50 protein-coding genes and 1 tRNA gene (2 of these 51 cut by a window edge) are annotated in these 57,671 nt (G+C 67.3%); 18 read left to right on the top strand and 33 right to left on the bottom strand.

The features are described 5' to 3' along the window. Positions 1–614, bottom strand: partial view of an oxygenase MpaB family protein gene (locus tag ACWCPQ_RS12185; RefSeq protein ID WP_449897567.1) — the 5' portion only. The gene continues 292 nt to the left of window position 1, outside the view; 614 of the gene's 906 nt are visible here — the first part of the coding sequence; it begins with the start codon at positions 612–614; its stop codon lies off the left edge, out of view. A 920-nt stretch (positions 615–1,534) separates the two neighbouring features. Here ACWCPQ_RS12185 and ACWCPQ_RS12180 point away from each other — a divergent pair. Continuing rightward, on the top strand, positions 1,535–2,623 hold the full coding sequence (locus tag ACWCPQ_RS12180; RefSeq protein WP_449897565.1) for an ATP-binding cassette domain-containing protein: 1,089 nt from the start codon (positions 1,535–1,537) through the stop codon (positions 2,621–2,623). Between the two features lie 59 nt (positions 2,624–2,682). Continuing rightward, entirely contained in the window at positions 2,683–3,477 is a 795-nt protein-coding gene (locus ACWCPQ_RS12175; RefSeq protein ID WP_449897875.1) for an ABC transporter permease, read from the top strand. On the opposite strand, the gene ACWCPQ_RS12170 is transcribed toward ACWCPQ_RS12175, so the two are convergent. Further along, positions 3,467–3,691 (bottom strand): hypothetical protein, encoded by a 225-nt coding sequence (locus tag ACWCPQ_RS12170; protein ID WP_449897563.1) that lies wholly within the window; start codon positions 3,689–3,691, stop codon positions 3,467–3,469. The genes ACWCPQ_RS12175 and ACWCPQ_RS12170 overlap by 11 nt on opposite strands. On the opposite strand from ACWCPQ_RS12170, the gene ACWCPQ_RS12165 reads away from it, so the two are divergent. After that, positions 3,690–4,760, top strand: a complete 1,071-nt coding sequence (locus tag ACWCPQ_RS12165; protein ID WP_449897560.1) for a rhomboid family intramembrane serine protease — start codon at positions 3,690–3,692, stop codon at positions 4,758–4,760. The two genes, ACWCPQ_RS12170 and ACWCPQ_RS12165, sit on opposite strands and share 2 nt — an antisense overlap. A gap of 108 nt (positions 4,761–4,868) precedes the next feature. On the opposite strand, the gene ACWCPQ_RS12160 is transcribed toward ACWCPQ_RS12165, so the two are convergent. Together ACWCPQ_RS12160 and crgA are read right to left on the bottom strand one after the other, a co-directional pair. Next, positions 4,869–5,285 carry a PH domain-containing protein gene (locus tag ACWCPQ_RS12160; RefSeq protein ID WP_449897873.1) on the bottom strand — a complete coding sequence of 139 codons (417 nt, stop codon included), beginning with the start codon at positions 5,283–5,285 and terminating at the stop codon, positions 4,869–4,871. A 137-nt stretch (positions 5,286–5,422) separates the two neighbouring features. Next, positions 5,423–5,689 carry a cell division protein CrgA gene (crgA, locus tag ACWCPQ_RS12155; protein WP_063125759.1) on the bottom strand — a complete coding sequence of 89 codons (267 nt, stop codon included), beginning with the start codon at positions 5,687–5,689 and terminating at the stop codon, positions 5,423–5,425. 165 nt (positions 5,690–5,854) lie between these two features. Here crgA and ACWCPQ_RS12150 point away from each other — a divergent pair, with 165 nt between their 5' ends. After that, a complete protein-coding gene (locus ACWCPQ_RS12150) occupies positions 5,855–6,496 on the top strand; it encodes an aminodeoxychorismate/anthranilate synthase component II (protein WP_449897558.1) in 642 nt (213 codons plus the stop codon). Positions 6,497–6,572: 76 nt separating this feature from the next. Here the strand turns inward: ACWCPQ_RS12150 and pknB are convergent, their stop codons facing one another. The 7 genes from pknB to ACWCPQ_RS12115 form a co-directional block, all read right to left on the bottom strand. Next, positions 6,573–8,483: a Stk1 family PASTA domain-containing Ser/Thr kinase gene (gene pknB, locus ACWCPQ_RS12145; RefSeq protein WP_449897556.1), complete on the bottom strand. Its 1,911-nt coding sequence runs from the start codon at positions 8,481–8,483 to the stop codon at positions 6,573–6,575. Beyond that, positions 8,480–9,973 carry a serine/threonine-protein kinase gene (locus ACWCPQ_RS12140; protein ID WP_449897553.1) on the bottom strand — a complete coding sequence of 498 codons (1,494 nt, stop codon included), beginning with the start codon at positions 9,971–9,973 and terminating at the stop codon, positions 8,480–8,482. The genes pknB and ACWCPQ_RS12140 overlap by 4 nt, the downstream gene beginning before the upstream one ends. Positions 9,974–10,010: 37 nt before the next feature. Next, positions 10,011–11,477: a peptidoglycan D,D-transpeptidase FtsI family protein gene (locus tag ACWCPQ_RS12135; RefSeq protein ID WP_449897550.1), complete on the bottom strand. Its 1,467-nt coding sequence runs from the start codon at positions 11,475–11,477 to the stop codon at positions 10,011–10,013. Further along, positions 11,474–12,952, bottom strand: a complete 1,479-nt coding sequence (locus ACWCPQ_RS12130) for an FtsW/RodA/SpoVE family cell cycle protein (RefSeq protein WP_449897547.1) — start codon at positions 12,950–12,952, stop codon at positions 11,474–11,476. Before ACWCPQ_RS12130 ends, ACWCPQ_RS12135 begins: the two co-directional genes overlap by 4 nt. Then, positions 12,952–14,451 carry a PP2C family protein-serine/threonine phosphatase gene (locus ACWCPQ_RS12125; protein ID WP_449897544.1) on the bottom strand — a complete coding sequence of 500 codons (1,500 nt, stop codon included), beginning with the start codon at positions 14,449–14,451 and terminating at the stop codon, positions 12,952–12,954. The genes ACWCPQ_RS12130 and ACWCPQ_RS12125 overlap by 1 nt, the downstream gene beginning before the upstream one ends. Further along, positions 14,448–14,915, bottom strand: a complete 468-nt coding sequence (locus ACWCPQ_RS12120; protein WP_030524421.1) for an FHA domain-containing protein FhaB/FipA — start codon at positions 14,913–14,915, stop codon at positions 14,448–14,450. The genes ACWCPQ_RS12125 and ACWCPQ_RS12120 overlap by 4 nt, the downstream gene beginning before the upstream one ends. A gap of 202 nt (positions 14,916–15,117) precedes the next feature. Then, positions 15,118–16,494: an FhaA domain-containing protein gene (locus ACWCPQ_RS12115; protein ID WP_449897542.1), complete on the bottom strand. Its 1,377-nt coding sequence runs from the start codon at positions 16,492–16,494 to the stop codon at positions 15,118–15,120. Between the two features lie 249 nt (positions 16,495–16,743). On the opposite strand from ACWCPQ_RS12115, the gene ACWCPQ_RS12110 reads away from it, so the two are divergent. Both ACWCPQ_RS12110 and ACWCPQ_RS12105 read left to right on the top strand, forming a co-directional pair. Next, positions 16,744–16,826: transfer RNA gene (locus ACWCPQ_RS12110), tRNA-Leu, on the top strand. Between the two features lie 206 nt (positions 16,827–17,032). Further along, the gene (locus ACWCPQ_RS12105) at positions 17,033–17,800 is read left to right on the top strand and encodes an SDR family NAD(P)-dependent oxidoreductase (RefSeq protein ID WP_449897540.1); all 768 of its coding nucleotides are present in this window, start codon (positions 17,033–17,035) and stop codon (positions 17,798–17,800) included. Positions 17,801–18,660: 860 nt separating this feature from the next. Here the strand turns inward: ACWCPQ_RS12105 and ACWCPQ_RS12100 are convergent. Then, the gene (locus ACWCPQ_RS12100; RefSeq protein ID WP_449897538.1) at positions 18,661–19,650 is read right to left on the bottom strand and encodes a stage II sporulation protein M; all 990 of its coding nucleotides are present in this window, start codon (positions 19,648–19,650) and stop codon (positions 18,661–18,663) included. A 177-nt stretch (positions 19,651–19,827) separates the two neighbouring features. Between ACWCPQ_RS12100 and ACWCPQ_RS12095 the strand changes: the two genes are divergently transcribed. Continuing rightward, positions 19,828–20,649: an RDD family protein gene (locus ACWCPQ_RS12095; protein WP_449897536.1), complete on the top strand. Its 822-nt coding sequence runs from the start codon at positions 19,828–19,830 to the stop codon at positions 20,647–20,649. 117 nt (positions 20,650–20,766) lie between these two features. Here ACWCPQ_RS12095 and ACWCPQ_RS12090 read toward each other — a convergent pair whose 3' ends face one another. The 5 genes from ACWCPQ_RS12090 to ACWCPQ_RS12070 form a co-directional block, all read right to left on the bottom strand. Beyond that, positions 20,767–22,062: a DUF58 domain-containing protein gene (locus ACWCPQ_RS12090; RefSeq protein WP_449897533.1), complete on the bottom strand. Its 1,296-nt coding sequence runs from the start codon at positions 22,060–22,062 to the stop codon at positions 20,767–20,769. Positions 22,063–22,065: 3 nt separating this feature from the next. Continuing rightward, positions 22,066–23,070 carry an AAA family ATPase gene (locus ACWCPQ_RS12085; RefSeq protein WP_449897532.1) on the bottom strand — a complete coding sequence of 335 codons (1,005 nt, stop codon included), beginning with the start codon at positions 23,068–23,070 and terminating at the stop codon, positions 22,066–22,068. After that, on the bottom strand, positions 23,067–24,104 hold the full coding sequence (locus tag ACWCPQ_RS12080; RefSeq protein WP_449897530.1) for a DUF4129 domain-containing protein: 1,038 nt from the start codon (positions 24,102–24,104) through the stop codon (positions 23,067–23,069). Before ACWCPQ_RS12080 ends, ACWCPQ_RS12085 begins: the two co-directional genes overlap by 4 nt. Next, on the bottom strand, positions 24,101–25,015 hold the full coding sequence (locus tag ACWCPQ_RS12075; RefSeq protein WP_449897529.1) for a hypothetical protein: 915 nt from the start codon (positions 25,013–25,015) through the stop codon (positions 24,101–24,103). The genes ACWCPQ_RS12080 and ACWCPQ_RS12075 overlap by 4 nt, the downstream gene beginning before the upstream one ends. A 117-nt stretch (positions 25,016–25,132) precedes the next feature. Next, a complete protein-coding gene (locus tag ACWCPQ_RS12070; protein ID WP_449897526.1) occupies positions 25,133–26,800 on the bottom strand; it encodes a DUF4407 domain-containing protein in 1,668 nt (555 codons plus the stop codon). A 984-nt stretch (positions 26,801–27,784) separates the two neighbouring features. Between ACWCPQ_RS12070 and gltB the strand changes: the two genes are divergently transcribed. From gltB to ACWCPQ_RS12055, 3 genes are all read left to right on the top strand, one after another. After that, entirely contained in the window at positions 27,785–32,437 is a 4,653-nt protein-coding gene (gene gltB, locus ACWCPQ_RS12065) for a glutamate synthase large subunit (RefSeq protein WP_449897524.1), read from the top strand. A gap of 182 nt (positions 32,438–32,619) precedes the next feature. After that, positions 32,620–34,089 (top strand): glutamate synthase subunit beta, encoded by a 1,470-nt coding sequence (locus ACWCPQ_RS12060; protein ID WP_449897521.1) that lies wholly within the window; start codon positions 32,620–32,622, stop codon positions 34,087–34,089. Between the two features lie 387 nt (positions 34,090–34,476). Continuing rightward, positions 34,477–35,376: a cutinase family protein gene (locus ACWCPQ_RS12055; RefSeq protein WP_449897518.1), complete on the top strand. Its 900-nt coding sequence runs from the start codon at positions 34,477–34,479 to the stop codon at positions 35,374–35,376. Here ACWCPQ_RS12055 and ACWCPQ_RS12050 read toward each other — a convergent pair whose 3' ends face one another. The 3 genes from ACWCPQ_RS12050 to lysX all read right to left on the bottom strand — a co-directional run bounded on the left by ACWCPQ_RS12050 (position 35,377) and on the right by lysX (position 40,061). Continuing rightward, on the bottom strand, positions 35,377–35,988 hold the full coding sequence (locus tag ACWCPQ_RS12050; RefSeq protein WP_449897516.1) for a histidine phosphatase family protein: 612 nt from the start codon (positions 35,986–35,988) through the stop codon (positions 35,377–35,379). It abuts the gene before it with no gap. Between the two features lie 143 nt (positions 35,989–36,131). After that, a complete protein-coding gene (locus tag ACWCPQ_RS12045) occupies positions 36,132–36,605 on the bottom strand; it encodes a hypothetical protein (protein WP_449897513.1) in 474 nt (157 codons plus the stop codon). 132 nt (positions 36,606–36,737) lie between these two features. Beyond that, complete coding sequence (gene lysX, locus ACWCPQ_RS12040; protein ID WP_449897511.1) at positions 36,738–40,061, bottom strand: bifunctional lysylphosphatidylglycerol synthetase/lysine--tRNA ligase LysX; 3,324 nt, start codon at positions 40,059–40,061, stop codon at positions 36,738–36,740. A 257-nt stretch (positions 40,062–40,318) separates the two neighbouring features. Here lysX and ACWCPQ_RS12035 point away from each other — a divergent pair, with 257 nt between their 5' ends. Further along, entirely contained in the window at positions 40,319–40,540 is a 222-nt protein-coding gene (locus tag ACWCPQ_RS12035; RefSeq protein WP_449897509.1) for an RNA-binding S4 domain-containing protein, read from the top strand. Positions 40,541–40,582: 42 nt separating this feature from the next. Here the strand turns inward: ACWCPQ_RS12035 and rraA are convergent, their stop codons facing one another. From rraA to ACWCPQ_RS11995, 8 genes are all read right to left on the bottom strand, one after another. Further along, on the bottom strand, positions 40,583–41,110 hold the full coding sequence (gene rraA / locus ACWCPQ_RS12030) for a ribonuclease E activity regulator RraA (protein ID WP_449897870.1): 528 nt from the start codon (positions 41,108–41,110) through the stop codon (positions 40,583–40,585). Between the two features lie 43 nt (positions 41,111–41,153). Then, complete coding sequence (locus tag ACWCPQ_RS12025; RefSeq protein WP_449897507.1) at positions 41,154–41,516, bottom strand: DUF5313 family protein; 363 nt, start codon at positions 41,514–41,516, stop codon at positions 41,154–41,156. 56 nt (positions 41,517–41,572) lie between these two features. Next, positions 41,573–41,956 carry a DUF5313 family protein gene (locus ACWCPQ_RS12020; RefSeq protein WP_449897505.1) on the bottom strand — a complete coding sequence of 128 codons (384 nt, stop codon included), beginning with the start codon at positions 41,954–41,956 and terminating at the stop codon, positions 41,573–41,575. A gap of 9 nt (positions 41,957–41,965) precedes the next feature. Beyond that, positions 41,966–42,892, bottom strand: coding sequence for a CopD family protein (locus ACWCPQ_RS12015; protein ID WP_449897503.1), 927 nt, complete (start codon positions 42,890–42,892; stop codon positions 41,966–41,968). Continuing rightward, a complete protein-coding gene (locus tag ACWCPQ_RS12010) occupies positions 42,889–43,443 on the bottom strand; it encodes a copper resistance CopC family protein (protein WP_449897501.1) in 555 nt (184 codons plus the stop codon). The genes ACWCPQ_RS12015 and ACWCPQ_RS12010 overlap by 4 nt, the downstream gene beginning before the upstream one ends. Further along, on the bottom strand, positions 43,440–44,093 hold the full coding sequence (locus tag ACWCPQ_RS12005) for a YcnI family copper-binding membrane protein (RefSeq protein ID WP_449897499.1): 654 nt from the start codon (positions 44,091–44,093) through the stop codon (positions 43,440–43,442). The genes ACWCPQ_RS12010 and ACWCPQ_RS12005 overlap by 4 nt, the downstream gene beginning before the upstream one ends. Beyond that, positions 44,054–44,674 (bottom strand): hypothetical protein, encoded by a 621-nt coding sequence (locus ACWCPQ_RS12000; protein ID WP_449897497.1) that lies wholly within the window; start codon positions 44,672–44,674, stop codon positions 44,054–44,056. The genes ACWCPQ_RS12005 and ACWCPQ_RS12000 overlap by 40 nt, the downstream gene beginning before the upstream one ends. Before the next feature lie 146 nt (positions 44,675–44,820). Beyond that, a complete protein-coding gene (locus tag ACWCPQ_RS11995) occupies positions 44,821–45,465 on the bottom strand; it encodes a DUF6474 family protein (RefSeq protein ID WP_449897494.1) in 645 nt (214 codons plus the stop codon). A gap of 265 nt (positions 45,466–45,730) precedes the next feature. Between ACWCPQ_RS11995 and ACWCPQ_RS11990 the strand changes: the two genes are divergently transcribed. The 3 genes from ACWCPQ_RS11990 (at position 45,731) to ACWCPQ_RS11980 (ending at position 50,264) form a co-directional block, all read left to right on the top strand. Then, positions 45,731–47,419, top strand: coding sequence for a TM0106 family RecB-like putative nuclease (locus ACWCPQ_RS11990; protein ID WP_449897869.1), 1,689 nt, complete (start codon positions 45,731–45,733; stop codon positions 47,417–47,419). A gap of 15 nt (positions 47,420–47,434) precedes the next feature. Further along, positions 47,435–49,393, top strand: coding sequence for a molecular chaperone HtpG (gene htpG / locus ACWCPQ_RS11985; RefSeq protein ID WP_449897492.1), 1,959 nt, complete (start codon positions 47,435–47,437; stop codon positions 49,391–49,393). Positions 49,394–49,709: 316 nt separating this feature from the next. Beyond that, positions 49,710–50,264, top strand: coding sequence for a hypothetical protein (locus ACWCPQ_RS11980; protein WP_449897490.1), 555 nt, complete (start codon positions 49,710–49,712; stop codon positions 50,262–50,264). Between the two features lie 68 nt (positions 50,265–50,332). On the opposite strand, the gene ACWCPQ_RS11975 is transcribed toward ACWCPQ_RS11980, so the two are convergent. The 5 genes from ACWCPQ_RS11975 to ACWCPQ_RS11955 form a co-directional block, all read right to left on the bottom strand. After that, positions 50,333–51,100, bottom strand: a complete 768-nt coding sequence (locus ACWCPQ_RS11975) for an SDR family NAD(P)-dependent oxidoreductase (protein ID WP_449897488.1) — start codon at positions 51,098–51,100, stop codon at positions 50,333–50,335. A gap of 179 nt (positions 51,101–51,279) precedes the next feature. Continuing rightward, positions 51,280–52,023: a TMEM165/GDT1 family protein gene (locus ACWCPQ_RS11970; protein ID WP_449897486.1), complete on the bottom strand. Its 744-nt coding sequence runs from the start codon at positions 52,021–52,023 to the stop codon at positions 51,280–51,282. A 546-nt stretch (positions 52,024–52,569) separates the two neighbouring features. Continuing rightward, a complete protein-coding gene (locus ACWCPQ_RS11965) occupies positions 52,570–53,097 on the bottom strand; it encodes a peptidase (protein ID WP_327148925.1) in 528 nt (175 codons plus the stop codon). 183 nt (positions 53,098–53,280) lie between these two features. Continuing rightward, entirely contained in the window at positions 53,281–53,904 is a 624-nt protein-coding gene (locus ACWCPQ_RS11960) for a superoxide dismutase (RefSeq protein ID WP_449897483.1), read from the bottom strand. Between the two features lie 301 nt (positions 53,905–54,205). Beyond that, positions 54,206–54,844, bottom strand: coding sequence for a hypothetical protein (locus ACWCPQ_RS11955; RefSeq protein WP_449897482.1), 639 nt, complete (start codon positions 54,842–54,844; stop codon positions 54,206–54,208). 491 nt (positions 54,845–55,335) lie between these two features. Between ACWCPQ_RS11955 and ACWCPQ_RS11950 the strand changes: the two genes are divergently transcribed. The 4 genes from ACWCPQ_RS11950 to ACWCPQ_RS11935 form a co-directional block, all read left to right on the top strand. Beyond that, the gene (locus tag ACWCPQ_RS11950; protein WP_449897480.1) at positions 55,336–55,698 is read left to right on the top strand and encodes a rhodanese-like domain-containing protein; all 363 of its coding nucleotides are present in this window, start codon (positions 55,336–55,338) and stop codon (positions 55,696–55,698) included. An 81-nt stretch (positions 55,699–55,779) separates the two neighbouring features. Further along, a complete protein-coding gene (locus ACWCPQ_RS11945) occupies positions 55,780–56,769 on the top strand; it encodes a DUF4328 domain-containing protein (RefSeq protein ID WP_449897478.1) in 990 nt (329 codons plus the stop codon). After that, positions 56,766–57,551, top strand: a complete 786-nt coding sequence (locus ACWCPQ_RS11940; protein WP_449897475.1) for a glycerophosphodiester phosphodiesterase — start codon at positions 56,766–56,768, stop codon at positions 57,549–57,551. The genes ACWCPQ_RS11945 and ACWCPQ_RS11940 overlap by 4 nt, the downstream gene beginning before the upstream one ends. Before the next feature lie 51 nt (positions 57,552–57,602). Beyond that, on the top strand, positions 57,603–57,671 hold the 5' end (the start) of the coding sequence (locus tag ACWCPQ_RS11935) for a DUF5926 family protein (protein WP_449897473.1). It continues 852 nt past the right edge of the window; only the first 69 of its 921 coding nucleotides appear in the window; the start codon lies at positions 57,603–57,605; its stop codon lies off the right edge, out of view.

Genomic DNA, 57,671 nt, shown 5'->3' with positions numbered 1-57,671 from the left:
GGCGGTGCGACGGTCCGGATGACCTTCAGATAGTCCTTGGCGGTCTGTGTGGCCTGCAGGTGGTTCTCGACCTGATCGGTGAAGAACTTCTCGAAATCGGCGTAGGTGGCCGGGAGTTCCTTGGGGGGCACCGAGAAATTGCGCAGCAGCTGCAGGGCTTCGCGGTAGTAGTCCTCTTTCTCGGCGGCGGTGAGCGGCCGCTTCGAGAAATATTTCGCGTTCTCGGAGAACGCGAATGTACCGGTGTGCAGTACCCAGGCCCACGGGCCGCTGGACAGCGCCGTATGCCGGACACCCTCGGCATCGGTGGTGTTGAGCGTGGCGTGCATCTTGCGTAGCCGGTCGGTCTCGCCGAGCGACTCCTCGCCGCCGTAGGTCCACATCATCACCGCCGACAGACTGCGCACCGCCCGGCCGACCGGGTCGGTGCGGAAAGTGGAGTGGGCGTCGACCACCGCGGAGATCGTCGGCTCCATGGTCTGCAGGAGGAAGGCCGAGCCCGCGGTGAGAGAGAAGGTGATCAGGCCGGTTTCTTCCCAGGTCCGGGTGCCGGGACCGAATGGACGACGCTGCGCCGGAGCGTGCGTATCGATGGCTGCGACGGACGCGGTCATGCGGATCTCCCTTGATCTACTGCATCGATCTGATGAGACGATGATACTCCAAATCTCTCATCATTGCGTGAGCGACCGAGGGTGCGGCCATGGCTTGGGGAGGTATCCGGGGATGTACTGCGATTGCCGAATCGAGGTGGTATCCGCGCAGCGGAACAGCTCGGTGAATTGTGGAGGCGGGATCGGCCGGGCGGGAGCTACGGAATCCGGATATGAGAGCGGGCCTCGGCGAAGGGGGGGAGTTAGCCGAGGCCCGCGTAAGGTCGGCCCGGGGGGGAGGGGCCGACGCAAACGATCCTACGCGATATCCGGAATTTACGCGCACAAGGGGCCCAAGAGTTTCGAACTTTTCTCGGTACGGATCACAGTGTCCTGAACAGGCCGGAAACCCGTTCGGGTGATGCTTCGAATCCGTTGCCGGACAATTGAATCAACCAATTGGACCGGTGTATTCCGCCTAGCGGAACAAGTGTTTGCGTGGGTCGTCCCGGAACATGTTGCGCGGCGCTACCGTGCCCACTTGTCGGACCCTGCTGTCACTATGCCGCTGTGCACTGTGAGCATGCGCACGGCCACTCTCACTGTCGTGCTCCGGCACCGGGTCGATCGAGGCCGGATACCGAATCGAGTAGTGCGCTACGCACGATTCGGCGGCCGGTGGCGACGACCATGGAGGCCGTCGCATCTCGCCCCGGCTACCCCGAGCACAGCCGGGGCGGGGTGCGGCCCGCACTGGAGCGGGGAGGTCGCCGAAGAACCGGATAAATCGGATGAAAACGTCGGAGGCCGCGACGATACTGCACAGAGTCGGCCCGAACTGCACAGTGTCGGCCCGATTGCCGAAGCGCTCCAGGTCGGTGGCAGATCCGCTGCCGGCGATATACGACTCGTCCTCGTCACATACCCGAATCAGGAGAACCATGCCCGACGCAATAGTCGCCGAGGGTCTCGTCAAGCATTACGGCCGCCGGGTACGCGCACTCGACGGCCTCGACCTGACCGTGCCCGAGGGCACGGTCACCGCACTGCTGGGACCCAATGGAGCCGGTAAGACCACCACCGTGCGAGTGCTCACCACACTGCTGGTGCCCGATGCCGGCCGCGCCACGGTCGCCGGGATAGATGTGCTCGCCCGTCCCCGGGCACTACGATCCCGGATCGGTGCCTCGGGCCAGTACGCCGCGGTCGACGAATACCTCACCGGTTTCGAGAACCTGGAGATGGTCGGGCGGCTGTACCACATGGGTACGCGGCGAAGTAAGGAACGCGCCCGCGAGCTGCTGGACAGGTTCCGCCTCAGCGATGCCGCCGACCGCCCGGTCCGCGGCTACTCCGGTGGTATGCGCCGACGGCTCGACCTGGCCGGGGCATTGGTGGCCAATCCGCCGGTGCTGTTCCTGGACGAACCCACCACAGGCCTCGATCCCCGCGCCCGGCTCGACCTGTGGGACGTTATCGAAGAGCTCGTCGCAGGAGGCACCACCCTGCTGCTGACGACCCAGTACATGGAAGAGGCCGACCGCCTCGCCGACGCCATCGCGGTGATCGACCGGGGACAGGTGATCGCTCGCGGTACCGCCGACGAACTCAAGAGCACGGTCGGCGGCGACCGGATCGAGTTGACCGTCGATCATGTCGACAATCTGGCGTTGGCGCAGCAGGTGCTGACACCGCTGGCCGACGGCGATATCCATCTCGAACCGGGGTTGCGGCGGCTGGTGGTTCCGGTGAGCGACGGTTCCCAGGCGTTGGTCGCCGCCATCGGCCGGCTGACCGACGAAGGGGTGAAGATCCAGGACGTGGGCCTGCGTCGGCCGTCGCTGGACGATGTGTTCCTCACTCTCACCGGGCACGAGGCCGAGGAATCCGCGGCGGGCGGCGGCGAGTACGAGCAGGACGGACAGTCCGGCGGCGCCGGGCGGCCGCAGGGTCCGGGCGGAACCGGCGGAGATGCCGGCGCCTTGCGTGCGATGGAAGCAGTCGAAGCATTGGAAGGGAAGAGCAGATGACCGCGCTGGCCACCGTCGGCGATATCGGGGAGAACCCCACCCTTGTCGACCGGCTGTCCATGGTGCTCAGCGACAGCCTGACCGTCACCAAGCGCAATGTGATCAAGATAAAGCGAGTACCGGATGTGCTGATCTTCAGCACGCTCTCGCCGATCATGTTCGTGCTGTTGTTCGCCTATATCTTCGGCACCGCGATAAAGGTGCCCGGCATGGAGGGCGGCTACCGCGAATTCCTGATCGCCGGCATCTTCGTGCAGACGGTGGTGTTCGGGTCCACCTTCACCGGGCTCAGCCTGGCCGAGGATATGCAGAAGGGAATCATCGATCGCTTCCGCTCGCTGCCGATGGCCCCGGCGTCGGTGCTGATCGGGCGCACCGTCAGCGATGTGGTGATCAACGTGGTCAGCCTCGTGGTCATGTCGCTGACCGGACTGGTGGTCGGTTGGCGGATCCGCGGGTCGGTCCTGGACGCGATCCTCGCCTACGCACTGCTCCTGCTCTTCGCCTACGCGATCTCCTGGATCATGGCGGTCGTCGGGCTCATCGTTCGTACTCCCGAGGTGTTCAACAACGCCAGCTTCATGGTGATCTTCCCGCTGACCTTCCTGGCGAACACCTTCGTCCCGATGAACGAACTGCCCACACCGCTGCGCGTGTTCGCGGAATGGAATCCGGTATCGGCGCTCACCCAGGCGTCACGCGAACTGTTCGGCAACGCGGTCCCGGCCACGCAGGGACCGACAGCCTGGTCCATGCAGCATCCGGTGGCGACCACATTGATCTGGGTGGTCATCATCCTGGCCGTATTCGTACCGCTGGCCCTGCGGCAGTACCGCAGGACCGTCAGTCGCTGAGGACGGTCAATCCACCGGTGGTTCCGGACTCGTCCGGAGCTTCCGGGGCCCCGTTGCGCGTGTAACCGATCCGGGGTGGGGCGGGCGCCGGTTCCGGCGGTTGCGGGCGCTTACTGCGTACCAGCCACGCGGTACCGCCTGCCGCCGCCACCGCGGCGGCAGCCAGCAGCCGATAACGCGAACGACCGGATGGACGCAGTGGCCTCGAGCTCATGGCACAACTCTGGCACAGCCCGGCGGATAACGCAGATCGGCAGGTCAGAGCATCGGCCTCGGGCCCGATCCCGCGACCGGCGCCCGACCGGCCGCCCGGGCTCGTGGCACGATGGGCACGTGAGTACGACACGCCCGGCCCGGCCGGGAGCGCGCTGTGGAACGAGTTCGGCGATGCCGCGGAGCCCGCGGTGAACCCCCAGGAACCCTCGCCCCCGGTCCAGGTCTGTGTCCGCCACACCGACCGGCCGACCGGACTGTCCTGCACCAGATGCGGTCGGCCGGCCTGTCCGGAATGCCTGCGTCCGGCGTCGGTCGGTCAGCACTGTGTCGACTGCCTGCGGGCCGATCAGCGCAGCACCCCGCCGGTGCGGACCGTATCGGGCTCGGTCGCCGCGCGTAGTTCGGTGCCGTTCGTCACCTACACCCTGATCGCCCTCAATATCATCGTCTACGCCGTCACCGCGGCGCAGTCGCGCAGCCTGATGAGCAACGAACGCGGATCGGGGCTGTTCGTCGATTGGGTCATGTATCCGCCGGCGGTGGCCGGAGGCGACTGGTTCCGAGTCGTCGGTTCCGGGTTCCTGCACTACGGGCTGATCCATCTGCTGCTCAATATGTTCGCGCTCTACATAGTCGGTCGCGATATCGAACTGGTGCTCGGCCGCGCTCGCTATCTGGCGGTGTACCTCATCTCGCTGCTCGGCGGATCGGCCGCGGTGATGCTGCTGGCCCAGAACAGTCTCACCGCGGGAGCCTCCGGTGCGGTCTACGGTTTGTTCGGCGCGATCACCGTCATCCTGATCCGGTTGCGGCAGAACCCGAACAACATGCTGATCCTGATCGCGATCAATGTCTTCATCAGCTTCTCGTTGCCCGGTATCTCGCTGTGGGGTCACCTGGGCGGTCTCGCCGCGGGCACACTGGCCACCCTCGGGATCATGTTCCTGCCCGCTTGGGTACGGGCCCGGACACCGGAGCGAGCCCGGCTGGTCGGTGTGGTCGCACTCGTGGCGCTGGCCGTGGTGGCTGTGACGGTGATCGTGGTGGCCGCCGGGTCGTTGCGCTGAGCTGCGCCGTGGCGTTCGGCCCGACGTTCTTCGATGGCCGTCGGCCGGACCTGTGTTCTACGTGAAACATACCGACGCGCATCCGGACTCCGGCCGGACCGGGACCGATCAGTGTGCGGAGCTTCCGCGCAACCGCAGTTGGGTGCGCAGGGTGTCGTAGACATCCTCGGGGCTCGTACCCAGATCCCAGCGTCCGAAGATCAGTAGTCGTTCGGTTCCGAGATGATCGACGTCGATCTCCAGCATCGGCGATTTCCGGCCGAGCCGGCGGTAGCCCACCACTCGGGCCCGCAGGATCTGGTCACGGGTGTATTCGGTGACACCGGTGAGCGTGCGCAGTACCAACATCGGATTATCGCCGGGCACTACGGCCAGTCTTGGCCGCTGCCGCAGTCCGAGCGCCGCGAGCCCGACGAGAACCAGAGCGGCAACACCCAGCAGGAATTTACCGGGGACCTCGGTCGTCAGTACTGCCGCGACGGCCAGAACCACTCCACCCCCGGCTGCGGCGATCAACGCCGGCATGGGTGTTGTCCAGGCAAGACGCGGTTCGGTGCCCTCGGGCTGCACGCGGTGTCCTCCCATTCCGTATGGAGAGTTATCCACAGGGTTATCCACAGGTGTGCATTAATTACACCGGTGTAATCCCGGGTGCAATGCCGCTAGCGCCACCGCATGGTCATGATCAAACCGACCACCATCAGCCCGAATCCGATCAGGAAGTTCCAGGCATTGAGGTTGCTCATCCAGCTGATCTGATCGGCCGCGAGGTAGTAGACCAGCAGCCACACCAGCCCCGCGAGCATGAAGCCGAGCATGATGGTGACGTACCAGACAGGCGATGGACCGACAGCCTTCACCTTCACCGGCGTACGGCTGGCGGGGTTGATCGTGTAGTCGGTCTTCTTCCGGACCTTCGACTTGGGCATGATGTCCTCGTGTTCAGCGTGCAGGTCGTGCTCCAAGGCTATCCCACCAGGTAATCGGTGTGATGCCCAGCGGCCGAACCGCATGTCCCGGGCAGGTCGGGGCGCGCATACCGCCATCGCGGGCCGGGCCGGGTGCTCCGGCGGGCGAACACGTAATCTTTGGGCATGCGTGTACTGGTCGTCGACAACTACGACAGCTTCGTGTTCAACCTGGTGCAGTACCTCGGCCAGCTGGGCGTCGAGGCAGTGGTCTGGCGCAACGACGACCCCGAACTGGCCGATCCAGGTGCCGTGGCCGGTGATTTCGACGGAATACTGATCAGCCCCGGCCCCGGCACCCCCGAACGTGCCGGCGCCAGCATCGACCTGGTGCGTGCCTGCGCCGACCACGGCACCCCGCTGCTGGGCGTATGTCTCGGACACCAGGCCATCGGCGCGGCGTTCGGCGCCACGGTGACCCGGGCCCCGGAGCTGCTGCACGGTAAGACCAGCTCGGTGTTCCATATCGGCACCGGGGTCCTGGCCGGACTACCCGATCCGTTCACCGCGACCCGCTACCACTCGCTGACCGTCGTGGAGAAAACGCTGCCGCCCGAATTCGATGTCATCGGCCGCACCGAGACCGGGATCGTGATGGCGCTGCGCCACCGCGAGCTGCCGATCCACGGGGTGCAGTTCCATCCGGAATCGGTACTCACCCAGGGCGGTCACCGGATGCTGGCCAACTGGCTGGAGGTTTGCGGCGCGCGGCCCGAGGAAGGGCTCGTGCAGCTGCTGGAGTCCGAGGTGGCTTCGCTGGCCGTCTGACGAACGAGAAACCGGGCGGCCTTCACGGCCGCCCGGTTCCGGTTGTCCGGCTCGCCGGGGTGCACCCGGCGGTGGATCAGGGTGGTCCCAGCGGAAGTACGCCGGTGTTCACCGTCACCGTCGTCGACGACGGCACCGTGGTCCCGGCGGAAGGTTGCTGGCTGAGTACCTTGCCCGCCTGATCGGAGTTCAGCGTGATCTGGGTGATCTGCCGGACCTGGTTCACGCTGCCCTGCCAGCCGCTTTCGCGCAGTTTGTCCACCACCTCGGCAGCCGTCAGACCGACCAGGTTCGGCATCGAGATGCGATCGCTCTGTGCCACCTGGACCGTCACGGTGGAACCTTCGTCGGCGGTCGAACCACCCGACGGGCTGGTCGACAGCACCTCGCCACGCGGCCGGGCGGACTGGACCTGCTCGACCACGATCTTGAATCCGGCACCCTCCAGATTCGGCTGCGCCACGTCGATCAGCTGGCCGACCACATCCGAAACCCGGATCTGCTTGGGACCGGTACCGATGGTCAGGGTGATCTGACTGCCCGCGTCCATCTCAATCCCGGGCGAGGGATCCTGACCGATCACCTTGTCCTTGTCCTGTGCACTGGACGGTTCCTGCTTGACCTCGGGGTTGGCTTGCAGACCGACGTTGTTGAGTTCCTGTTCGGCATCCTGCTGCGAGAAGCCGGCGAGCTTGGGAACCGGCACCTGCTGCGGTCCGGTGGACACATGCACGGTGATGGTGCTGCCCTCATCGGCTCGCGAGCCGCCCAACGGCTGGGTAGTGATCACATTGCCCGCACTGATCTTGCCGTCGGGCTTCTCCTGGATCGCGACATCGAAACCGAGCGAATCGAGTTTTTGCTCGGCCTCGCTCGCGGTGGTGTTCGACAGATCCGGGACGGCCACCTGGTCGGGTCGGCTACCGGGACCGATGAGCATCCAGAAAAGCCCGAACGCCGCCACCAACGCGGCGACCACACCGGCCGCGATATAGGCGTTCCGGCGGGAGGACCCCCCGGAACCGTCTCCGTAGTCGTCGTAACCGTCGTCTTCGTCACCCCGGCGATACCCGCGACCGGCGCCGTCCGCGGGACCGAGCATGGTGGTGCGGTCCTCGTCGGTCATCACCATGGGCGCGCCGGGTTTCTGGCCACCCAGTACCCGGATCAGATCCGCCCGCATCTCCGCGGCGCTCTGGTAGCGGTTCGCCGGATTCTTGGCCATGGCCTCGAGCACGACCGAATCCAGCTCCCGCGGCACCCCCTCGTAGACGAGCGAGGGCAGGCGGGGATCTTCCCGGACGTGCTGATAGGCGACCGCCACCGGCGAATCACCCGTGAAAGGGGGCTGCCCGGTGAGGATTTCGAACAGCACGCAGCCGACCGAGTACACATCCGATCGGGCATCCACGGTCTCGCCGCGCGCTTGCTCCGGCGACAGATACTGCGCCGTGCCGATCACGGCCGCGGTGGCGGTCATCGGGTTGGCGGCATCGGCGATCGCGCGTGCGATACCGAAATCCATGACCTTCACCGCGCCCGCACGGTTGATCATGATGTTGGCGGGCTTCATATCGCGGTGCACGATCCCGGCCTTGTGGCTGAAATCGAGTGCGGCGCACACATCGGCGATGACCTCCATCGCGCGCCGGGGCGCGATCGGGCCTTCGTTGCGCACGATATCGCGCAACGTATCGCCGTCCACGTACTCCATCACGATGAACGGCAGCGGACCGCCGTCGATCTCGGCCTCACCCGTGTCGTATACCGCGACGATCGCCGGATGGTTCAAGGCCGCGGCATTCTGCGCCTCACGCTTGAAGCGCAGATAGAACGTGGGATCCCGGGCCAGGTCGGCGCGCAGCACCTTGATCGCCACATCGCGGTTGAGTCGTAGATCGCGCGCTTTGTGGACCTCGGACATGCCGCCGAACCCGATGATCTCGCCCAGCTCGTAGCGAGAGGAGAGATTCTTCGGGGTCGTCATGGTTGTCCTTGCGGATTATGGGCCGGCGCACCGTTGCTGATGTGGTCCCCCGGGAAGGGGATGTCGATCGTCGGGACCGGCGGGCGGCGACGCGTGGTGGTCTCCTCTTCCTCGTCGGTGGTCTCTTCGCTGGCCGTCGTCTCGGTGGTGCTCGGAGCGGCCGATGTCGTGGTCGGCGGCTGCGTGGTCGTGGTGGTCGACGGCGGCTGCGTGGTCGTGGTGACCGGCGGCGGAGTGGTGGTGTTCTCCGGGGTCGGCGTCCAGACCGGGGGTTCGGTCACCTCGTAGGTGGTGGTGACCGGCGGCGGTAGCTGACGGGTGGTGGGGGCCGTGGACGACGTGCCGGCCGGCACGGTTCCGTCCGGGTTGGTGTCACCACCGAACAACAGCCACAGCACGGCACCACCGAGCAGCAGCGCGCCGATGCCCAGCGCGATCATCCACTTCTGGTTCTTGTTGAGAACTCCACCCGCACCGTCGCGGTACCCGTCGTCGCCGGGATCGTTCACGCCGCGGTCCATCGAGGTGGCCGGCCCGGCAGCCATAGCGGCAGGTGGCGTGTTGTACTGCACGGTCGCGGTTTCGTCATAACCCGGAAGCGGCGCCGCGATCACACTGGTGGGCCCGGCTGCGGCGAGGTTGCGGGGCGGGGGCGGGCGGCGGCCGGAGCGTACCGCGGCGACCGCATCGGCGAATTCGCCGCCGTCGGCGTACCGATGGGACGGATCCTTGGCCAGCGTTATCTCGACCAGTTCCCGCACGTTGGGCGGTAGATCGGTGGGCATCGGCGGGGGCACGTCGCGGACATGCTTCATCGCCACGGTCAGCGCGCCGTCACCGGTGAACGGCCGCTGGCCCGCCAGCGCCTCGTATCCGACGACACCGAGGGAATACACATCGCTGGCCGCGGTGGCGTCCTCACCGACCGCCTGCTCGGGCGCGATGTACTGCGCCGTTCCCATCACCATGCCGGTCTTGGTCACCGGCGAGGCGTCCACCGCCTTGGCGATACCGAAATCGGTGATCTTCACTTGTCCGGTGGGGGTGACCAGGATATTTCCCGGTTTCACATCGCGGTGCACCACACCGGCCAGATGTGCCACCTGTAGTGCGCGGCCGGTCTGCTCCAGCATGTCCAGGCCCTGGGCCACCGACAGGCGGCCGAGCCGGTTCAGCACGGTGTTGAGCGGTTCTCCCTGGACCAGCTCCATCACCAGGTAGGCCGTCTCGCCACCCTGGGGATCGTAGGTTTCGCCGTAGTCGTAGATACCCGCGATCCCGGAATGGTTCAGGATCGCGGTGGTCTTGGCCTCGGTGCGGAACCGGTGCCGGAAGGTCGGATCCGCCGAGAACTCGGACTTGAGGACCTTGACCGCCACCCGGCGATCCAGCCGGGTGTCCAGGGCTTCCCAGACCTGGCCCATCCCACCGGTGGCGATAAGTCGCTGCAGCCGGTAGCGGTCCGCGATCATCGCGCCGTTTGTCAGCATCGGGTTCCCCGCAGATTCACTCGCACATCCATCTCGTTCAGCGACCTCGCAGACCTGCGTCCAGCACCGCCCGGGCGACCGGCGCGGCGACCGACCCACCTGTTGCCGCCAGCGCCCGATCACCGCCGTTCTCCACGATGACCGCGATGGCGATCTTCGGGTTCTCGGCGGGGGCGAAGGCTATGTACCAGGCATGCGGTGGTGTATTCCGTGGATCGGCGCCGTGTTCGGCCGTTCCGGTCTTCGACGCGATCCGATACGACGTTCCGCCGCTGCCCGCGGTGTTCTCCTCCGAGGCGACCATCAGGTCGGTCAGGGTAGACGCTACCTCGGCGCTCACTGCCTGACCGACCGAGACCGGCTCGGTGGTGGACAGTTCGCTCAAGTCCGGGTTCTGCAACTGGTCTACGAGGTAGGGCTCCATCCGGACACCGCCGTTGGCCACGGTAGCGGCGATAACGGCATTGTCGAGCGGGGTGAGCGCGACATCACGTTGACCGATGCTGCTCTGCGCGAGCGCGGCGTTGTCCGGGATATTGCCCACGGTGCTTTCGGCGACCGGCATCGGGATCCCGCGGTGCGGTCCGATTCCGAACGCGGCGGCCTCGTCTTCCAGCGCCGCCGCTCCCACATCGACCCCGAGTTCCACGAACGCGGTGTTGCACGAACGCCGGAACGCCTCGTAGAGGCTGGCGGTGGCGCCGGAGCCGCAGGTGGAGCCGTTGTAATTCTCCAGGGTCGTGCTGGTGCCCGGCAGGGTGATGTTGGGCGCCGCGGTGAACTGGGACTGCGGATTCGCTTTCCCGTTCGACAACGCGGCCGCCGTGACGACCACCTTGAAGGTGGACCCGGGCGGGTAGGTCTGCGAGATCGCCCGGTTGATCATGGGCTGGTTCTCGTCCGCGCTCAGATCCTCCCAGGCCTGAGTGCCCTGGGCACCGTCGTGCCCGGACAACAGGTTCGGATCGTAGCTGGGGGTGGACACCATGGTCAGGATCTTGCCGGTGCTGGGCTCGATCGCCACCACCGAGCCGGTGTAGCCCTTGCTGGTGAGTTCGTTGTAGGCGACCTGCTGCATAGCCGGGTCGATCGTGGTGACGACATTGCCACCGCGGGGGTCGCGACCGGAGATCAGATCGATCAGGCGGCTACCGAACAACTGTCCGTCCGAGCCGTTGAGTACCGGATCCTCGGCCCGCTCCAGTCCGGTGCTGCCGTACTGCATGGAGTAGAACCCGGTCACCGGCGCGTAGGCCTGCGGATCGGTGGGGTAGACGCGCAGGTACTTGTAGCGGTCGTCGGTGGATACCGAACTGGCCAGCACTGCTCCGCCGGCGGAGATCTGGCCGCGCTGGCGGGAGTACTCGTCGAGCAGCACCCGTGAGTTGCGCGGATCCGCCCGGTAGTCGTCGGCCTTGATGACCTGCACGTAGGTAGCGTTGAGCAGGAGCGCGACGATCATCGCCATCACCGCCATGGCCACCCGGCGTAATGGTGTGTTCAACGCGGAAGACCTCCTTGCCGCCGTGACACCATCACTGTCTGGGCTTCGGCCAGTGGCGCGGGAGCCGGTTCCCGGCGGCGCGCCGGCGCGGGCTCGCGGGCCGCGTCGGAGATCTTGATCAGCAGGGCGATCAGCACATAGTTCGCCAGCAGCGAGGAACCACCGTAGGAGACGAAGGGTGTGGTGAGGCCGGTGAGCGGAATCAGCTTGGTCACGCCGCCCACCACCACGAAGACCTGGATGGCGATGGTGAAGGACAGTCCGGCGGCGAGCAGCTTGCCGAAACTGTCCCGGATCGCCAGCGCGGTGCGCATGCCCCGCAGGACCAGGACCAGGAACAGGATCAGGATCGCGGTCAGCCCGATGAGACCCAGTTCTTCACCGATGGTCGTCACGATGAAGTCGGTTTTGGCGAACGGCACCTGCGACGGCCGTCCGGCCCCCAGACCGGTGCCCGCCAGACCGCCGGTCGCCAGGCCGAACAGTGACTGCACGATCTGATAGCCGGTGTTGTTGTAGTCGTCGAACGGGTGCAGCCAGGTCTCCACGCGTACGCGGACGTGCCCGAACATCTGGTAGGCGAAAACGAAACCGAGGGCGAGCAGCCCACCGCCGATCAGCAGCCAGCCGACCCGCTCGGTGGCGATGTAGAGCATCACCAGCACGGTGCTGAAGATCAGCAGGGAGGTGCCCAGGTCCTTCTCGAAGACCAGGACGCCGATGCAGACGATCCACACGGCCAGGATCGGCCCCATATCGCGGGCGCGCGGGAATTCCATACCGAGGAAGTGCCGGCCGGCCGCGGTGAAGAGTTCACGTTTCGAGACGAGGACCGAGGCGAAGAAGATGATCAGCAGGATCTTCGCGAACTCGCCGGGCTGCAGGCTGAGTCCGGGCAACCTGATCCAGATCTTGGCGCCGTTGACCTCGGAGAGTGAACCGGGCAGGATCGCCGGGATCGCGAGGGCGACCAACCCGACGAGACCGAGGGTGTAGGCGTATTTGGCCAGCGTGCGGTAGTCGCGCAGCACCACCAGGATGACGACGAACAGGATGATCCCCAGCGCGGTCCACAGGATCTGGCTGTTCGCGTCGGGGGAGGGGATATCCCAGGAGTTGTAGGCGGCGGTCTGCTGATCGGCCAGATCGAGCCGATGGATCAGCACCAGGCCGATGCCGTTGAGCAGCGCCACGATGGGCAGCAGCAGGGGATCGGTATAGGGCGCGAAGCGGCGCACCACGAGGTGCGCGACGGCGAAGAGACCGAGATAGGCCAGTCCGAGTTTCGCGATATCCCAGGTCAGCGATTCTTCCTGGCTCGCTTCCACCAGTGCCAATGCGGCAGTGGTGATCAGTGCCGCGAATCCGAGCAGCACCAACTCGGTATTGCGCCGGGTCGTCGGCGACGGCGCCGGAGCGAAACCGCCCGGGGGGCTCGGAAAAGCCCCGGCGGACGGCGGTGCCGGTGCGGACATCAGTCCGTCACCCGGCAGTTCTCCCCCGCGATCTGGGGCTGAGCGGTGGTCGTCGGAGCCGGAACGGTGGTGGTCGGGGGTGCGGGCGGCGCCGGGTTCTCACCATTGGTGCCGGGCGCGGGCGGCTGGGCCACCGCGGGCGGGGCCGCTTCGGTGGGGCTCGGCGCAGCCGGTGCCGGTGCCGGTGCCGGTGCGGGGGTGGTGGTTACCACGCCCGGCTGGGCGGCCGAGGCGTTCTTCTTGCACACCGGCAGCAGTTCCCGGTCGGCCAGGACGGCCATCTGCTCGCGGGCCTTGTCCAGCGTGCCGGGCGGCAGCCCGCGCTCGACCTGGTCGCGGCCGGTCTGCTCCAGATCGCTGACCTTCAGGACTCGGCAGCCCTGCGGCATTGTGGCACCGTTCTCGACGAGACTCAGCTCGCCCTTGGTGGTGACGCAGCCGACGAGGTTCACCTCGTGGATGGAGTAGCCGAGGATCGATCCGGGCAGGCCCTGCATGACCACGACACTGTCGTTGTCCGCACCGACGTAATAGTTGGTCCGGATCATCTTGTATCCGACGGCGAGACCGACCACTACCGCGAGGACGAGGGCGACCGCCAGCAACAGCCAGCGGAGCTTGTGCGACTTCTTCGGCTGCGGCTCGGGCTCGCCCGCGGCGCGCCGCGGGGCGGCGGCCGGTGGGCGCATGGCCGCGGCGCGGCCGGCCGCGGTGTTCGGTGGCGGATTGTTCTCCGCCTCACCGGAGGCGGCGCCCGCGACGATCGGATGGCTCTGCCCGTAGTCGAGATCGATGACATCGGCGACGACGACGGTGACGTTGTCGGGCCCGCCGCTGCGCAGGGCGAGCTCGATGAGCCGATCGGCGCATTCGTCGGTGCTGCCCTCGCGCATGGTGTTCGCGATGGTCTCGTCACTGACGACGTCGGACAGGCCGTCCGAGCACAGCAGGTAGCGGTCCCCGGCCCGGGCCTCGCGCATCACCAGCGTCGGCTCGATCTCGTTGCCCGTGAGCGCGCGCATGATCAGCGACCGCTGCGGATGGGTATGAGCCTGTTCCGCGGTGATCCGGCCTTCGTCGACCAGCGACTGGACGAAGGTGTCGTCGCGGGTGATCTGGGCCAGTTCGCTGTCACGCAGCATGTAGGCACGGGAGTCACCGATGTGGACCATGCCGAGCTTCTTGCCCGCGAACAGGATGGCGGTGAGCGTGGTGCCCATACCGTCGAGTTCGGGTTCTTCCTCGACCTGTTCGGCGATGGCGGCGTTACCGGCGTGGGTGGCCCGGTTCAGTTTGCCGAGGAGATCCTCGCCGGGTTCGTCGTCATCGAGATGAGCCAGGGCGGCGATCATCAGTTGCGACGCCACTTCGCCGGCCGCGTGGCCACCCATGCCGTCGGCTAGGGCGAGCAGGCGGGCGCCGGCGTAGACGGAATCTTCATTGTTGGCGCGGACGAGGCCGCGGTCGCTGCGCGCTGCGTAGCGGAGAACAAGTGTCACGATCGGAGCTCGATCACTGTCTTGCCGACCCGGACAGGAGTGCCGAGCGGAACGCGGACTGCGGTGGTGACTTTGGCCCGATCGAGGTAGGTACCGTTGGTCGAGCCGAGGTCTTCGACATACCAGTCGTCACCGCGTAGGGAGAGCCGGGCATGCCGGGTGGAGGCATAGTCATCGGTGAGCACCAGCGTGGAATCATCCGCACGGCCGATCAGCACCGGTTGGGTACCGAGCGTTATGCGGGTACCGGCGAGAGAACCTTGAGTCACCACAAGATATTTGGCGCCCTTCTGGCCTCGGCGCATGGACGGCAGCACCGCGGAACCACGAGGTCCCCGGGTCTGGAGTCGTTTGCCCGAGGCCGCGTAGATATCACTGCGGAGGGTACGCAGGATTGCCCACACGAACAGCCACAGCAGCAGGAGGAACCCGGCACGGGTCAGCTGCAAGATCAATCCCTGCACGGCGCTCCACCTCCTGTTCGACCGTGTGTCGGTGCTGTAGGCGTGGTGCGACCCACCCCACTGCGGTGCTCGTCTCGGCGGACCGCTGTGCGGTGCCGCGCGTGTGTTGGCACATCATAGGGCCGTCGGACGAGACCGATCACGATTAGGCCGCCCCATTATGCGAGAGGCGCCTCGTGATCCGCACGGCGAGCCTACGGCATCAGACAATACGGATGAGGATCTCGGAGTGCCCGGCACGGATCACATCGCCGTCGGCGAGTTGCCAATCCTGCACGGGGGAGCCGTTCACCAGCGTGCCGTTCGTGGAACCGAGGTCGGAGAGCATCGCCGTCTGGCCGTCCCAGCGCACCTCGATATGCCGCCGCGAGACGCCGGTATCGGGCAGCCGGAAATGCGCGTCCTGGCCGCGGCCGATGATGTTGCTGCCTTCCCGCAGTTGGTAGGTCCGGCCGCTGCCGTCGTCGAGCGCGAGCGTCGCGGAGAAGCCGGGCCCGGCGGCCGGTGCGTATCCGGCCGGTGCGCCGTAGCCGGCCGGCTGGCCGCCCTGCGCCGGGTAGCCCTGGCCCTGTGGCTGACCGTAGGCCTGCTGGTCGTACCCCTGGTCGTAGCCGGGCTGCTGTGCGTAACCCTGCTGGTCGTAGCCCTGGTCGTAGCCGGGTTGCTGTGCGTAACCCTGCTGGTCGTAGCCGGGCTGCTGTGCATAGCCCTGCTGGTCGTAGCCCTGGTCGTAACCCTGCTGGCCCTGGTAGCCCTGGTCGTAGCCGGGCTGCTGTGCATAGCCCTGCTGGTCGTAGCCCTGGTCGTAACCCTGCTGGCCTTGATAGCCCTGGTCGTAGCCGGGCTGCTGTGCGTAACCCTGCTGGTCGTAACCGCCCTGCTGGCCGTACCCCTGGTCGTAGCCGGGCTGCTGGCCGTAGCCCTGCTGATCGTAGGCCGCGCCGCCCTGTTGGTAGTCGTAGCCGTTCTGGTAGTCCTGGCCGCCGTTGTAGGCCGCGCCGGGACCGTAGTCCTCGGGGTACGCGCCGTTCTGCGGCCCGCGTCCCGCGGGTCCGGGAGCGTACCCGCGATTGCGTGGATCGGACTCCGCGTGCTCACGGCTCGGGTCGTAGCCAGAGTTCTGCGTCATGGGGCCAGCTCCTGGTTGCGGGTTAGCGGGTCGTTGTAGCGGTTCCGGGCGGCGAGCCGGGGCGGCTCCACGGCCTGCGTCGGGGTCGACGCGACCGCTCGTCCTGAACATTCCGGTGTGCAGCGTAGGGGATGCCTCGAACGCCACGTGCACTTCGCCATACGTCTGCCAGCCTTGATCACGGATGTAATCCTGCAGATGTTTGGCGAAAGCGCGGGTGGTGAGGTCGTGATCGGCATCCAGTTGCCGGTGGTCCGACGAGTTGATGGTGATCACGTAACTGTTGGGTGCGAGCAGATGACCACCGCCGACATCGCGGACGTTGTCGGTGGCCTCACGCTGCAGCGCTGCCTCGACCTCTTGGGGGACGACGTTCCCGCCGAAGACTCTGGCGAAGACGTCACCGACGGCGCCCTGTAGGCGACGCTCGAAACGCGAGACGATCCCCATTCGGGCCCTCCCTTCGGTGAGTCTCTCCTCATTCTTTACGACGACACGCGAATACGGCGTGTCGCACTACGAGCACGTTCTCTGCATGATATCCACGTTCGGCTATACCTGTAACTACCGGAACCGCGCCGGAGTTCCCTCGAGCCCGGCGATCTGGCCCGGATCCCAGGTCAGTGCCGCTTTCCGCACGGCTGTGACCACGTGATTTCGTCTCCCCGACATCTCCGTGCTAGTGTCTGTCCGTCGCTCGGGCGAGTGGCGGAATGGCAGACGCGCTGGCTTCAGGTGCCAGTGTCCTTCGGGACGTGGGGGTTCAAGTCCCCCTTCGCCCACCGAGAAGAAGCCGTGGATCATCGTATCCACGGCTTCTTCTGTTTTCCGGGTCTGTGCCGGTCGGCCCACTCGTAACCGGCTGGTGTGTCAGTGGTCACTTATCCTTCCCGCTGGCAAGTCGCAGACCTAGAACGTGTTACAGAAATCTGCCGCGATATCCACGGAACCCGTTGACACGCTATCCGAACCTGTTCTAATTCTTGCCATGCGGAGATATGAAGGCCGTCGAGTACTGGTGACAGGCGCGGGTTCGGGAATCGGCCAGGGAGTGGCACTGCGGCTGCTGGACGAAGGTGCCCGGCTCGTTGCCGCGGATATCAACGAACCCGGTCTGGCAGCCACCGTGGACAAGGCCGGCGACGCGGCCGACCGGCTGAGCACTGTGACGGTGAACATCGCCGATATCGATTCCGTGCGCGCGGCGGCCGATACCGCGCTGCGCGACCTGGGCGGGCTGGACGTTCTCGTCAACTGCGCGGGGATCCTGAAACCGGCCCGTACACACGAGATGCCGCTCGACGAGTGGAACCGGGTCATCACGGTGAATCTCACCGGCACCTTCCTGATGACCCAGGCGCTGTTACCGCCGCTGCTGGAATCGGGCCGGGGCGTGGTGATCAATCTGTCGTCGACATCGGCCTTCCAGGCGGCGCCCTATCTGGCCGCGTACGCCGCGTCGAAGGGCGGCGTGGCCTCCTTCACACACGCGATCGGCCTCGAGTACGCGAAGCAGGGGCTGCGGGCGGTCAATATCGTCCCGGCCGGTATCACGAGCGGGATCACCACCGAATCCATCACCGAACAGCCCGAGGATGCGGACTGGACTCTGTTCGCCCGCCTCACCGGATGGCTCAACGGTGGCGCGCTGGGTAATCCGGAGGACATCGCGGGAGTGGTCGCGATGGTGGGTTCCGACGACGGTCGCTACATCACCGGTACGGAGATCCGGGTCGACGGCGGCGCGCTCATGTGACCCGCTGGCGGCATTCCGGGGCCGGAATGATGGTTGCGCCGAGCGCGATCCATCGTTCCGGCCCCCTTTTTTGTGCGCTGCTTCTGTACGTCCCTCGGTGGCTTCCTGCCGACCGCGGAGTCACGGTATATCGAGTCCCGCGCGGGTTGTCCGCTCGGCGCCGGAGAGATGTGAACAGCCTCCCTTCCTCTCGATATGCCTGAATGAGACCAAAGTCACACAAAGACTTTTCGGTTGCGGCGGCGCTGCTGAGGTTTGCCTCACCAGTCGGCACCGGTGACCCAGTTCACGTCCTGGAACCGCCTTGGTTAACTACCGCATGGTGCCCAGGGGGTCCATGTTCGGGGGGTGCGGCGGGTTTGTCCCTATTAAACAAACTCTGGGTATTTTTCGTCGGTATCACCTGTTCGGCAACTGTGTTAACAGCGCGCGAATGCGCTGGTCGCTGCAGGGTCGATCGAGTTAACGACGGTTCGGGCGAACGCCGCGGCGACCCTCGTATCCATTACGCGTAACCATGGTTACGGATATGTCCGTGACCAGTAAAAACCAAATGTACTTGCAAATGAAAGCACCGCTGCAAGGCTGTGGATGCCTGCTGGAAGTTAGCTGATGCGGGTTATCCCCTGGGGTTTCTGGAAGTTTGCCGCACCTCGACGCGTACCTGTGACCTCAGCCGCAACGGGTTGCGTAGGGGTAACGATTGTGTAGAGTCAACGGTAACGCTGGCCGCAGCTAGAGCGGCGACTCGCTGCGGCCAGCGGAATTCAAATGGGGGAATCCACGCAGGTAGTCCTGCTCACGTTGCTGCCACCTCGCAAAACGGGCTTGTGCCCGGTGTGCTCGAGGTTGTCTAACCGTTATCGCATACGAGGCGCGGCTGCTGCCACCGCTTTTGTCTCACCCGTAGGGCGGACTGCGCGGCGGCCGGCGGTGAAGATGTACGCGAGAAACGCTGTTTCGGCGAGTAGCCCGACCGCGATCCTGGCCGGGGTGGGTAGGGCGCTCGGGGTCACGAAGCCCTCCAGAAGCCCTGCTACCAGCAGGGTCGGCACCAAGCCGAGGGCGATTGTCGCGGTGACGCGCCCCTGCCGGGCGACGGCCTCGGCGCGACTGCGCCGACCGGGATCGATGAGAGTCCAGCCGAGTTTCAGTCCCGCGCCGCCCGCGATGAAAATGGCTGTCAGTTCCAGCATTCCGTGCGGCAGCAGGAATCCGAAGAACGAGTCCAGCCGACCGGCCTCGGCCATCAAGCCCGCAGTCACGCCGATATTCAGGGCATTCATGAAAAGTAGGTAGACCACCGGGACGATGAGCACGCCCAGGAACAGGGCAAGTGCCGATACCCAGGCATTGTTGGTCCAGACCAATGCGGCGAAGGCGTCGTTGGAATGCTCGGTGTAATAGGTCTCGAAGGCGCCACCGGGGGCCGTGAGGGCACCGGTATCTCCCTGGAGCCCAAGGGTTTCGCGGGCCGCCGGGTCATGGACGATCCAGGTCGCGAATCCGGTCGCGACACCCAGGAACGCCACCGCGACGCCCAGCCACCAGCCGAGGGCGCGATACACCGCTCCGGGAAACCCGTGGGTGAAGAAACGTACGATCTCGGTCCACGTATTCGGGGCGCTACCGACGATCCGGCCCCGGGCGCGGGCTGTCACGGCGCTCAACCCGGCCACCAGTTCGGGCTCCGGACTGTGAGTCTGCAACCGGGCCAGCTGCTGTGAAGTGCGCCGGTACAACAGCACCAGTTCATCGGCCTCGGCACCGGTGAGCCGGCGTTTGCGCGACAAGATGTCCAGCCTGGTCCACATGTACCGGTGCCGCGCGCTGTACGCGTCCACATCCATGGGCTCGCCTCCCGCTCCCTGTACCGTCGCCGCGCGACCACGACACCGGCGACCGCCGCGGTCGTCCGGCGTGACGAGCACCGTCGCTCATGACTCTGTGCGCCCATGGCGGCCCGGGTCTGCGCGCTACCGACAACGGGCCCGGAAACCGGTCGTCGTGGAAGAATGCTATTCGATATGGCCGAATTCACGACGGGTGAAGCCGTGGCGATCGAGCTGCCGGTCGCCCGCATCCCGACTCGCGCGGCAGCTTTCGTACTCGATCTCATGTTGCAGGCCGCGCTGGGGATCGCCTTGTTCACCGGCGTACTGCTGCTGGTCCACGGCGACGATTCCGATCCCTGGTTCTCCACCCTGACACTGGCTTCGCTGGTCACCGTGCTCGTCGGGTACCCGGTCGCGTTCGAGACGTTGTTGCGCGGCGCTACGCCGGGAAAACTGGCTCTCGGGTTGCGTGTGGTGCGCGCCGACGGCGGCCCGGTCGATTTCCGGCATGCGCTGACCCGCGGCCTCACCGGGGCGATCGTGGATTTCTGGATGCTGGGGCTCTTCGGCGTGATCGCAGTGGTGAGCTCGATGTGTTCACCACACGCGCGCCGGGTGGGCGACGTTCTCGCGGGAACCGTGGTGGTGCATATCCAGCATCGTCTTTCGATACCCGCGCTCGCCGTGCCCCCGGCCTGGCTGGCCGGCTGGTCGGCCGAGCTGGACTTCACTGCCCTTCCCGAGGACCTGGCGTTGGCCGTCCGGCAGTATCTGACCCGGATCGATTCGCTCACCCCGGCCGCCCGATACGAACTGGGGAATGCGCTCGTTGCCGCGGTGTGCGGCCGGTTGGGAGTGGCGCCGCCCGCGGGGTATCCACCCGTGCAGATCCTCGGGAGCGTGATCGCCGAGCGCCAGCGCCGCGCCCTACCGGCGCTTCCCCCGCCGATTCCGTTCGTGATGCCACCGTTACCGGCGATGCCCGGCCCCCGGGCGCCGCTACCACCGCGGTGATGAACGCGAACGCGGTGCGTCGTCACGGACAGCGCAGGGTGTCGGTAACCGCTGTCCCTGCGGCAACTTTCCCGCGATACGCCATCGGACCCGTTGCCGAGAGCCGGCGTCCGGAAGTCAGAGGGCAGCGGACTGTTTGAGTTCCAGATACTCGTCCGCCAGGGCCGCGGGCAGATCCGCTCCGGCGGCCGCGACCACGGCGATACCCCGTCGGCGCAGCGATTCCTGCAGTACCGCCTGCTCGGCGATCCTGGATTCGGCGGCGGCAGCTCGGTACAGACCCGGCAGATCGCCGCGTCCGACCGCCGCGGCCGCCAACTCCGGGTCCGTGACCGAGACGATCAGCACGCGATGGCGTTCGGCCAGTACGGGGAGCACCGGTAGAAGGTTCTCGGTCACCGAGGCACCGTCCAGGCTGGTGAACCAGACGATCAGACTACGTCGGCGAACCCGCTGGATTGCCGCGCGGACCAGGCCCTCGGCATCGGTGTCGAGGAGCGCGGGCGTGATTCCGGCCAGGGCGTGCATGAGCCTGGGCTGGATACCGCGGCCGACACCAGCGCGCACCTCGGCCCGCACCACGCGGTCGTAGGCGAGCAGTCCCACCGTATCGCCCCCGGCCGCGGCCAGGCTGCCCAGCAGGAGGGCGGCCTCGATCGCTGTCTCCAGCCGGGTACCCGCCCCGACCCGGCCCGCACTGATCCGGCCCGTGTCCAGGAGCATGAGCACCTGCCGATTACGTTCGGGGCGCCAGGTGCGGACGAGCACATCGGTCGCGCGCGCGGTGGCCCGCCAGTCGATGGTGCGGACGTCGTCACCCGGTACGTATTCGCGGAAAGAGTCGAATTCGGTTCCCTGGCCGCGTAGATCGGCCAGATTACGGCCCTCCAGATGTTGCAGCCGTTTCACCTTCGCCGCGAGCAGTCGTTCGCTGCGGAACGGGGGAAGAGCCCGCACCCGGGCGGGGACCGCGCGATGGAACTGGTGTCCGGCCAGACCCAGCGGACCGAACAGCCGCAGGGTCACCGGGCCCGCCGCGCGATCGCCGCGGTAGGCGGGAGTGAGGATCGTGTGCAACCGGATCCGGCCGGACACCGGAACGATGATGCGGTGTTCGCGACCGGTGGCCTGGGCGCTGGCGGGCCAATCGTCCCAGAGCAGGCCCCGCAGCACCCGCGGCCCGGTATTGGTCACCGTCAGCTCCACCTCGGTGGCCGCACCGAGGCGCAGCACCGACAGTTCCGGACGGTGCAATGCCACATCGTCTGCGCGGGCGGCCAGCAGTCGATCGGTGACAGCGAGAACGAGGACCAGCGCGGTGGCCGCCAGGACGCCGAACCACGACGGGATCAGCAGCATCACCACGGTGGCCGCCGCGGCCGCGACAGCGACCAGACGGCCGGTGACGATCACGGCCTACACCGGGACCGGGATCGAGACCAACAACGATGCCATGACCTGTTCCGCGGTCACCCCGTCCAATTCTGCCTCGGGACGGAGCTGCAGCCGGTGCCGAAGGGCCGCCACAGCAACAGTTTTCACATCGTCGGGTGTGACGAAAACCCGCCCGTTCAACCAGGCCAGGGCGCGGGAAGCGGACATGAGCGCGGTAGCGCCACGGGTTGACGCACCGTGCTGGACGGCCGCCATGGTCCGGGTGGCGCGGCACAGATCGACAATGTAGGCCAGTACCTCCGGGCGGATGGTGATCCCGGAGACGGCGGCCCGGGCCGCCGCGATATGCGCGGGACCGGCGACCGGTCGCAGACCCGCCGCGGCGAGGTCACGCGGGTCGAACCCCTCGGCATGCCGCTGCAGTACCCGGAACTCGTCGTCCCGGTCGGGGAGATGGATATCGACCTTGAACAGGAAGCGGTCGAGCTGTGCCTCGGGCAGTGGATAGGTGCCCTCCTGTTCGATCGGGTTCTGGGTGGCGACCACGACGAACGGGTCGGGCAGGGGGCGGGGGCGGCCGTCGACCGAAACCTGGCGCTCCTCCATGGATTCCAGCAGTGCCGCCTGGGTTTTCGGCGGGGTGCGGTTGATTTCGTCGGCCAGCAGCAGGTTGGTGAACACCGGCCCGTCGCGGAAGGTGAACTCGGCCGAATGCGGATCGTAGATCTGCGATCCGGTGACATCGGCCGGCATCAGGTCCGGGGTGAACTGCACCCGGCTGTGCCGCAGATCCAGTGCGGTGGCCAGGGCTCGGACGAGGAGCGTTTTCGCGACACCCGGAACCCCTTCCAGCAGGACATGGCCGTGGCACAGCAGGGCCAACACGAGATACATGACGGCGTCGTCGTTACCCACCACCGCCTTGCCGATTTCGCCGCGTAACGCCGCGAACGCGGCGGCGGCCTCGGCCGAGGTGAGAGCGGCGGAGCCTTCCGTGTCTGCCTTACCGGTGTCAATGCTGGTCATCCGACCTCCGCTTCGATCCATTCGAGTTGCGCGGCAACTAGTTCCAGAGTTGACGCATCCGGTACCGGCCCGTAGAGCGCCGCGCCGATCATCCCCGGGTCCGCCCCGACACGGTTGGCGACCACGGTGGCCAACTCGTCCGGGGCGATTCCGGTACCGAGCACGCGCCGCAGTCTGCGCACGGTCGCGGCGCGCAGCACACCCGCGATATGCGCGTGATCGCCGGAGCGGCGGTAGAGGCCGGCCTGCCCGGACAGCAGTTCATCGGCCGCGACTTCCACCGGCCGGGGCTCGCCGACCACGGTGCCCCGGCGGCGTGCCCGCCACCACACCAGCAGCGCCCCGGCGATCAGGAACTGCAGCCCGCCGAAGGCGAGCCGGTCCGGGGTGCGGTCGAAGAAAGAATCGCCGCCGGTGGGACGGGGTAGATCGGTGTCGTAATCACCGTCGGGCGGTGGATTCATCGGAGGCGGGTCGATCGGCGGCGCGTCCGGCGGGCGTGGCGCGCCGGGGCCGGAGCAGCCCTGCAGGACCGCGTACAGCACCAGCAGGATCAGGGCCAGCCCGGCGACTCCACCCCAGAATCGGGGGTCGCGCAGGATCGCGGGCCATTCCGGGGCCCCGCGCCGGGGCCGCGATCGGCGTCGGCCGGATTCGATATCCACCGGTTCGGGTGGCGGCGGCGGTGCCGCGGCGGAGAACCGGTCGGCCTGGGTCAGGCGGCGGTATTCGTCCTCGCTCGCGCGGCGGCCGCCGTAGACGACCTCGTCGAAAGCCTGGGCGGCAGCGAATAGATCGCCCGAATGTTCGGGGGTAAGGCGCGCCGCGGCCTCGTGCGAGGTCTCCCGAGCTGTCCGCGAGCGGCGTACTTCGAGCAGTTCGCGTTGTTCCATGCCCCGCAGTAACGCGCGGAAACGTTCGCGCAGGGCCGTATCGAAATCACCGCGCGCGGCGGCGCGTTCGGCCGCGCTGCCGTGTATCGCCGCGGCATCGAGTCCGGGTGGTTCCGGGACGGTCCGATCGGGATCGGTCACCGGCGACCTTCGGTGAGTATGGGAATCCGGATATCGGCACCTTCCCGGCGGCAGCGCAGATCCAGGTAACTCACGACCCGGGCGGCACACTCCACGATCTCGGCGAAAGCGGCCGACAGGAGTCCGGCGGCGGTGACCAGTACCAGGAACGCCCACCGATGGGTGCCGGAGATATCACCGACGAACAGTACGAGGCCCAGCAGCGGTGCCAGGAGCACCGCGAACAGTAGGTGCCGGCATATCCAGACACCGGCTCGCCGCATACGCAGATTCCCGGTCAGCAGGCCCGAGCGAGCAAGGGCCGCCGCGGCACCGGCACCCTCGGCGAACAGCACCGGGACGGCCACGAGATGACGCGCGCGCAACCAGGCGAGCCAGAGCAGACAGCACGGAAAGGCGATCAGGAACCACAACAGACCGCCGAGGAAGGAGAGGGGGAAGAGCAATCCGCTGATGCCCAGCACCGCGACACCGATCGCGGTGAACTGCAGCTGAGTGAGCAGCAGCGGACCCAGCCGCGTGCCGGTCCGGCGCAGCCCCTCCCGTAGGCCGATCGGCATCCGGCCGGCCCGGGCCGACTCGACCGCGACCGTGACACCGCGCAGGCCGAACCGGACGAACCAGGCCGCGGTGAGCGTCGCGAACAGTGCGGCGAGGGCGGTTCCGGCATCCGAACCGTCGGTGAGGTGGGAGACCAGCCCGATCGTGGCGACGACCAGCAGTTCGCCGCCCACCAGTAGGATCGCGGCCCATCCGGACAATATCCCGATATCGGCCTGCAGCAGAGCGAACGGCGCGTCGAGCAGTTCCCGGAAACTCAGCGGGCGGATCGGAACCGTCGCTGTCTGGGGTCGTTCTTCCGGATGTCTTCCCGCCCCGACGGAACCGGCCGGATCAGCGGCAGGCTGCACGCGGCCGAGTCTAATGGGCGCGGCGGGGGAAACCCATCCGGAGCCCGGCCACGCCCGGCGCTGCGAGCCGGCCGATGCCGGGGACCGCGCGAAACGGCCGGATCGGGCCGGGCGGGCTCAGCTTCCCGGGGGCAGCTCGCGGCGTGGGGAACCCGTTCGGGTGCCGCCCGCGGGCAGCGCGGCCGTTGTCGCCGGTTCCAGACGGGTCGTGGCCGAGACGATGGCGTCGGAATCGAGGGTGATATCGGCGGCCACCGTGTCGTCGCGGCGGGTGGGTGTCTCCTGCGCCGGACGGGAGCCGTCGACGTTGTCCACTGTGACCTTTCGTGCCCGGCGCAGCGTGAAGGTGATCTCTTCGGCTTCGGTGAGCACATGGCGGGCGGTGCGCAGCGGTTGGCTCGCGGTATCGATGGCGTTGTCGATGGCCGAACTGACGAACCCCGGGACGAGCGGCCGGATCCAGCGGGCGGCGGTATCGGTGAACGGCACGGTGCCGATGAAGGGAAGCTCCAGACCGGCCGGCTCCCGGACCGCGACCTCCTTGCCCAGGGGTACCGGCAGATCCGGTTTCCCCGTCCCCGGCGGCAGCGCGATGTTCCCGGCCGGTGACAGCAGGTCGGAAACGGAATCGCGTTCGGTGACCCCGATCTCCAGCCCACCGAGCGCGGCGATGACCCGGGTGCGCTGCCGCTCCCGATCGATGGTGGTGTCGGCTTCTGCCGCGAGTTCGGCCGCGGCGAGTCGCTGTTCGGCCCGGACGGCCGCGGTATCGGCCCGGATCGCGGCCTCTTTCTCGGCGATCGCCGCGTCGGCGGCACGTTCGGCACGGTCACGGACGGCCTCGGCGGCCCGGCGCCGCTCCTGTGCGGTCTCACCGCGCCACCAGCGCAGAATCAGCGGCAGCAGCGCCAGCAGTGCGAAGACCGCCCAGGTGAGCAGCCGCAGCACCAGGGCGTCCCAGTGGCCGGTGGTGTAGTCGTGCACCGCCGACCACCGCGCTCCGAATCCGCGATCACCGTCGGCGACCGCAGTACGCGCTTTGTCCAGAGCCAGCCGGGCGTCGGTTACCCGCTGATCGAGCGGTGCGACGCGCGCCTGCGCGGCACCGAGCGCGGTGCGGGCGTCGTCGAGCATTTCGTTCGCTGTCTGGGCCTCCGGTCCGCGGCCGGGCACTCCGGTGATCTTGGTCTGCGGGCACTGCGCGGACGGATTGAACTCACACCGGGCGATGATCAGCGCGGTGTCGATATCCGTGGCGGCCGCCGCGATGGTCCCGTCCAGGGCGGCGCGGTCGGCGACGGCGTGGTCGAGTTCGTCCTGGGCGGTGCGAACCGCCGGGGTCGTGTCGACCGCGGCTGCTGCCCGGTCGTCCAGTATCCGGTCCACAGTGCCGCCGAACAGTACGGTCATCGCCATTTCCGCCAGCACTACGCCGGCCAGGACGGCGATACCGACCCGGGTGGCGACGGCCGGGACATTGCGGGTTCCGGCGGGCAGATCGGGACGGGCGGTGGGCTGGGCCGCGGCCAGGGCCCGGCCGAGCAGGCAGGCGAGAACTCCCGCTGTGAGACCGATCGATGCGGCCGCGAGCGCGGGTTGGTCGGCGGCACCCATGGCAGTGGCGGTGACCGCGCCCGTGACGAGTGCGAACAGCGCCACACCGGCGCCGGTGATCGTGTATCCGGTCCGCTCGTATCCATCGGCGGTTTCGGCGGGCTGTCCGCCGCCGAGCCGGATGAAGATGCCGGTGACGCTCATAGGGCCCATATCCTCTGCAGCTGTCATCGGCACTCCTTTGGAGCAGGTACATGCGGTCCGCGGAGGCCGCAGCGAAGGCGGAGGTATCGCATCATCGATTCGTTGTCTCAGCGTGACAGGCCACACGCCTGTCGATCGACCCTTGACGAGTGGGTGTGGGGATCTTCACAAGGGGCGCCGATCAGCATTCCACGACCGCCGCGCGCCCGGGTCCCGGAGTGGTGGGTGACTGCATCGAAACCTCCGCTGCCGCAACGGGAACGGTGCGCGATCGGGCCACGGAAATGTGTCGTATACCACTCGATACGAGGTTTGCTGATCATGTGCTGTGGGCGCTGAACTCAAAAACAGTCCGGACGGTCGGATCATGTTCTGCGCTTGTCACGACGCTGTCACGAACATCTCATCGGGGCGCGCAACAGTTAGCCGCAGGCTGATGGGTTTGCCTCCCGGTACGCCCGGGAATTCCTCTTCGATGCAGGTGAGCGTGGGTTCGGCGGATGCGACGTGGCATCGGGAAGGGGCCGGAATCGATGGATCGCCGCTGCTCGGAGGGGCGATCCCGGGATCGATTCGCCCCCGGAAGCTGCTTTACACTAGAAAACGCGCATATGTGGAGGAACGAATGAAGAAGCCCAGCTAGATCCGATTATTAGGGCAACCTTGGTTGGTTGGTCCCCGGACCTGGCTTATCGTTTGCTCTTACGCCGCACATACCGATGTCCGGCCTAGGGCATGCTCGGGTGACCACCGATCAGGCCAGCCTAGCGGGCGAAATCCCGCTCCCGGGTTCCGAACGCGTAAGCGTTTCGTTACCGGCGGGTACCTGTGCACAGCGACAGGTGGAAAAACTTCAGACGTGACTGCACGCCGAACACCATCAGCGCGGCTGGTGTCGGCCAACGTACGAACGCAGTCCAAGCAGGGAGCGTTCGACAGTACCGGCGTTCGACAGGGCGTACTCACCACAGGCCGCACCACGTCGAGGTCGACTTTTTCGAAGGCAGAGGCATGACGCAACTACCTGGCCACAGGTCCCCCGGACCCATCGGGCTCTACGACCCGGCGAACGAACACGACGCCTGCGGTGTCGCGTTCGTCGGTGATATGCACGGCCGCCGCAGCCGTGACATCGTCGACAAGGCTATTACGGCCCTGTTGAATCTGGAGCACCGCGGTGCCGCGGGCGCCGAGCCGAACTCCGGTGACGGCGCGGGCATCCTCATCCAGGTACCCGACCGGTTCTTCCGGGCAGTGGTCGACTTCGACCTGCCCACGGAGGGCTCCTACGCCACCGGTATCGCCTTCCTGCCCCAGGCCCGTCGGGAAGCCGCGCGCGCCTGCTACGGCGTCGAGAAGATCGTCAAGGAAGAGGGCCTGACCGTCCTCGGCTGGCGCGAGGTCCCGATCGACGAATCGTCGCTCGGCGCGCTGTCGCGTGATGCCATGCCGCTGTTCCGGCAGGTCTTCATCGCCTCGCCCGCCGACGCCACCGAACAGCTCTCCGGGATGGATCTGGAGCGCCGCGCCTACGTCGTGCGCAAGCGGATCGAGCACGAACTCGGCCGCTCCGGTGCGGGCGAGGGCGCGACCGGTAGGGAGTCGGTCTACTTCCCGAGCCTGTCCGGTCAGACCTTCGTCTACAAGGGCATGTTCACCACCCCGCAGCTGCGGGCCTTCTACCTGGACCTGCAGGACGACCGGGTGGAGAGCGCCCTGGGCATTGTGCACTCCCGGTTCTCCACCAACACCTTCCCGTCCTGGCCGCTGGCCCACCCGTTCCGTCGGGTCGCGCACAACGGTGAGATCAACACCGTCGCCGGCAACGAGAACTGGATGCGAGCGCGCGAGGCGCTGCTGCGGTCGGACATCTTCGGCAAGGATTCAGCCGGAAAGAACCGGCTGGAGAAGATCTTCCCGGTCTGTACCCCCGGGGCCAGCGATACCGCACGTTTCGACGAGGTCCTGGAACTGCTGCACCTCGGCGGCCGCTCGCTGCCGCACGCGGTGCTGATGATGATTCCCGAGGCCTGGGAACGCAACGAGAACATGGACGCCGAACGCCGCGCGTTCTACGAGTACCACTCGATGCTGATGGAGCCGTGGGACGGCCCCGCATCGGTGTGCTTCACCGACGGCACCGTCATCGGCGCCGTCCTGGACCGCAACGGCCTGCGCCCCAGCCGGGTGTGGATCACCGACGACGGCCTGGTGGTCATGGCCTCCGAGGTGGGTGTCCTCGATATCGACCAGTCGAAGGTCGTCCGCAAGGTCCGCCTGCAGCCCGGCCGTATGTTCCTGGTGGACACCGCCCAGGGCCGCATCGTCGGCGACGAAGAGATCAAGTCCCAGCTCGCCGCCGAACACCCCTACCGGGAATGGCTCGACGAGGGCATCAAGCATCTCTCCGACCTTCCGGACCGCCCGCATATCCACATGTCGCACGACCGGGTGCTGATCCGGCAGCAGATCTTCGGGTACAGCCTGGAAGAACTGAACCTGCTGATCTCGCCGATGGCCAAGACCGGGGCGGAAGCGCTGGGTTCGATGGGCACCGATACCCCCATCGCGGTGCTGTCGTCGCGGCCACGTTTGCTCTTCGACTACTTCTCCCAGCAGTTCGCGCAGGTCACCAACCCGCCGCTGGACGCCATCCGGGAAGAGGTCGTCACCAGCCTGCGCCGCCATATCGGCCCGGAATCCGATCTGCTGCATCCCAGCCCGGAGTCCTGTCGCCAGATCGTCATTCAGCAGCCGATCATCGACAACGACGAACTGGCGAAGCTGGTCCATATCAACGACGACGGCAGCCAGCCCGGACTGCGGTCGGTGGTCGTCCGCGGCCTGTACGAGGTCGCGGCCGGCGGCGAGGGCCTGCGCCGCGCCCTGAACGCGATCAACACCCAGGTCTCGGCGGCCATCGACGGCGGCGCCCGGATCATCGTGCTCTCCGACCGCGAATCCAACGAGAAGCTCGCGCCGATCCCGTCGCTGCTGCTCACGGCGTCGGTGCATCATCACCTGGTCCGGGAACGCACCCGCACCATGGTCGGCCTGGTGGTCGAGGCCGGTGACGCCCGCGAGGTGCACCATATGGCCACCCTGGTCGGTTTCGGTGCCGCGGCCATCAACCCGTACATGGCCTTCGAATCGATCGAGGACATGCTCGACCGGGGCGCTCTGGAGGTTCCCGGCAGCACCGGCGACGTGGCCGCCGATTACCGCAAGGCCGTCGCGAACTACAACAAGGCCGCCAGCAAGGGTGTGCTGAAGGTGATGTCCAAGATGGGCATCTCCACCGTCGCCTCCTACAACGGTGCGCAGCTGTTCCAGGTGATCGGCCTGTCACAGGAACTGGTGGACGAGTACTTCACCGGCTTGCGCTCGCACCTGGACGGTATCGGGCTGGACGAGATCGCCGCCGATGTGGCGACCCGGCACGCGGTCGCGTTCCTGGAGAACCGCAACGAGCGCGCGCATCGCGAGCTCGAGGTGGGCGGTGAGTACCAGTGGCGGCGCGAGGGCGAATACCACCTGTTCAACCCGGACACCGTCTTCAAACTGCAGCACGCCACTCGCAGCGGGCAGTACTCGATCTTCAAGGAGTACACCAAGCTGGTCGACGACCAGTCCGAGCGGCTGGCCGCACTGCGTGGTCTGTTCAAGTTCAAGAAGGGCGCCCGCTCCCCGATTCCGATCGAGGAGGTCGAACCCGCCAGCGAGATCGTGAAGCGTTTCTCGACCGGCGCCATGAGCTACGGCTCCATCTCGGCCGAAGCCCACGAAACCCTGGCCATCGCGATGAACCGGCTCGGAGGCCGCTCCAACTCCGGTGAGGGCGGCGAATCGCCGGCCCGGTTCGAACCGGAGGAGAACGGTGACTGGCGTCGTAGCGCGATCAAGCAGGTGGCCTCGGGCCGCTTCGGCGTGACTGCGCACTACCTGACCAACTGCACCGATATCCAGATCAAGATGGCCCAGGGTGCCAAGCCCGGTGAGGGCGGCCAACTGCCCGCGCACAAGGTTTATCCGTGGGTCGCCGAGGTCCGGCACTCCACCCCGGGTGTCGGCCTGATCTCGCCGCCGCCGCATCACGACATCTACTCCATCGAGGACCTGGCGCAGCTCATCCACGACCTGAAGAACGCGAATCCGCAGGCGCGGATCCACGTGAAACTGGTCGCCGAGCCCGGTGTCGGCACCGTCGCGGCGGGTGTGTCCAAGGCGCACGCTGATGTGGTGCTGATCTCCGGCCACGACGGTGGTACCGGTGCTTCCCCGTTGACCTCGCTCAAGCACGCCGGTGGTCCGTGGGAGCTCGGCCTGGCCGAGACCCAGCAGACCCTGCTGCTCAACGGTCTGCGCGACCGGATCGTGGTGCAGGTCGACGGCCAGATGAAGACCGGCCGTGACGTGATGATCGCGGCCCTGCTGGGCGCCGAGGAGTACGGTTTCGCGACCGCGCCGCTGGTGGTCTCGGGCTGCATCATGATGCGGGTCTGCCATCTCGACACCTGCCCGGTCGGCGTGGCCACCCAGAATCCGGTGCTGCGGGAACGCTTCACCGGTAAGGCCGAGTTCGTCGTGAATTTCTTCACCTACATCGCCGAGGAAGTCCGGGAACTGCTGGCGGAGCTGGGTTTCCGCACGCTCGACGAGGCCATCGGCCGGGTCGATCTGCTCGACACCGCCAAGGCCAAGCGGCACTGGAAGGCGAGCAAACTGGATCTGTCGCCCATCCTCGACGATGTCGAGACGGCGTTCATGTTCCAGGACCGCCGCCGGACCAAGGAGCAGGACCACGGCCTGGACAAGGCGCTGGACAACGAGCTCATCGCGCAGAGCCGCGATGCGCTCGAATTCGGCAAACCGGTCCGGATCGATACCAAGATCACGAACGTGAACCGCACGGTCGGCACCATGCTCGGCCACGAGGTCACCAAGCTCTACGGCGGCGCGGGCCTGCCCGACGACACCATCGACATCACCCTCACCGGGTCGGCCGGTAACAGCTTCGGCGCGTTCGTCCCGGCCGGTATCACCCTGCGGGTGCAGGGTGACGCGAACGACTATGTCGGCAAGGGCCTTTCGGGCGGCCACCTGGTGGTCCGCCCGGCGCCCAACGCTCCCGCGGAATTCCGGGCCGAAGAGAACATCATCGCGGGCAACGTGATCCTGTTCGGCGCGACCAGCGGCCAGGCTTTCATCGGCGGTGTGGTCGGCGAACGGTTCGCGGTCCGCAACTCCGGTGCGACCGCGGTGGTCGAAGGCGTCGGTGACCACGCCTGTGAGTACATGACCGGCGGGCGGGTCGTCATCTTGGGCGATACCGGTCGTAACTTCGGCGCCGGTATGTCCGGTGGTCTGGCATTCGTCTACGACCCCGACGGTACTTTCGCGGGCCGGCTCAACCCGGAACAGACCGAGGCCGTCGAAGAGCTGTCAGGTGACGATTTCACCTGGCTGCGCGACATCATCGGCCAGCACCGCGACCGGACCGGTTCGGCGGTGGCCGAACGGATCCTGGGCGACTGGTCGCAGCAGGTCAACCACTTTGTAAAGGTCATGCCGCGCGAGTACAAGAAGGTGTTGCTCGCCATCTCCGAGGCCGAGAAGAGCGGTAAAGATGTCGATGAGGCGATCATGGAGGCCGCTCGTGGCTAGTAAGAACATTCCGCAGGTGGCGTCGATGAGGCGCTGTGACTATTCGAGGCCGCTCGTGGCTAGTAAGAACATTCGGCAGGTGGCGTCGATGAGGCGCTGTGACTATTCGAGGCCGCTCGTGGCTAGTAAGAACATTCCGCAGGTGGCGTCGATGGGGCGCTGTGACTATTCGGGGGCCGCTCGTGGGTGACACCCAAGGATTTCTGAAGCACACGTCCCGGGAGCTGCCCGAACGTCGTCCCGTGCCGTTGCGGCTGATGGACTGGAAAGAGGTCTATCAGGAGGGATTCCCGCACCAGACCCTGCAGCGGCAGGCCAGCCGCTGTATGGACTGCGGCATTCCGTTCTGCCACAACGGCTGTCCGCTGGGGAATCTGATTCCCGAATGGAACGACCTGGTCTACAAGGACCGCTGGCGTGAAGGTATCGACCGGCTGCACGCGACCAACAACTTCCCGGAGTTCACCGGGCGGCTGTGCCCGGCGCCGTGTGAGGCATCCTGCGTGCTCGGGATCAACCAGGATCCGGTCACCATCAAGCAGGTCGAGGTCGAGATCATCGAGAACGCCTTCGACGAGGGCTGGGTCACGCCGGTGTATCCGACCAGGCTCACCGGTAAGAAGGTCGCGGTCGTGGGATCCGGTCCCGCCGGCCTGGCCGCCGCGCAGCAGCTCACCCGGGCCGGTCACACCGTCACCGTTTTCGAGCGGGCCGACCGGATCGGCGGTCTGATGCGGTACGGGATCCCGGAATTCAAGATGGAGAAGCGCTTCATCGATCGCCGACTGGCGCAGATGGAGGCCGAGGGCACCGTCTTCAAGGCCGGTGTGAACGTCGGTGTCGACATCACCGCCGATGAACTGCGCGAGCGGTTCGACGCGGTGGTCCTCGCCGGTGGCGCCACCCAGGCCCGCGACCTGCCCATTCCGGGTCGCGAGCTCGACGGTATCCATCAGGCCATGGAGTTCCTGCCCTGGGCCAACCGGGTGCAGCACGGCGACGCGGTCACCGACGACAACGGGCTGCCGCCGATCCACGCGCACGGGAAGAAGGTCGTCATCATCGGCGGCGGCGACACCGGTGCGGACTGCCTGGGTACCTCGCATCGGCAGGGTGCGGCCAGTGTGCACCAGTTCGAGATCATGCCGCGCCCACCGGAGGAGCGGGCCGGCTCCACCCCGTGGCCGACCTACCCGCTGATGTACCGGGTGTCCTCGGCGCACGAAGAGGGTGGCGAGCGGGTGTTCTCGGTGAACACCGAGCGTTTTGTCGGCGCGGACGGCAAGGTCACCGGGCTCGACGCGCACGAGGTCAAGATGGTCAGCGGCCGGTTCGAGAAGGTCGAGGGCACCGAATTCACCCTGGAGGCGGATCTGGTGCTGCTGGCCATGGGCTTCGTCGGTCCGGACAAGCCGGGTCTGCTGACCGATCTCGGCGTCGGCTACGACCAGCGCGGCAATGTGCAGCGGGACAAGAACTGGGCCACCAATATCCCCGGTGTCTTCGTCGCCGGTGATATGGGTCGCGGCCAGTCGCTGATCGTCTGGGCGATCGCCGAAGGGCGCGCCGCCGCCTCGGCGGTGGACAAGTATCTGGAGGGTGAGACCGCGCTGCCCGCGCCGATCCCGCCGACCGCTGTCGCCCAGCGCTGATTCCGGAACGGCGGGGACGAACCGCTGAACCGGAAGCGATACGGCACAATCGAATACGTTTCGGTGCGGTGTTCTCGGAAGATTTCCGGGAACACCGCACCGTTTCTGTTCGAGGACCCGGGAAATCGCTGCTCCTGCCCACTCGGGGGAATTGCGCCGTCTCATATCCGCCGCGTCGAAACCAGGTCCGGGCTGGCGATACCAAGATCGTCGCTCTATTGTTATTTCCGGTGTGTCCCGGTACGAGATCGTGATCCGATCGTGTAATTGTGACGCGTGGTTGTTGTTCACCTGTTACACGCATCGGTGTCATCGGCCGGGTTCAGCATCTTGGCGATGACTCACACGGGAGCGTCCCCATCAGGGGCCAGGGTTGACTGGAGCAGAATGCAGTTCAAAAGGGTTGCCGCGGCGCTGGGCGCCTGCGCGGTGGTTGCGTCGGGATTGGCTTTCGGAGGATCGGCGGCCTCCGCCGATCCCGGATGCCCGAGTCTGTATGTGGTGGCAATTCCGGGGACCTGGGAAACCGGCCACGACAAACGTCCCACCCCGGGCATGCTCGCCAGGGTGACCAACGGCCTACCGTCGTCGGCCGAGGTCGATTACGTCACGTATGCGGCCACTGCGTTCCCGTGGGAAGGCGATATCTACGCCGACTCCAAGAACGAGGCCGTATCCAACGCTCGTGGCATGATCACGAATATGGCCGAGCGTTGCGGCGCCACCAAAGTCGCGATCGTGGGTTACAGCCAGGGCGCCGACGCCGCCGGTGACCTCGCCGCCGAGATCGGAACCGGTCTGGGCCCGATCCGGCCGGAACGTATCGCGGGCGTCGGCCTCATCTCCGATCCGCGTCGTGCCCCCGGTGATATCCAGGTCGGCCCGCCCGCGCCGGGCGCCGGAGCCGGCGGCCCCCGGGTCGGCGGATTCGGCTGGGTCAGTGACCGTACCCGCACAGTGTGCATCCCCGACGACCTCTACTGCTCCACCGCGGCGACCGATTTCATCACCCGCTTCGCGGGCTTCCTCGCGCAGAGCTCCGATGCCAACCCTGCCAATATCTGGCGCTACCAGATGGAAGTCGGTGCCATCGTCAGCGATCTGATGGCCAACGGTGGTCTGCCGACGCTGCAGGCCCAGCTGACCGAGGGCGCCAACGAGAAGCGGGTCAAGGACCTCGATACCTTCTACAAGTCCGAATCGCATGTCTCCTACGGCAGCTACAAGGTCGGCGGTGGCCAGACCGCGCTGTCGTGGATGCACAACTGGATCGCCGGAATGGCCTGATCAGCCGGAGATATTGCGCGGGAGCAATTCCCAGACGTGGCCGTTCTCGTTCACGGTCGCCGCGGTGCGGCGACCGGTACGGGAGAACAGGATCCGGGTGATCGAGCAGTAATCGATCGGGAAGGTCAGCGGCCGGGCCAGGCCCAGAATGTCCTGCAGGGTCACATTGACTACGCCGCCGTGCGCGAAGGCCACCACGGTATCGGCCGCCGCCGTGGTGGACGCGATTTCGGTGATCGCGTCGTGCACCCGGTGCCGGAAGGCATCGGCATCGATCTGCAACGGCAGATGGCCGGCCTTGATCCGGTCGTAGGCGTCGGTGAATTCCACCTTCGCGTCCTCGATCGGAATATACGAAGGTAGTTCCCGGTCGTATTCGGCCAGATCATCCATGATGTCCACGTTCAGGCCCAGTTTCGCGGCGGTCGGTGCGGCGGTTTCCCGGGCTCGGCGTTGCGGGCTGCTGATGACCCGGACGATGCGATGGGGTTCCAGAGCGGCGGGTACCCGTTCGGCCTGTTCCGCCCCGATCGGCGCCAGGCCGGGGTCGGCGGCCTGCCCCGCATTGTCGACCCGGAGCGGTTGGCCATGGCGAACGAGTATCAATTGCACGGGTCCACTCTGCCGCATCGATCCGGCAGGTGGACAGTCGAGGTCACGGCGCCGAACTCGAGCGGGAAGTCCGGTCGGGAAAGAAAAGGGCCCGGTTCGCCGTCTTCGCGGCGAACCGGGCCCTTCTGCGTGCCGGTCGGGACTTACTGCCCGGGGTACGGCGGCTGACCGCCCTGTGGCGGGTTGGGGTAGTTCGGGTCCGAGGGATAGCCACCCTGCTGGGGGTAGCCGCCTTGCTGGGGGTAGCCACCCTGCTGCGGGTAACCGCCCTGCTGCGGGTAACCGCCCTGCTGCGGGTAACCGCCTTGCTGGGGGTAGCCACCCTGCTGCGGGTAACCGCCCTGCTGCGGGTAACCACCCTGTGGTGGCTGGCCTGGCTGCGGGAACTGGCCCGATGAATTGTTGCCGCTCTTCTTGCGGGCGAGCAGGACGATCGCGACGATGACGACCACCACGAGCACACAGCAGATAATGCCGAACAGGCCGAAGCCGCCGCCGCCCTTGCCCTTGCTCTTCTTCCGGGCGACCAGATCCACTGTCGAAGCCAGCGTATCGGTATTCGCCCAGGCCGAATAGTCCACCTGTCCGGCGTGGGTGAGCAAGTCCACGTAACTCAATTCGAACCCCGTTCCAAGAGTGTTGGCCCCTCCTCCCGGGACCGAAGTGCCTACACCGTACTTCCCCGGGCAGTGGCTGGGAAACCTTCGAGACGACAGATCGGATCGCCGCGGTGGGCGCGGACCGGCTGATCATCGCGGCCGGATCAGTGGGAACGGCTGGGTCTCCCGCAGCGCGCGTCCGGTCAGCAGCATGATCACCCGATCCACACCGAGACCGAGCCCGCCGGTGGGCGGCATCGCGTGTTCCAGCGCGCACAAGAACTCCTCGTCGAGTTCCATCGCCACCTGACCTCCGCCGGCCGCGATCCGCGACTGGGCCGCGAGCCGCCGCCGCTGCTCCACCGGGTCGGTGAGTTCGCTGGACCCGGACGCCAATTCGATTCCCCACGCCACCAGATCCCAGCGTTCGGCCAGCGTCGGGTCCCGGCGATCCGGCCGGGAGAGCGGTGAGACCGAGTTGGGAAAGTCGGTGTAGAAGGTCGGCTCCAGGGTGGTCTCGACCACCAGCCGCCGGTAGAGGGCGTACGCGGTACGCCCCTCGTCCCAGCCGGGCTGGTGGACGATATCGGTCTTCTCACACAGTTCCCGTAGTTCGGGAAGCGGGGTCCGCGGGGTGATCTCCGATCCGATCTCCGCCGACAGCGCTCGGTACATCGACCGCACCCGCCATTCCCCGGAGATATCCGCCGCCGCCAGCGAACCGTCCGGGGTCGGGCGCATGGCGATCATCGAATCATTGGCGGCGAGCGCCGCCTGCTGGACCAGCTGCCGGCAGAGGGTCATCATGCGCCGGTGATCGCTGTGCGCCTCGTATGCCTCCAGCAGCGTGAATTCGGGCAGCTGATACGTGCCGGCGCGGATATTGCGGAAACCCGGGCCCAGCTCGAAGAGTTTCTCGACACCGCCGACACACAGTCGTTTCAGCGCCGGTTCGGGCGCGACGCGCAGATGTAGATCGGTGCTGTCGGCATCGATATGGGTGCGCAGGCTGCGGGTGGCGGTGCCGCCCGGCCCCTGCTGGAGTACCGGCGTCGTGACCTCCAGGAAACCGTAATCGTGCAGGGCATCCCGTAGGGCACGCACTACCGCGCTGCGCCGGGCCAGCAGTTCGCGCGCGTCCCGGTCGATCATCAGGTCGAGATAACCGCGCCGCATCCGGACCTCCGGATCATGGAGGCCGCGCCATTTGTCGGGCAGCGGATGCAGGCATTTGCCGAGCATCCGCCAATCCGCCACCAGTAGTGACAGTTCGCCGCGCCGGCTGTAGCCCAGCTGACCGCTGACCGATATCAAGTCGCCCAGGTCGGCGAGTTCGCCGAATTCGTCGAGGCGCTGCCGGCCGAGCCGGTCGCGGTCGAGCAGCAGCTGGATATCGCTGGTCCAGTCCCGGACCTGCGCGAAGATCACGCCACCGTAGTCGCGGCGGCGCAACAGCCGGCCGGAAACCCGGACAGTGGTACCGCGCGGGGCGCGCCGGGCCGCGGCCACGGTGTGGGTCGGTGGGAACGGCAGCGGGTAGGGGTCGATATTCGAGGCGGCGAGCCGGTCCAGTTTCCCGGTCCGCACGCGGACCTGTTCGGGGCGGTGCTCGGGTTCGGGGTCGGTCGCTGCGATCGTGTTGTTCGTACCGGGCCGGACGGGGGCGGGGCTCGCCGGCGCGCTGCGATGGCGGCCGGTGTGGGTGAACGCCGTGGATCTCCGGTCCGGTCCGGGCGCAAGTCCTTCGGCGCGCGCGGCGGCTACGGCGATTCGCGCGAGATCACCCGCGGTATCGGACAGAACGTAGCGGGGTACCCAGTGTGGCTGATAGCGCATACTCGCCCGGTGCAGCCGGTCCTGCTGCCACCAGCGGGTGCAGGCCAGCGGCAGCGCTCGTGCGCCGCGGACGATTCCGGCCGCTGTGCGCAGCGCGGGGAACGGTCTACGCGCCGCCGTGTTCGTGTGGCCCGCGGCCTCGAACACCGACCGGAAGAGTGTGAAACTCATTGATATCCGGTGGATGCCGTGCTGCTCGGCCCGCAGGGCGAATTCGGCGATCAGCAGATCCGTGGTCTCCGGGGGGCTGCCCGGGGCGTGGCGGAGCAATTCCATTGTCGCGCCGGTCCTGCCCCACGGCACCAGCGACAGCAGCCCGAGCACTCGCTCACCGCTGTCGACCGCCTCGACGAGCAGGCAGTCGCCGTCCCGGCGGTCGCCGAGCCGGCCCAGCGGTAGCGGGTACCCGCGTTCGGTCTCGCTGTGCCGCCAGTCCTCGGCGCATACCGTGAGCCGCGCGAGCTCGGAGGTCCCGATATCGCGGTGGCGGCGGATCCGTACTGTCACACCCTGTTTGCGGAGCCGGGCGACCGATTGCCGGACCGGGCCGAGTTCCGGTGCGGCGAGCGAGAAGCTCCGGGTGTCGAGTACGGCCTCCGCGCCGGCGTCGGCCGCGGTGAGCCCGGCTCGCCGGTAGACGGGAACGGCGGTTTCACTCGCCCCGATCACCGCGACCCGCCAGCCGAAACCGTGTGCGTAGCGCTGCCAGGTCTCGACTGCCTGTGGCCAGGAGTCGCGTGCGCCGAGTGGATCGCCGAGGGCCAGGCAGACCCCGTACTCCACTCGATAGCCGATGGCCGCCCTGCCGTTCGGAGTGAAGATCAGCTCCCGGTCGCGGCGGGTCGCGAGATAGTCGGTCGAACCGGCGCTGTCGGAATCCGCCAGCAGTGCGCGCAGGGCCGATTCGTCCGCGTCGGTGAGTGCGTACTCCGCTCGCCGGATGCGGTTCAGGACCAGCATTGCCGCCGCGAACGCCAGTGCGCCGAACAGTCCCACCAGGAACTCGGCCGGAAAAGGAGGTCGGCCGGCCGGTACCGCCGCGCCCGGTACCAGATTCGCGGTGAGCTCGGCGATCACCCAGCGGGCTCGCTGCGCTGCCGAGGACAGCGATCCCGGAAATACCTGGACCACACCCCAACCGGCGAGGGCCGCGATCAGCAGGCCCGCGGCCAGGCACACCGCCGCCGGGCGGGGTGCGCAGCGCCGGATGCGCGCACCGAATTCCGAACGGCTCAGCAGCAGTACGGCCAGTGCCGCCGCATGTGCCAGCGCGGCGGCAGCGGCGTGCCTGTCGTGGGCGCGCACGACATCGGACAGGTTCGCCGGGATCCAGCTCACCAGATACAGCACCAGTGCCCACCAGGCGATCCGTTTGTGTTCGGCCAGGCCGATCGCCAGCCAGCCCAGCAGACCCGCCCAGAGCAGGTTGGTATCGGGTGCGTACAGGTAGTACCGGTCCAGATAATGGCGGGTGCCGCCGAGCGCCGCCGACAGCGTCGGCGACAGACTCCAGAGCAGGCAGGCCCCCGCGGCGACGCCCGTTACCAGTGCGGCGATACGCGGTATCGCCGCGAACCGCCCGGGCCTGCCGGATCGGCCGGGTGGTTCGAGGTAGCGCGGTTCCTGCGTGGGTATCACCGTTCCAGTCTGACGCCAGCAATCACCGAATCATGGCTGTGGCCCGGCGTGTTAGTGGTATGTCCGGCCGGAAACGCACGTATTTCCCTGTGCGCGGGCACGGTTGGCCGATATGGGAAGTCGGGTCCCGGGCGTGGCGCGCGAACCTGTCCCGAAATGTCGGAAAAGTCTTGTTGTTACGCGACCGGAGACCTCGGATCGCCGGCTTGCCGGGGCCGGTCGGTACGCGGCGTGACCGGGAGAGTAAGCATGAACCTATGTCGGATCCAATCGATGTGCCGATCGACGACGGCGCCATACGGCTCGGACAGTTCCTGAAACTGGCCAATCTGATCGAGTCCGGGTCGGAGGCCAAGACAGTTATCGCCGCCGGCCTGGTGCGAGTGAACGACGAAGTCGAATTGCGCCGTGGCCGGCAGTTGAAGGTCGGCGACGTGGTCGCCATCGCCGGTCATTCCGCGCGGGTCGGCACCGGTTAGTCCGGGCCCGGCCGCCGGTACGGTGCGACGGCCGGGCGCGGGTCAGGACTCGGCGCGGACCACGATTCCGTCGTGGTCGCTGTAGAGCACGTCGCCGGGGTTGAAGCTCACGCCGCCGAACTCAACCGGGACGTTCTTCTCGCCGCTGCCGGTCTGCGTGCTCTTGCGCGGATTGGTTCCCAGGGCCTTCACCCCGATCTCGAGGGTCCGCAGAATCGCGGAGTCACGGACCGCGCCGTTCACCACGACGCCGGCCCAGCCGTTGTCGACACCCCGGCCGGCGATGATGTCGCCCACCAGTGCGGTGTGCACACTCGCCCCGCCGTCTACGACCAGTACCTGTCCGGCACCGGGTTCGCCGAGCGTCTGCTTGACCAGCAGGTTGTCCTGGAAGCAGCGGATCGTGACGATCCGGCCGGAGAACACCTGACGGCCGCCGAACTGGATGAACTGGGTGTCACAACTGCGGATATCGGGCCCGATCTCGTCGGCGAGATCCGCGGTGGCCACCTGCTGCTCTGATTCGGTCACGTTTGCCGATTCTGCCGGGTGGAACGCGGCAGCGGGCATCGCCCCCCGGCCGCGGGGCATTTCGCGGGACTGCGCGGAGCAGCTAAGTGCGGTAGCGAAGGTTGTACAGCTCACGATCGAGCTGGGAGAACTTCTGCTTGTCGACCACCTCCGGATCCAGCCCGTGCTGCACGAAGCGGAACCGGCGCCATACGTAGCTCAGGGCGATTCCGAAGACGATCAGCGGCACGATCATCATCACGATCAGGCCCAGCTTGAGCGTCATGGGTCCCGGGAACAGCAGGATCAGTACGAAGAACGGAATGATCGGCACGAGGAAGCGGATCATGTAGCGTTTCATCGCTCCGCGGCCGACGAGGTCCTGAACCACCCATTCATGCAACTCCGGGGGCAGCTCGAAGCCCAGATCGTAGACGATCCGTTGCCTGAAAGTCGGCTTGTTCATAGCTCCAGGCTATGCCGGTGTGAAATCGCTCACCAGGGTGAATTCCCGGTCGTAACTCAGGCGCGACCGTGCCGCTGCTCGTAGGCGGCCCGTTCGACCGCGGCGCGGCGGCGGACGTCGGCCACCGCCAGCTCCGGATCCAGTCCGTGTTTCACCAGCCGGTTACGCCGGAAGACGTAGGTGAGTGCCACGGTGAAGAAGACCAGCGGGATCAGCAACAGCGCCATCATCGAGGCCCCGATCCACAGCGGTCCCGGTACCAGCAGGAACAGCAGCAATATCAGTGCGGTCGGGACCAGCATCCGGACCAGGTAGCGCCGGGTGGCGCCCGGCCCCGTGAGATCGTTCAGCACCCAGTCCCGGTACTCGGCGGGCAGGGTCCGGCCGCAGATGTACCCGATCCGCTGCAGCGGACTCGGGGATCGGGTACCGGCACTCATGAGCCCAGGCTATCCGGTGACGGCCAGCGAGGCCGCCAGCCCGAACACCACCGCCATCACCGAAACCTCCAGCACCGCGCGCCGCAGTGACGCCTCCGCGGAGATCCGGTGCGCGGCCGCCGCCACCACCCAGCTCCGGCGCCACCACCAGCCCAGTACCAGCAGGACTACGAGCAGGACCGATTTGGCCAGCATGATCCGCCCGTAGCCGGTGGTGAAGAACGGGGTGATCCCGCCCAGGCGCACCAGGCCGTTGAGCACCCCGGTCAGCGCCACCGCCGCGATCATGGGCAGTGCCACCGAGGAGTACCTGGGTAGCGCGTCCGCCCAGCCGCGGCGCCCGCGGACCACCAGCCCCAGCGCCAGCAGCAGGCCCAGCCAGGTCGACGCCGCCAGGGCGTGCACCCCCGCCAGCACCGACCCGGCCGGCTGCTGAGACATATGGCCCGTGATCGGGCGCAGCGTCACGCAGACGGCCGCGAAGACCAGCACCAGATCGGCCGAACGCTGACCTGGCGACCGGAAGGCGACGGCGGCGTACACCGCGATCGCGGCGGTCGCCAGCAGGATGGCCAGGCCGATCTGGCCGGCGCTGATCCGGAGCAGGTAGGTCCCGAAATCGGCCGGACTCAGCGCCGTCACGCCCGAGCCGACCACTTCGCCGGCGGCGAAGACCAGCGTCGCGAATTCGAGGCAGCACCAGAGCCCCGCCAGGGCCGCGAGCATCCGCCACGGCACCTCGATCCGTTCGGCCAGCCGGGGCAGCACGGTGATACCCAGAACGGCCGCGCCGGCGATATCGGCGCAGAACCGTACGATCGAAGCCGCCGGAACACCGCCGAGCGCCCAGGCCAGCAGTACCCCGAGCAGGCCCGCCGGGATCACGAGTCCGAGCGTGATCCGATCGTCGGTTCCGCTCGGGACGCCGTTTCTCACCGCCGTTTCTCACCCTTGCCCAGGTTCGAGCCGAACAGCGCGAACGCGAGGCCGCCGCCGAAGAGCACGATCGCCCCGACGATGTACACCCACACGGGTATGCCGCCGCCCGAGCCGCCGTTCCCGCCCTGCGCATCCGCCGCCGGACCCGGGGTACCGTTCCCGGCCTTGCTCAACGTGAAACTGCGCTCACCGTTGACGACGTGACCGTCGGCCGAGGTGACGCGGAAGGCCATCCGGTATTCACCGGCCGGGCCGAGCTCGCCGACCTCGACACTCAGGTTGCGCCCGTCGACGACCGGCTCTCCGCGGGACCAGAGGTTCCCGTCCGGGCCCACCACGGTCATGGCCGGGAAGCTCGGTTGCAGGGGTTCGTTGAAGGTTACGGTGGCCTGCTGCGGCCCGACCTCCACGGTCGCGCCGTCGGCCGGGTCGCTGCTCACAACCGCGGAGTGGGCGGCGGCCGGACCGGCCGCGGCGCCGAGGGTCAGCATGAGCAGGGTGGCGACCAGCGCGAAGCGCCGGCCCCACCTGGTCGTCCGATGGATCATCGCCGGCTCCGGATCACCGCGCCGACTCCCGCGCCCAGCCCCACTGCGCCGAGCGCCAGACCGATACCGCCGAGCCAGCGTGCCGTGGTGTCGCTACCCGAGTCGGCAGGTGCCGCGGCCGCTTCGTCCCCGTGCGCACCGTGACCGGCTTCCACGCCGGTCAGGGTGACGACAGGTGCGGGATGTTCCACCGAATCGTGGTCGCCGGACTCGTTCCAGCGCACGACGGTGCCGTCGCTGTAGGTCTGCTCGGCCGGGAAGGTGACCGAATCGGCTTCCGGGAACGGCCCGAGCGATACAGCGAAACGCTGGAACTCACCCGGCCGGATACCCGGGTTGCCCGGATTCGCGGTCCAGGTGACCGCGGTGATCTGGTCGTTGCCGTTGCGGTCGATCTTCGCGGTCCAGCCGGGGACCGGCTCGGTGCGAGCGGTGGAGAATTCCGGAACGGTGACCCGTACCGAGGTGGTGGCGGCGGTATCCGATTCGGTCGGCACCGTGAAGGTGGCGACGGTGCCGTGCCCGGGTTCGGCATCGGGTGCGGAAACACTCACGTGGGCGGCGGCGGTACCGGCTCCGGCCAGTACGAACCCCGCGGCGAAGGTCGCGGTCAGACCCCGGCGCAGGACGGGGGAGATCCCGTGGGACATGTGTTGGAAGCTTTCTCTCCGAGGGAAACAGGGATGCGGGGGCCGGTACGCGCGGGTGGCGCGCGTGGACCCGACGCTCCGTTCGGAGAGCGGTGGGCCGCGACCGCGACGATCGCGGCGCTGAGGACCCGGGGTGTACCGGGTGTCGGGGGCAGTGGTTCGAGCAGCGCCCGGACCACCGAGGACGCGGCTCGATAGAGCCGTTCGGCGCCGGTGAGCACCAGCGCACAGCCTGTCACGGCGATCAGGTGGGCGGTGATCATTGCCCAGGAAGACAGCGCGTCACCGGTGGCGGTGTCGTGATGGCCGGCGAGTGCGGTGAGCGCCCAGTGCCCGGCGAGCTGCCCGGTCGCGAGGAGAACTCCGACGGCGCGGCCCGATGCCGCCCACCGGCCGGTTTCGCCGATGATCGACCCGGCGGCAGCCCCGGTCACCAGCGCTGTGATCAGCAGTAACGCCGCACCGGCGGAGGTGGGGTAACCGCCACCCGCGGCGCCGTGCGCGGCGATGGCCAGCGCTGCGGTCGTCGCGCCCACCACGCAGCCCCGCAGCAGTGCGGGGGTCGGGTAGGTGCTGGGCATCGCGGGCTTTCGGATTCGCCGACCGGACCGGGCCCGGCGGGTCGGAGCGTGAGCAGGGCAGTGTCCATCGTCGCCGACCCGGCCGTGGCCCCCGCATCCGGGCCGGATATCCGGGGAGGCAGTGGCCGATCGGTACCGGGCGGCGGTCAGGCGACGCCGAGGCGGGCGAGTACGTCCGCCTCGATCCGGGACAGTTCCGTGGTGATGGAGGCGAACACCGAGCGCCGCCGTCCGGCGGGCATCTGGTCGGCGGTGCGCACGGCGGCGGTGAGGGCGTCGAGCCGGTTGCGGGCGTCGGCGACGAACTGCTGGGTGTCCTTGTCCTTACCGGCCTTCCCGGCCGCGATCTTGTCCAGCGCGGCTTCGGTATTGCCGATCCGGGCCTGTAGCCGGCCGCCGTGCCCGGCGTAGTCGCCGAGCTGGTTCACCCCGACGCCGAGCTGCGCGGCTCGCCGGGCGTCGAGCTGTCCGCGCACATAGGTGGCGCCGCGGTAGGCGAGCGGAGCGAGCACCGGAACCAGTACCCGTGCCACGCCGAGGTATTTCTTGATCTGGCCGGGGCTGAACGGATCCCGCTCGGCCCGCGCGGCCGTTTTGAGGGCGGCCTTCTCCTCGGCCTGCAGAGCAGCTACCTGTGCGTCGGCGACCTTGCGCAGGGAACGGGCTTCGGCGCGTTGCCGTTTCCGATCGTTCTTCGCGGCGAGTTTGGCCTCCACCGCGGCCTTGTGCTTGAGAGCCTTGGCCTCGGCCCGCCGACTCGGCCGCCGTTTGCGCTTGGTGAACAACCCCATCGAAGGCCCTCCGTAATGCTGGTTCGCTACGGCGATACGACACGGAAAACCGCACCGTCCACCCGTGTCACACGGTTCGCCGACACCCTATCGGGTTCCCGGCCGAACCGGCGAGAGACGCTGTCGGTACCGGTGCGGCGATATCGTTCCCGGATGCTCGATTGGGTGGACTGTCGGGGGCAGGGACCATACTGCTTGCGTGCAACCGGGCAGTGTCGACAGCGAAGACCCCTCCGACGCCGAGAGCGAGCGGCGGGAGTCTCCCGTGCCGTCCGGGCGGACAACGGCCGGTACGGACCGGCCCGCGTACCTCGACGCCCGAGGCCTGATCGGGTGTCGGCATCGGCTCGGGCTCGATGCCGCGCATCCCGAACAGCTCACCGAGGTACGTGAGGACACCGGGGTCCAGCAGCGGCGGGCCGCGGCCCAGGCCCATCGCGAACGGGTGCGCGACACTCTGGTGGCGGCCGACCCCGGCAGCTGGGTGGTCATCGACCCGTCACTGTCGGCGAGTGCCCGCGCCGCGGCCACCCTGCGTGCCTGCGCGGCCGGGGCCGCCCGGATCTGGGGCGGGCTGCTGCCCCTGGAGCCCGAGTCCGGTCGTCGCGGTGGCGCCGAGATCCTGCTGCGCGATGTACGCAACGGCGGCTACATCCCCGTCATCGTCGTCAATCACAAGGTCACCGACCCCCGCCGCCCCGAACCGGCCGAGTTCCATCCACTCACCTCCGATCTGTTCGACTGGCACCCCGTTCCCGACCGGGCCCGCAAACTCCGCCAGCAGCCCCGTGACCAGCAGCGACTGGCCCATGTGTACCGAATGCTGGAACACCACGGCCTGGCCCCGGCGACGGCCCTCGGCGGTGTCATCGGGTTCCATTTCGACCGGATCCTGGTCCACGATCTGAACACCGTTCTCCCCGACTACGACAGCCGTTTCGCCGACCGGATCGCGGTGGTCCGCGGGCAGGTGGACACCGTGCCCTCGAAGGTGCCGGAATGCCGTCAGTGCATCTGGTGGACCCGGGGCGCGGAAGGCGGTTGCCAGGCCTGGCTGAACGATCACCGCGATGTGAGCGTGGTGGCGCCGGGTTCACGTGCCGAGGTGTTGCGCGGGCACGGGGTCACGACCATCGACGAACTCGCCGCGTGGTCGGGACCCGAACCCGAGGACTGGCAACACGGCCCGTTCGAGGAAACCGTGGTCACCGCGCGGGCCTGGCTGGTCCGGGCGCCGCTGGTACGCCGGTTCGACCGGGTCTGGGTCCGCCGGGCCGATGTCGAGGTCGACGTCGATCTGGAGAGCTATCAGGAGGACGGCGCCTACCTGTGGGGCACTCTGCTCGACGGGCGTTACCGTGCGTTCGTCACCTGGGATCCGCTGCCCACCGAGGATGAGGGCCGCTCCTTCGGCGAATTCTGGACATGGTTGATGGAGATCAGGGCGCAGGCCCTGACGGCCGGGAAGACCTTCGCGGCCTACTGCTACTCACGCAGCGCCGAGGACAAATGGCTCTACGAGTCGGCACGGCGCTTCGCCGGGCGCCCCGGCGTGCCGACCGAGAAACAGGTCACCGAGTTCGTCGATTCCATCCAGTGGGTCGATATGTTCCAGGCCGTCACCGATCAGTTCATCTGCCCCAGCGGCAAAGGGCTCAAGAAGATCGCCCCCGTGGCCGGCTTCGCCTGGCGCGATCCCGAGGCCGGGGGAGAGGCATCGATGAGCTGGTATCGGCGGGCGGTCGGCTACGACGCCGAACCCGATCTCACCCAGCGCACGCGGCTGCTGGAGTACAACGAGGACGATGTCCGGGCCACCGCGGTGCTGCGCGAATGGATGAATCCCCGGATACCCCGGGAGCACAGTGCGGAACGTGAGGTGCCCGCGTTGAGCGATTTCGCGGCGGCCCCCGGAACACCGCCCGACCTGTGGACGAGCCCCGCACAGGCTTGATTATCATTGGCCACCGTGACTGAGCACGTCGAACAACTCGAGTTCCAGGCCGAGACCCATCAGCTGCTCGAACTGATGATCCACTCGGTCTACTCCAACAAAGACACGTTCCTGCGGGAGCTGATCTCGAACGCTTCCGACGCGCTGGACAAGCTGCGGCTGGAGTCCTATCGGGACAAGGATCTGCATGTCGATACCGACGACCTGCACATCGAGCTGGAGGTCGACAAGGACCAGCGGATCCTCACCGTCCGGGACAACGGCATCGGCATGTCGCGTGCCGAAGTAGTGGACCTGATCGGAACCCTGGCCAAATCCGGAACCGCCGAGGTCCGCCGGAAACTGAACGAGTCGAAGTCCGAGGCCGCGACCGAGGAACTGATCGGCCAGTTCGGTATCGGCTTCTACTCGACATTCATGGTCGCCGACAAGGTGGTGCTCACCAGCCGCCGGGCGGGCGAGACCACCGGGACGCGCTGGGAATCCGCCGCCGGTTCGGGCACCTACACCATCGAAACTCTCGACGAGGCGCCACAGGGCACCGCCGTCACGCTGCATCTGAAGCCGGCGGACCCCGAGGATCATCTCTTCGACTACACCCAGGAGCACAAGCTCCGCGAAATCGTGAAGAAGTACTCCGATTTCATCGCCTGGCCGATCCGGATGCAGGTGGAGCGCACCGTCACCGAGGGCGAGGGTGACGAGAAGGAGGAGAAGACCGTCGTCGAGGAGCAGACGCTCAACTCGATGAAGGCCCTCTGGACCCGCCCGCGCAGCGAGGTGTCCGATGAGGAGTACCAGGAGTTCTACAAACACGTCAGCCACGCCTGGGACGAGCCGCTCGAGATCATCCCGCTCAAGGCCGAGGGAACTTTCGAGTACCAGGCGCTGCTGTTCCTGCCTTCGCAGGCGCCGTTCGATCTGTTCACCCGTGAACACAAGCGCGGTGTCCAGCTCTACGTGAAGCGCGTGTTCATCATGGACAACTGCGAAGAGCTCATGCCGGAGTATCTGCGTTTCGTCAAAGGTGTGGTGGACGCGCAGGATCTCTCGCTCAATGTTTCCCGCGAGATCCTGCAGCAGGACCGGCAGATCCAGATGATCCGTAAACGTCTGGTCAAGAAGGTGCTGAGCAACGTCAAAGACCTGCAGCGCGCCGAGGACCAGACGAAATACCGTACTTTCTGGCAGGAATTCGGCCGGGTCCTCAAGGAGGGCCTGCTCTCCGATTTCGACAACCAGAAGACCCTCCTGGAGGTGTCGTCCTTCGCTTCGACCCATTCCGAGACCGAGGCGACCACGCTGGCCGAGTACGTCGAGCGGATGCCGGAAGGTCAGGACGGTATCTACTACATGACCGGGGAATCCCGGGATCAGGTGGAGCGGTCGCCGCATCTGGAGGCGTTCCGTGCCAAGGGCCGTGAGGTGCTGATCCTCACCGACCCGGTCGACGAGATGTGGGTCGGGCAGGTGCCGGAGTTCGACGGCAAACCGTTCCAGTCGATCGCCAAGGGCGAGGTCGATCTGGAGACCGAGGAGGAGAAGAAGGAATCCGAGGCCCTGCGCGAACAGCAGGACAAGGATTTCGCCGAGGTGCTGACCTGGCTGGGTAAAGCCCTGGCGGACAGTGTCAAAGAGGTGCGGCTCAGCTCCCGGCTGACCAGCTCACCGGTCTGCCTGGTGGGCGATGTCTTCGATATGACCCCGATGCTGGAACGGATGTACCGGGCCTCGGGTCAGGAATTGCCGCAGTTCAAGCGGATTCTGGAACTCAACCCCACCCACCCGCTGGTGACGGGTCTGCGCGACGCCTACGACAGTCGCAAAGAAGACGCGGATGCGGGCAAGGTTCCCGAGCTCACCGAAACCGCCGAACTCCTGTACGGCACGGCGGTGCTGGCCGAGGGTGGGGAGCTGAAGGATCCGGCGAAGTTCGCCCAGATCCTCGCCGACCGGCTGACGCGTACCCTGTGATCGAGACGGAGGCCGTGCCACGTCGCACGGCCTCCGCATCGTAGGCCGGCGAACGGCTGGTCCGGCTCACCCGCGGTATCGCGCTACCGCCTATCTCGGGGTCGGCCACCGGTAGCGCTTGCGGTACAACCGATTTCGCGCGTTCGGTGAGCTGTGTGGAGTGGCCGGTCGGGCTCGTCGCCCGGATCGCGTTGCGCGTCTTGCGATCTGGCCGCAGGCGTCCGAATCCCTCTCACCTGCGGTTTGTAAAAATATCGGGGAGTGTCAACGATAGATCGTCCGGAATGCGAACTGTGTTCCGGACAGGAGATCGATTATGTCGACCACTACCGCGCCGCGCCGCGGCCTACGTAACTCATTGCTTCGGGCCGCGTTGCTCGGCGCGCTGATCGCCGCACCCGCCCTGGTGGCTGTACCAGCGTCGGCGGAGCCGGCTTCCGGTCCGATCACGACGCATTTCGCTCCTGTCTCCGGGGACTACGACACCTTCGGCTACGACCACGACGGTTACGACAAGGACGGCTACGACAGGTTCGGGCGCGACCGCGGCGGCTATGACAAGGACGGGTTCAATCATTCCGGCTACGACCGCGACGGCTACGACGAGGACGGGCTCGACTTTTTCGGGCGTGATCGCGGCGGCTACGACGAGAACGGGCTCGACAGTTTCGGGCGCGACCGGGCCGGGTACGACCGTCACGGCTACGACCGGTGGGGTTACGATCGCCGCGGTTTCGATCGCGAGGGCTACACACGCGCGGGCTGCCGTGTCGACGGCAACGACCGGGAGTCGGCAGACCGTGCGGTCTGCGACGCGTGGCGGGCCCGCCTGGCCGACCGGCAGCGCCCGCCGACCGGCAGCGCCGGCTGACCCGCACCCGGAACGCGAACGCCCGCCGCCCCGGATTTCCGGGACGGCGGGCGTCGTCGTATAGCGGATTACCGCGGCGCCATGCGCAGCGCGCCGTCCATCCGGATGGTCTCGCCGTTGAGGTAGTCGTGCTCGACGATGTACTGCGAGAGCTGCGCGTACTCGTCGGGCCGACCCAGCCGGGACGGGAACGGAACCCCGGCCTCCAGGCCTTGGCGGTATTCCTCGGTGACACCGGCCAGCATCGGGGTGTCGATGATGCCGGGGGCGATGGTGTTGACGCGGATACCGAACTGCGCGAGGTCACGCGCGGCCGGGACGGTCATCCCGTGCACGCCGCCCTTGGAGGCCGAGTACGCGATCTGGCCGATCTGGCCCTCGAACGCCGCCACGGAGGCGGTGTTGATGACGACACCGCGCTGCCCGGCCTCGTCCACGGTGTCGGTCTTGGCGATGGCGTCGGCGGCCAGGCGCATCACGTTGAAGGTGCCGAGCAGGTTGACGGTGATGACCGTGCGGAACAGCTCCAGATCGTGCGGGCCGTTCTTGGACAGGATGCGACCGGCCCAGCCGACACCGGCACAGTTGACGACGATACGCAGCGGCGTGCCCGATTCGACCACCTTGGCGACGGCGGCGGCGACTTCTTCGTGGCTGGTGACATCAGCGGCGATCAGAGTGACCCCGTCGGGCACATTGTCGCCGGCGCGCTCGATCGACTGCGGTACGTCGAGCCCGAAGACGGTGGCGCCCAGATCGGCGAAACGCTTGGCGGTGGCGGCGCCCAGACCGGACGCGCCCCCGGTGACGATGGCGGCGGAACCCGAAATCTCCACGATGGTCCTCTCGTTCGTGACAAGCCAGTTGGCCTAACGTCAATTGCACCTTAACGGGTGCAGTTGGGCGGAGCCCATCCGCAGTCCGCGCACGGCCGGAGCGGAGGCGCAGGTACGCCTAACCGGTGGGTAGAGGGCGGTCGTGGACGGTCCCCTTGCGCTCGACAGCGAAATCGTACTCAGCGAAGGCCCTCGCTTCGCGGCTCCGGAATCTCGGTGGCAGCGGCCCCGGTCGGGGGCCGATTCGCCGTGGTGCGGCGGGTCCGCAGCAGCCAGAGTGTGAGAGCCGCCACAGCAGGTACCAGGAGTGCGATACCGGCCGCGCCGGCGAGTCCGAGGGCCGGGAACGCGGTATCGATACCGGTGAGCGCGCCGATGAACAGGAACAGCAATCCGGATCCGAAGCCGATGGCGCGTTCGGGCAGGTGCTTGCCCACCAGGATGCCCGCGCCGATCGCCAGGGCGTCGGCGGCGACCATTCCGATCGTCGAACCGAGCCAGACCGCTGCCCAGTTGTTGTCGGTGGCCAGCGCGGCGGTGGCGAACATGGTGCGATCGCCGAGTTCGGCCAGGAGGAACGCGGAGAGTACGACGAAGAAGGGCGCGGTGGTGGCGAAGCGCGACGGCGCGGGTTCCGCGTCCTCATCGGCCCCGTCGGTGACCAGTTCGCGCAGTGTCCACAGACCCACCGCGAGGAAGGTCAGAGCTGCTACCGCGGCGATGGCGGTGGTCGGCAGGGCCGAGCCCAGGAAGTGGCCGATCGCGACCGAGATGACATGGACCGCGGCCGTGGCGGTCGCGATCCCACCCAGCACCACCCACCAGCGGTAGCGCAGGGCGAAGGTGAGGGCCATGAGTTGGGACTTGTCACCGAGTTCGGCCAAGAAAACGATGCCGATGGCGAGCCCGACGGTGGCGATCATCTGACGAGTGCTCCCGATCCTGCGGCCGGATACGGATTCGCCTCCGGCCGACAACGAAACTGCTGTTCGGCCGAAGGTCTCGCCCACCGGAAGGACCGGTTCACGCGACCGGACCCACCGATGAACGGTGAGTCAGTATGTCGACCGCGTGATTGGGGGCTACTCCCCTTCGCTGCTGGCAACCTTACCGCAGCCGGGCCGGTGCCAGCAATAAGTGTGTTCCGAAAAACGTTTCAAGACAGCGAGTTTGGGCCAGCGACCATAAGATTAAGGCTACCCTCGAAACGCTTTCGGGGTGGACCGGAACGAACTGTTGGCATCTGCTCGGCAAACGATGGGGGCGCCGGAAACCTCCCGATACAGGCCGGTTTTCGCAATGCCTTCGGACGGCCTCGCGCCGGTCGCCGTGCATCGCGCGGTTCGGTGATTCCAGCCGGAGAGACCGGGAAATGCCGACCGCTCGGCACCCGTCGCCGGGCATGGGCGAGTGCGAGAATTCGCTGCTCGAGGTCGCCGGCCCGGGCGGGTCGCGGCCGGGCGCAGGTCTCAGGCGGCCAGCAGCATGGCCAGTACGGCAGTGTCCGGGTCGCTGATCGGATCGAGACCGACCCGGCTGACCAGCGAGGTGACGGTACCGTCGGCCTCCGCCTCGGCCCAGGCCGCGCGGTGTTCGAGTCCGAGATGCGGGATCCCCGGTAGCAGGATGCACCCGGAGGCGGCGCCGGTGCACTCCGGTAGCGAGGGATTGGTCTCCGCGGGGGGATGGAGCATGAACAGGGCCGGTGGGATGTGCTCGGCGAAGCGGCCGGGCCGGACGCCGTCCTCGCCGAGAACCGGGCCTTCGGCGATCACCAGGCCGACCGTATCCGGTTCCGGCTGGTCGGGCAGTTCCTCGCGGACCCCGAAGACGGTGGAGGTGGTCAGCAGCCCGGGCATGGATGCCACCCGCACGGCCAGCACCAGGAGCTGCGTCCATTCCTTGGTGGTGTCGGGCCAGCGCCCGGAGATGACGAACCCGCGCAGCGTGCCACCGGCGTGGAACGGTGTGACGCCGATCGGACTGTTGCTGCGCATGATGCCTCCCGTGCTTTACCGGGGGCGGCTTTGCCCGTCCTCGAACTCTGTGAAAGACGAGGATCGCGCACAAGTCATCTGGCACACAAGTACCAGAGAGTGCCAATTCGGGCAGAAGAGACGAAAAACCCGCGGACACGAGGTCCGCGGGTCCGTCGCGATAGGCGATCGCGCAGTCGGCGCTCAGCCGAAGATGAGGCCCTTCGCCTGGCTGGTCGCCTTGGCGAAACGCTCCTGGACGTCGGCCCAGTTGACCACGTTCCAGAAGGCCTTCACATAGTCGGCCTTGACGTTCTTGTACTGCAGGTAGAAGGCGTGCTCCCACATATCGACCTGCAGCAGCGGAATGATGCCGAGCGGCACATTCGCCTGCTGGTCGTACAGCTGGAAGGTCAACAGCTTCTGGCCCAGGGTGTCGTAACCGAGCACCGCCCAGCCCGAACCCTGCAAGCCGTTGGCGGCAGCGGTGAACTGCGCCCGGAACTTGTCGAAGGAGCCGAACTGATCGTCGATGGCGGCGGCCAGTTCGCCGGTCGGCTTGTCGCCGCCGTTGGGGGAGAGGTTCTTCCACCAGATGGAGTGGTTGACATGGCCACCGAGGTGGAAGGCGAGGTTCTTCTCGTTCAAGAAGATGGCGCCGTGATCACCGGCTTCGCGTGCCGCTTCGAGCTTCTCCACCGCGGTGTTCACCCCGGCCACGTAGGTGGCGTGGTGCTTCGAGTGATGAATCTCGTTGATCTGCCCGGAGATATGCGGCTCCAGGGCGCCGTAGTCGTAGTCCAGATCTGGCAGCGTGTACTCAGCCACGAATGTCCCTTCCTTGTCGGGTCGAGTGCGTCCTGTGCGGGATGCTCCCGACCATTCGTACACCCGATCGGTCCAACTCGCCCCGACGCCCCACCATTCCACATCGGTCCGTAACCGACCATCCGAGATCCCCTCGGCACCCGCTACCGGGGCCACCGGGATCGGGCTCTGACCGGGAGGACGGTCGATTTCGACCTCTTTCCCCGGCCGCTCACCCCCGCCAACCGTTATCCGGTCGCTGCCGCGGTGGTATCCGGCCGACACCTCGACGGACACCACCGGACAGTTCCGGTGCGGACAGCTACAGCGGTGGCGCGATACCGGGGTGGGTGGCCCGGGGGTCGCCCTTGTCGTGTGCGTCCCACCAGCGTTGGGACCCGGAGACCAGCTCCGGCAGTGGGATGGGTTTTCCGCCGGTGGTCTGCGCGGTGACCGTGTCGAACCACACCCGGATATCGAGCTCCCGGGGGTCGATGCCCTCCTCTTGGGAGAATTCCAGCACGTGCCGGGCGATCCTGGTGTCGATGGCGGTATCGAAACTGAGCAGTTCGCTCCACAGCGCCCAGCTGCTGTCGTCCAGGTCGACGAATTCCCAGCCGTGCAGGTGGCTACCGCCGAAACTCGCGACCGCGGCGGGGAGCCCCGGCAGGTCCAGCGGCAGGATCCGCGGTTCCAGATCGTCCCAGCGCTGTATGCGCAACGATGCGGCAATCCGGGTGACCCCCTGGAAGATCAGCCGCACCCGTCGGCAACTACTGCCGGCCTCCTGTCCGTTTTCCGATATGCCGGATATTTGCTCCGGAAGGCTCAGTATCTCTAGTTCGAGCTCCAGGCTCTTGGCCTCGGAATCGACTTCCAATCCCAGACAACCGGCCTCCGACAGTGCCCTGTCGAGGCCGGTCGCGTCCAATCCGTCGAGTAACCCCCTGGTCGATGTCATGGCGCCAGATTACCGAGGTCAGTGGCCGGATCAGCGGATTTTGCCGATTTCCGGTTCCGGCGGAACCGATTCGGTGGGTGCCGCGTCCAATTCGATATCGGGTCACGCAACGGCGCGTGACCCGATCGAGTGGCCGGACGGCCGCTCCGGGATTTTTGGAGGGGAGTACCGGATCGGTCGTACGGTTACCCATTACCGCAGGTCAGCCCGCATGCGGGTGAGCGTCCGACCTGCTGGTGCGCTGAATGATAGCTGATACCAGCAGATTACGTGGTGGGTTATGCGTATAACTCATGAAAAATCGCCGATATCGCCGGTGTGGCGGAGGGGGTCGACGCGCGCGGATTCCACTCGGCGAATCTGCCGCATCGTCGGGCGTGTCGGTGTCGGTAGCGGCGAGTCCGTGGGGTCCGGGGCGGGAGTTCCCGGCCGAGCGCCCGGTCCCACGAGAGCCGGGCAGCCGCCGAGGTGGTTATGGCAGGATCAATGAGGTGACGAGCTTCGGAGTCCCGTCGGTACCGGTCGAGGCCGTACCCACTGAATTCGACCATCCGCCCGGGGAGGCGGCTGCCGCCGTCCTGCTCGATGTGCGCGAAGACGACGAATGGCAGCTCGGCCACGCACCCGGCGCTGTACATATTCCGCTCGCCGATGTGCCCGCCCGCTACGGCGAACTGGACCCGGACGCCGACCTCTATGTGGTGTGCAGGCAGGGCGGACGTTCGTTCGAGGCCGTGCGGTTCCTCGCGAACGTCGGATACGAAGCGGTGAACGTGGTGGGCGGGATGGTGGCCTGGCAACAGACCGGCCGTCCACTGGCCGCCGAGGGTGACGAACCCGCCAAGATCTACTGACGAAAAGCGAGGTGCGCGGTGAGTACGGTGGTGCAGCCATGTGCCCGCTGCGGTACACGCTGGGCGGTGCAGGGTCCGCCGATGCACTGGTGCCCGCGTTGCCGCGGCGTACTGCTCTCGCCGGGGCCGATCGACGCCCCGCCCGAACGCCGTAACTACCGCTGGGTCGCGCGTCGGCCCGGCCGGCCCGAGCGCTCCGGCGGCTCGCAGAACGGGCGCCGCGACGCCGGGACCCCCAAGTACTCGGAGATCCCGCGCTGGGGCCTGCAGGACAGGCCCGTGCCGGACAGCGAATCGGAGCGGCACCGGGCCCGCCCGCTGAGCACACTCACCCGCTGGACCCACTCCGCCCTCTTCGCCACCGCCGTTCTGTTCGGAGTGGCCGCGCTCGCCGAGACCGGCCGCTACCTGATCCTGTTGCGCAACCGCACCCGTCTCATCGAACCGCCGCTGCTGTGGTTCTCCGACGCTCTGGTGAACACCGCGGCGCTGTTCGCGCTGATCATGGCGCTCGTTGCCGCTGTCGCGACGCTCGGGTGGCTCATCGAAGCACGCCGGGTGGTTTTCGCGGCGGCCGATCGCAGCGACCCCCGCTCGCCGCGCATGCTCGCGCTGGGATGCCTGATTCCGGTGGTCAATCTGATCTGGCCGGGGGTGTTCCTCACCGAGGTGGTTTCCGGACGTACCGACCCCCGGGCTCGTACCGCGGTGCGCATCTGGTGGGCGGCCTGGGTGTTCGGCGGACTGGTCACCGTGGCGGCGTTGTACTGGCGGACCGCGGAGTCGCTGCAGGCGAAGGCCGACGGTGTGCTCTTCACCGCATTCGCCGATGCCGTGGCGGCCGCTGTCGCGGTGCTGACCCTCTGGGTCGTGCGCACGATCGAGGGCCGGGACCTGCGCGGACGCAGCCGGCTGGCTCGGCGCTGGGTGATCGCCGTCGACCCGGCGACGCCGTTGATCGAACCGGTGCACCCCGGGCCGACCGCTACGGTGAGCACCGCGGCGGACGCCGACAGCGCCGATTCCCCCGACGGCGCCGATCGAGCCCCACAGGAGGTTGTGGCCAAGTGAGCGAGGGCAGTGACCAATCGGTCCAGGGCGGCCGCGCGCCGTTCGTGGTCGCGCACCGGGGTGCGTCGGCGGCGCGTCCCGAACACACCCTGGCGGCGTACGAACTAGCCCTGGAAGAGGGCGCCGACGGCGTGGAGTGCGATGTCCGCCTCACCCGGGACGGCCATCTGGTGTGTGTCCACGACCGGACCGTGGATCGGACCTCGTCCGGTAGCGGCCTGGTCAGCGAGCTGACGCTGGCCGAGTTGAAGGATCTCGACTTCGGCGACGGCGCCGGGTCAGGTGTCCTCACCCTGAGCGAGCTGATCGGCCTCGTACTCGACTGGCGCAGCCGGCCGACGAAACTGTTCATCGAGACCAAACATCCCGTTCGATACGGCTCCCTGGTGGAGAGCAAGGTGCTGGCCGAGTTGCAGCGCTTCGGGATCGCCACACCGGCGTCGGCGGCCCATTCCCGCGCCGTGGTGATGTCGTTCGCCGCCACCGCGGTCTGGCGGATCCGTCGTGCCGCGCCCCTGCTGCCCACGGTGCTGCTGGGTGAGTCGTCGCGCTATCTGGGTGGCAGCGCGGCCACGACGGTCGGAGCGACAGCGGTCGGCCCCTCGGTGAAAACGCTGCGCGACCATCCCGATCTGGTCGACAAGGCGGCGGCCGCCGGCCGGGCGACATACTGCTGGACGGTCGACGAACCCGACGATATGCAGCTGTGCGCGGATCTCGGCGTCAGCTGGGTGGCTACCAACCATCCGGGCCGCGCGAAAGCCGTGCTGGCCAACAGCTGAAACGTGTGGCCTGCGGCTGATCCGGTGCGGTGCCGTGTAGTTTGACCAGCCGTGGGTAAGAGCAAACGCAATAGTCCGAAACCCGGCGGCAACCGGGCTCAGCGTCTGGCCGAACGCCGG

The sequence above is a fragment of the Nocardia sp. NPDC001965 genome (assembly GCF_053594175.1).
Note: the sequence above shows the minus strand (reverse complement) of the source record. Positions and strands in the feature narration are given on the sequence as shown.

Bases quoted from the DNA above. Each gene is read 5' to 3' on its own strand.
- ACWCPQ_RS12115 (WP_449897542.1), bottom strand. From the start codon at position 16,494: ATGGGGATCGTCTCGCGTTTCGAGCGTCGCCTACAGGGCGCCGTCGGT.
- crgA (WP_063125759.1), bottom strand. From the start codon at position 5,689: ATGCCCAAGTCGAAGGTCCGGAAGAAGACCGACTACACGATCAACCCC.
- ACWCPQ_RS11965 (WP_327148925.1), bottom strand. From the start codon at position 53,097: ATGCGCAGCAACAGTCCGATCGGCGTCACACCGTTCCACGCCGGTGGC.
- ACWCPQ_RS12160 (WP_449897873.1), bottom strand. From the start codon at position 5,285: ATGCCGGCGTTGATCGCCGCAGCCGGGGGTGGAGTGGTTCTGGCCGTC.
- ACWCPQ_RS12005 (WP_449897499.1), bottom strand. From the start codon at position 44,093: ATGTCCCACGGGATCTCCCCCGTCCTGCGCCGGGGTCTGACCGCGACC.
- ACWCPQ_RS12000 (WP_449897497.1), bottom strand. From the start codon at position 44,674: ATGCCCAGCACCTACCCGACCCCCGCACTGCTGCGGGGCTGCGTGGTG.
- ACWCPQ_RS12100 (WP_449897538.1), bottom strand. From the start codon at position 19,650: ATGGATGTGGACGCGTACAGCGCGCGGCACCGGTACATGTGGACCAGG.
- ACWCPQ_RS12035 (WP_449897509.1), top strand. From the start codon at position 40,319: ATGTCGGATCCAATCGATGTGCCGATCGACGACGGCGCCATACGGCTC.
- ACWCPQ_RS11945 (WP_449897478.1), top strand. From the start codon at position 55,780: ATGCACTGGTGCCCGCGTTGCCGCGGCGTACTGCTCTCGCCGGGGCCG.
- ACWCPQ_RS12105 (WP_449897540.1), top strand. From the start codon at position 17,033: ATGCGGAGATATGAAGGCCGTCGAGTACTGGTGACAGGCGCGGGTTCG.
- ACWCPQ_RS12025 (WP_449897507.1), bottom strand. From the start codon at position 41,516: ATGAACAAGCCGACTTTCAGGCAACGGATCGTCTACGATCTGGGCTTC.
- ACWCPQ_RS12130 (WP_449897547.1), bottom strand. From the start codon at position 12,952: ATGTCCGCACCGGCACCGCCGTCCGCCGGGGCTTTTCCGAGCCCCCCG.
- rraA (WP_449897870.1), bottom strand. From the start codon at position 41,110: ATGCCCGCTGCCGCGTTCCACCCGGCAGAATCGGCAAACGTGACCGAA.
- ACWCPQ_RS12095 (WP_449897536.1), top strand. From the start codon at position 19,828: ATGGCCGAATTCACGACGGGTGAAGCCGTGGCGATCGAGCTGCCGGTC.
- ACWCPQ_RS12180 (WP_449897565.1), top strand. From the start codon at position 1,535: ATGCCCGACGCAATAGTCGCCGAGGGTCTCGTCAAGCATTACGGCCGC.
- ACWCPQ_RS12085 (WP_449897532.1), bottom strand. From the start codon at position 23,070: ATGACCAGCATTGACACCGGTAAGGCAGACACGGAAGGCTCCGCCGCT.
- ACWCPQ_RS12070 (WP_449897526.1), bottom strand. From the start codon at position 26,800: ATGACAGCTGCAGAGGATATGGGCCCTATGAGCGTCACCGGCATCTTC.
- ACWCPQ_RS12150 (WP_449897558.1), top strand. From the start codon at position 5,855: ATGCGTGTACTGGTCGTCGACAACTACGACAGCTTCGTGTTCAACCTG.
- ACWCPQ_RS12175 (WP_449897875.1), top strand. From the start codon at position 2,683: ATGGTGCTCAGCGACAGCCTGACCGTCACCAAGCGCAATGTGATCAAG.
- ACWCPQ_RS12020 (WP_449897505.1), bottom strand. From the start codon at position 41,956: ATGAGTGCCGGTACCCGATCCCCGAGTCCGCTGCAGCGGATCGGGTAC.
- ACWCPQ_RS11970 (WP_449897486.1), bottom strand. From the start codon at position 52,023: ATGATCGCCACCGTCGGGCTCGCCATCGGCATCGTTTTCTTGGCCGAA.
- ACWCPQ_RS12165 (WP_449897560.1), top strand. From the start codon at position 3,690: ATGGCACAACTCTGGCACAGCCCGGCGGATAACGCAGATCGGCAGGTC.
- ACWCPQ_RS12010 (WP_449897501.1), bottom strand. From the start codon at position 43,443: ATGATCCATCGGACGACCAGGTGGGGCCGGCGCTTCGCGCTGGTCGCC.
- ACWCPQ_RS11980 (WP_449897490.1), top strand. From the start codon at position 49,710: ATGTCGACCACTACCGCGCCGCGCCGCGGCCTACGTAACTCATTGCTT.
- ACWCPQ_RS11995 (WP_449897494.1), bottom strand. From the start codon at position 45,465: ATGGGGTTGTTCACCAAGCGCAAACGGCGGCCGAGTCGGCGGGCCGAG.
- gltB (WP_449897524.1), top strand. From the start codon at position 27,785: ATGACGCAACTACCTGGCCACAGGTCCCCCGGACCCATCGGGCTCTAC.
- ACWCPQ_RS12055 (WP_449897518.1), top strand. From the start codon at position 34,477: ATGCAGTTCAAAAGGGTTGCCGCGGCGCTGGGCGCCTGCGCGGTGGTT.
- ACWCPQ_RS12170 (WP_449897563.1), bottom strand. From the start codon at position 3,691: ATGAGCTCGAGGCCACTGCGTCCATCCGGTCGTTCGCGTTATCGGCTG.
- ACWCPQ_RS11955 (WP_449897482.1), bottom strand. From the start codon at position 54,844: ATGACATCGACCAGGGGGTTACTCGACGGATTGGACGCGACCGGCCTC.
- pknB (WP_449897556.1), bottom strand. From the start codon at position 8,483: ATGACGACCCCGAAGAATCTCTCCTCTCGCTACGAGCTGGGCGAGATC.
- ACWCPQ_RS12140 (WP_449897553.1), bottom strand. From the start codon at position 9,973: ATGCTGACAAACGGCGCGATGATCGCGGACCGCTACCGGCTGCAGCGA.